The sequence below is a fragment of the Citromicrobium bathyomarinum genome, assembly GCF_021021475.1.
GTDB lineage: Bacteria > Pseudomonadota > Alphaproteobacteria > Sphingomonadales > Sphingomonadaceae > Alteriqipengyuania > Alteriqipengyuania bathyomarina.
This window is the reverse complement of record NZ_JAINWL010000003.1, coordinates 57,672-113,781: the sequence shown is the minus strand read 5'-3', so window position 1 is coordinate 113,781 and position 56,110 is coordinate 57,672. Positions and strand designations below refer to the sequence as shown.

The 56,110-nt window shown below is 64.5% G+C and carries 54 protein-coding genes and 2 tRNA genes (2 of these 56 only partly in view); 32 read left to right on the top strand and 24 right to left on the bottom strand.

From position 1 onward, the window contains the following. Together K7H93_RS12170 and K7H93_RS12165 are read left to right on the top strand one after the other, a co-directional pair. Window positions 1–293 carry the end of an ATP-dependent Clp protease proteolytic subunit gene (locus tag K7H93_RS12170; protein ID WP_230783855.1) on the top strand. 331 nt of this gene lie to the left of the window's left edge, so 293 of the gene's 624 nt are visible here — the last part of the coding sequence; its start codon lies off the left edge, out of view; its stop codon occupies window positions 291–293. A gap of 71 nt (window positions 294–364) precedes the next feature. Continuing rightward, window positions 365–2,005 carry an amidase gene (locus tag K7H93_RS12165; protein ID WP_230783854.1) on the top strand — a complete coding sequence of 547 codons (1,641 nt, stop codon included), beginning with the start codon at window positions 365–367 and terminating at the stop codon, window positions 2,003–2,005. A gap of 46 nt (window positions 2,006–2,051) precedes the next feature. Here K7H93_RS12165 and tig read toward each other — a convergent pair whose 3' ends face one another. Further along, window positions 2,052–3,683, bottom strand: coding sequence for a trigger factor (tig, locus tag K7H93_RS12160; RefSeq protein ID WP_230783853.1), 1,632 nt, complete (start codon window positions 3,681–3,683; stop codon window positions 2,052–2,054). 55 nt (window positions 3,684–3,738) lie between these two features. Continuing rightward, window positions 3,739–3,823 (bottom strand) — tRNA-Leu (locus tag K7H93_RS12155). A gap of 191 nt (window positions 3,824–4,014) precedes the next feature. On the opposite strand from K7H93_RS12155, the gene K7H93_RS12150 reads away from it, so the two are divergent. After that, window positions 4,015–4,254, top strand: coding sequence for a hypothetical protein (locus K7H93_RS12150; RefSeq protein WP_230783852.1), 240 nt, complete (start codon window positions 4,015–4,017; stop codon window positions 4,252–4,254). A 50-nt stretch (window positions 4,255–4,304) separates the two neighbouring features. Next, on the top strand, window positions 4,305–4,628 hold the full coding sequence (locus tag K7H93_RS12145; protein WP_230783851.1) for a DUF3297 family protein: 324 nt from the start codon (window positions 4,305–4,307) through the stop codon (window positions 4,626–4,628). 31 nt (window positions 4,629–4,659) lie between these two features. Here the strand turns inward: K7H93_RS12145 and K7H93_RS12140 are convergent, their stop codons facing one another. Beyond that, window positions 4,660–5,385 carry a CHAP domain-containing protein gene (locus K7H93_RS12140; protein WP_338080326.1) on the bottom strand — a complete coding sequence of 242 codons (726 nt, stop codon included), beginning with the start codon at window positions 5,383–5,385 and terminating at the stop codon, window positions 4,660–4,662. Between the two features lie 254 nt (window positions 5,386–5,639). Here K7H93_RS12140 and der point away from each other — a divergent pair, with 254 nt between their 5' ends. Both der and K7H93_RS12130 read left to right on the top strand, forming a co-directional pair. Beyond that, on the top strand, window positions 5,640–7,034 hold the full coding sequence (gene der, locus K7H93_RS12135; protein ID WP_230783849.1) for a ribosome biogenesis GTPase Der: 1,395 nt from the start codon (window positions 5,640–5,642) through the stop codon (window positions 7,032–7,034). Between the two features lie 8 nt (window positions 7,035–7,042). Next, window positions 7,043–7,579 carry a DUF2721 domain-containing protein gene (locus K7H93_RS12130; RefSeq protein ID WP_230783848.1) on the top strand — a complete coding sequence of 179 codons (537 nt, stop codon included), beginning with the start codon at window positions 7,043–7,045 and terminating at the stop codon, window positions 7,577–7,579. A gap of 18 nt (window positions 7,580–7,597) precedes the next feature. Here K7H93_RS12130 and bfr read toward each other — a convergent pair whose 3' ends face one another. The 5 genes from bfr to K7H93_RS12105 all read right to left on the bottom strand — a co-directional run bounded on the left by bfr (window position 7,598) and on the right by K7H93_RS12105 (window position 11,584). Then, window positions 7,598–8,101, bottom strand: coding sequence for a bacterioferritin (gene bfr / locus K7H93_RS12125; RefSeq protein ID WP_230783847.1), 504 nt, complete (start codon window positions 8,099–8,101; stop codon window positions 7,598–7,600). 142 nt (window positions 8,102–8,243) lie between these two features. Continuing rightward, the gene (locus K7H93_RS12120; RefSeq protein ID WP_010235381.1) at window positions 8,244–8,432 is read right to left on the bottom strand and encodes a (2Fe-2S)-binding protein; all 189 of its coding nucleotides are present in this window, start codon (window positions 8,430–8,432) and stop codon (window positions 8,244–8,246) included. 87 nt (window positions 8,433–8,519) lie between these two features. Next, window positions 8,520–8,900, bottom strand: a complete 381-nt coding sequence (locus K7H93_RS12115; protein ID WP_230783846.1) for a hypothetical protein — start codon at window positions 8,898–8,900, stop codon at window positions 8,520–8,522. Further along, window positions 8,897–10,252 carry a DUF418 domain-containing protein gene (locus K7H93_RS12110; RefSeq protein WP_230783845.1) on the bottom strand — a complete coding sequence of 452 codons (1,356 nt, stop codon included), beginning with the start codon at window positions 10,250–10,252 and terminating at the stop codon, window positions 8,897–8,899. Before K7H93_RS12110 ends, K7H93_RS12115 begins: the two co-directional genes overlap by 4 nt. A 93-nt stretch (window positions 10,253–10,345) precedes the next feature. Continuing rightward, complete coding sequence (locus tag K7H93_RS12105) at window positions 10,346–11,584, bottom strand: SPOR domain-containing protein (RefSeq protein ID WP_230783844.1); 1,239 nt, start codon at window positions 11,582–11,584, stop codon at window positions 10,346–10,348. Between the two features lie 291 nt (window positions 11,585–11,875). Here K7H93_RS12105 and K7H93_RS12100 point away from each other — a divergent pair, with 291 nt between their 5' ends. The 3 genes from K7H93_RS12100 to K7H93_RS12090 are packed head-to-tail and all read left to right on the top strand — an operon-like array spanning window position 11,876 to window position 14,638. Next, complete coding sequence (locus K7H93_RS12100; RefSeq protein ID WP_054524918.1) at window positions 11,876–12,589, top strand: ParA family protein; 714 nt, start codon at window positions 11,876–11,878, stop codon at window positions 12,587–12,589. Between the two features lie 11 nt (window positions 12,590–12,600). After that, the gene (locus K7H93_RS12095; protein ID WP_230783843.1) at window positions 12,601–13,263 is read left to right on the top strand and encodes a hypothetical protein; all 663 of its coding nucleotides are present in this window, start codon (window positions 12,601–12,603) and stop codon (window positions 13,261–13,263) included. 4 nt (window positions 13,264–13,267) lie between these two features. Continuing rightward, a complete protein-coding gene (locus tag K7H93_RS12090; protein WP_230783842.1) occupies window positions 13,268–14,638 on the top strand; it encodes a tetratricopeptide repeat protein in 1,371 nt (456 codons plus the stop codon). A 37-nt stretch (window positions 14,639–14,675) separates the two neighbouring features. Here the strand turns inward: K7H93_RS12090 and K7H93_RS12085 are convergent, their stop codons facing one another. Then, window positions 14,676–15,905, bottom strand: a complete 1,230-nt coding sequence (locus K7H93_RS12085) for a dihydroorotase (RefSeq protein ID WP_230783841.1) — start codon at window positions 15,903–15,905, stop codon at window positions 14,676–14,678. 10 nt (window positions 15,906–15,915) lie between these two features. Continuing rightward, window positions 15,916–16,959, bottom strand: coding sequence for an aspartate carbamoyltransferase catalytic subunit (locus K7H93_RS12080; protein WP_054524922.1), 1,044 nt, complete (start codon window positions 16,957–16,959; stop codon window positions 15,916–15,918). Window positions 16,960–17,071: 112 nt separating this feature from the next. Between K7H93_RS12080 and sppA the strand changes: the two genes are divergently transcribed. The 3 genes from sppA to K7H93_RS12065 all read left to right on the top strand — a co-directional run bounded on the left by sppA (window position 17,072) and on the right by K7H93_RS12065 (window position 19,962). Continuing rightward, the gene (sppA, locus tag K7H93_RS12075) at window positions 17,072–18,958 is read left to right on the top strand and encodes a signal peptide peptidase SppA (protein ID WP_230783840.1); all 1,887 of its coding nucleotides are present in this window, start codon (window positions 17,072–17,074) and stop codon (window positions 18,956–18,958) included. Between the two features lie 65 nt (window positions 18,959–19,023). Next, a tRNA-Val gene (locus K7H93_RS12070) sits at window positions 19,024–19,098 on the top strand. Window positions 19,099–19,311: 213 nt separating this feature from the next. Then, window positions 19,312–19,962, top strand: coding sequence for a hypothetical protein (locus tag K7H93_RS12065; RefSeq protein WP_230783839.1), 651 nt, complete (start codon window positions 19,312–19,314; stop codon window positions 19,960–19,962). A gap of 251 nt (window positions 19,963–20,213) precedes the next feature. On the opposite strand, the gene K7H93_RS12060 is transcribed toward K7H93_RS12065, so the two are convergent. Genes K7H93_RS12060 through K7H93_RS12045 form a run of 4 tightly spaced genes read right to left on the bottom strand, consistent with a single transcriptional unit; the run spans window position 20,214 to window position 26,177 of the window. Then, window positions 20,214–21,350, bottom strand: coding sequence for a hybrid sensor histidine kinase/response regulator (locus tag K7H93_RS12060; protein ID WP_230783838.1), 1,137 nt, complete (start codon window positions 21,348–21,350; stop codon window positions 20,214–20,216). After that, on the bottom strand, window positions 21,347–21,913 hold the full coding sequence (locus K7H93_RS12055) for a chemotaxis protein CheB (RefSeq protein WP_230783837.1): 567 nt from the start codon (window positions 21,911–21,913) through the stop codon (window positions 21,347–21,349). The genes K7H93_RS12060 and K7H93_RS12055 overlap by 4 nt, the downstream gene beginning before the upstream one ends. After that, window positions 21,913–22,734, bottom strand: a complete 822-nt coding sequence (locus tag K7H93_RS12050; RefSeq protein ID WP_420840385.1) for a CheR family methyltransferase — start codon at window positions 22,732–22,734, stop codon at window positions 21,913–21,915. Before K7H93_RS12050 ends, K7H93_RS12055 begins: the two co-directional genes overlap by 1 nt. Then, a complete protein-coding gene (locus K7H93_RS12045; RefSeq protein WP_420840388.1) occupies window positions 22,734–26,177 on the bottom strand; it encodes a response regulator in 3,444 nt (1,147 codons plus the stop codon). The genes K7H93_RS12050 and K7H93_RS12045 overlap by 1 nt, the downstream gene beginning before the upstream one ends. 2 nt (window positions 26,178–26,179) lie before the next feature. Here K7H93_RS12045 and K7H93_RS12040 point away from each other — a divergent pair, with 2 nt between their 5' ends. From K7H93_RS12040 to K7H93_RS11980, 13 genes are all read left to right on the top strand, one after another. Next, entirely contained in the window at window positions 26,180–26,695 is a 516-nt protein-coding gene (locus K7H93_RS12040; RefSeq protein WP_420840387.1) for an ArsR/SmtB family transcription factor, read from the top strand. A gap of 30 nt (window positions 26,696–26,725) precedes the next feature. Then, window positions 26,726–27,259 carry an arsenate reductase ArsC gene (locus K7H93_RS12035; RefSeq protein WP_230783835.1) on the top strand — a complete coding sequence of 178 codons (534 nt, stop codon included), beginning with the start codon at window positions 26,726–26,728 and terminating at the stop codon, window positions 27,257–27,259. Next, window positions 27,256–27,684 (top strand): arsenate reductase (glutaredoxin), encoded by a 429-nt coding sequence (arsC, locus tag K7H93_RS12030; RefSeq protein ID WP_230783834.1) that lies wholly within the window; start codon window positions 27,256–27,258, stop codon window positions 27,682–27,684. The genes K7H93_RS12035 and arsC overlap by 4 nt, the downstream gene beginning before the upstream one ends. Window positions 27,685–27,705: 21 nt before the next feature. Beyond that, window positions 27,706–28,776 carry an ACR3 family arsenite efflux transporter gene (arsB, locus tag K7H93_RS12025; RefSeq protein ID WP_230783833.1) on the top strand — a complete coding sequence of 357 codons (1,071 nt, stop codon included), beginning with the start codon at window positions 27,706–27,708 and terminating at the stop codon, window positions 28,774–28,776. A gap of 15 nt (window positions 28,777–28,791) precedes the next feature. Further along, entirely contained in the window at window positions 28,792–29,532 is a 741-nt protein-coding gene (gene arsH, locus K7H93_RS12020) for an arsenical resistance protein ArsH (RefSeq protein WP_230783832.1), read from the top strand. A gap of 127 nt (window positions 29,533–29,659) precedes the next feature. Continuing rightward, the gene (locus tag K7H93_RS12015; RefSeq protein WP_230783831.1) at window positions 29,660–30,181 is read left to right on the top strand and encodes a DUF2946 family protein; all 522 of its coding nucleotides are present in this window, start codon (window positions 29,660–29,662) and stop codon (window positions 30,179–30,181) included. 73 nt (window positions 30,182–30,254) lie between these two features. Continuing rightward, entirely contained in the window at window positions 30,255–30,731 is a 477-nt protein-coding gene (locus K7H93_RS12010; RefSeq protein WP_230783830.1) for a DUF2244 domain-containing protein, read from the top strand. A gap of 28 nt (window positions 30,732–30,759) precedes the next feature. Continuing rightward, the gene (locus K7H93_RS12005; RefSeq protein WP_230783829.1) at window positions 30,760–31,443 is read left to right on the top strand and encodes a copper chaperone PCu(A)C; all 684 of its coding nucleotides are present in this window, start codon (window positions 30,760–30,762) and stop codon (window positions 31,441–31,443) included. Then, window positions 31,436–32,092, top strand: a complete 657-nt coding sequence (locus K7H93_RS12000) for an SCO family protein (protein WP_230783828.1) — start codon at window positions 31,436–31,438, stop codon at window positions 32,090–32,092. Before K7H93_RS12005 ends, K7H93_RS12000 begins: the two co-directional genes overlap by 8 nt. A gap of 164 nt (window positions 32,093–32,256) precedes the next feature. Further along, entirely contained in the window at window positions 32,257–34,227 is a 1,971-nt protein-coding gene (locus K7H93_RS11995) for a TonB-dependent siderophore receptor (protein ID WP_230783827.1), read from the top strand. Further along, window positions 34,227–35,183 (top strand): alpha/beta hydrolase, encoded by a 957-nt coding sequence (locus K7H93_RS11990; protein WP_230783826.1) that lies wholly within the window; start codon window positions 34,227–34,229, stop codon window positions 35,181–35,183. The genes K7H93_RS11995 and K7H93_RS11990 overlap by 1 nt, the downstream gene beginning before the upstream one ends. 344 nt (window positions 35,184–35,527) lie before the next feature. Further along, window positions 35,528–35,911 carry a hypothetical protein gene (locus K7H93_RS11985; protein ID WP_054526758.1) on the top strand — a complete coding sequence of 128 codons (384 nt, stop codon included), beginning with the start codon at window positions 35,528–35,530 and terminating at the stop codon, window positions 35,909–35,911. Beyond that, window positions 35,908–36,336, top strand: coding sequence for a hypothetical protein (locus tag K7H93_RS11980; RefSeq protein WP_230783825.1), 429 nt, complete (start codon window positions 35,908–35,910; stop codon window positions 36,334–36,336). The genes K7H93_RS11985 and K7H93_RS11980 overlap by 4 nt, the downstream gene beginning before the upstream one ends. 23 nt (window positions 36,337–36,359) lie before the next feature. Here the strand turns inward: K7H93_RS11980 and K7H93_RS11975 are convergent, their stop codons facing one another. Genes K7H93_RS11975 through K7H93_RS11950 form a run of 6 tightly spaced genes read right to left on the bottom strand, consistent with a single transcriptional unit; the run spans window position 36,360 to window position 43,028 of the window. Next, window positions 36,360–36,533 (bottom strand): hypothetical protein, encoded by a 174-nt coding sequence (locus K7H93_RS11975; RefSeq protein WP_156323747.1) that lies wholly within the window; start codon window positions 36,531–36,533, stop codon window positions 36,360–36,362. A 4-nt stretch (window positions 36,534–36,537) separates the two neighbouring features. Continuing rightward, window positions 36,538–36,867, bottom strand: coding sequence for a hypothetical protein (locus tag K7H93_RS11970; RefSeq protein ID WP_054526760.1), 330 nt, complete (start codon window positions 36,865–36,867; stop codon window positions 36,538–36,540). Beyond that, complete coding sequence (locus tag K7H93_RS11965) at window positions 36,864–37,412, bottom strand: hypothetical protein (RefSeq protein ID WP_230783824.1); 549 nt, start codon at window positions 37,410–37,412, stop codon at window positions 36,864–36,866. Before K7H93_RS11965 ends, K7H93_RS11970 begins: the two co-directional genes overlap by 4 nt. Window positions 37,413–37,457: 45 nt before the next feature. After that, complete coding sequence (locus K7H93_RS11960) at window positions 37,458–38,819, bottom strand: efflux transporter outer membrane subunit (RefSeq protein WP_230783823.1); 1,362 nt, start codon at window positions 38,817–38,819, stop codon at window positions 37,458–37,460. Further along, entirely contained in the window at window positions 38,816–41,947 is a 3,132-nt protein-coding gene (locus K7H93_RS11955; protein ID WP_230783822.1) for an efflux RND transporter permease subunit, read from the bottom strand. The genes K7H93_RS11960 and K7H93_RS11955 overlap by 4 nt, the downstream gene beginning before the upstream one ends. Beyond that, a complete protein-coding gene (locus tag K7H93_RS11950; protein ID WP_230783821.1) occupies window positions 41,937–43,028 on the bottom strand; it encodes an efflux RND transporter periplasmic adaptor subunit in 1,092 nt (363 codons plus the stop codon). Before K7H93_RS11950 ends, K7H93_RS11955 begins: the two co-directional genes overlap by 11 nt. A 270-nt stretch (window positions 43,029–43,298) precedes the next feature. Between K7H93_RS11950 and K7H93_RS11945 the strand changes: the two genes are divergently transcribed. Further along, window positions 43,299–44,012, top strand: a complete 714-nt coding sequence (locus K7H93_RS11945) for a response regulator transcription factor (RefSeq protein WP_230784147.1) — start codon at window positions 43,299–43,301, stop codon at window positions 44,010–44,012. A 103-nt stretch (window positions 44,013–44,115) separates the two neighbouring features. Here K7H93_RS11945 and K7H93_RS11940 read toward each other — a convergent pair whose 3' ends face one another. Both K7H93_RS11940 and K7H93_RS11935 read right to left on the bottom strand, forming a co-directional pair. Then, complete coding sequence (locus K7H93_RS11940) at window positions 44,116–46,905, bottom strand: TonB-dependent receptor domain-containing protein (protein WP_230784146.1); 2,790 nt, start codon at window positions 46,903–46,905, stop codon at window positions 44,116–44,118. A 134-nt stretch (window positions 46,906–47,039) separates the two neighbouring features. Beyond that, window positions 47,040–48,620: a hypothetical protein gene (locus K7H93_RS11935; RefSeq protein WP_230783820.1), complete on the bottom strand. Its 1,581-nt coding sequence runs from the start codon at window positions 48,618–48,620 to the stop codon at window positions 47,040–47,042. 316 nt (window positions 48,621–48,936) lie between these two features. Here K7H93_RS11935 and serS point away from each other — a divergent pair, with 316 nt between their 5' ends. The 3 genes from serS (at window position 48,937) to K7H93_RS11920 (ending at window position 52,302) form a co-directional block, all read left to right on the top strand. Further along, a complete protein-coding gene (gene serS / locus K7H93_RS11930) occupies window positions 48,937–50,220 on the top strand; it encodes a serine--tRNA ligase (protein WP_230783819.1) in 1,284 nt (427 codons plus the stop codon). A 120-nt stretch (window positions 50,221–50,340) separates the two neighbouring features. Beyond that, entirely contained in the window at window positions 50,341–51,102 is a 762-nt protein-coding gene (gene surE, locus K7H93_RS11925; protein WP_054526766.1) for a 5'/3'-nucleotidase SurE, read from the top strand. A gap of 66 nt (window positions 51,103–51,168) precedes the next feature. Continuing rightward, on the top strand, window positions 51,169–52,302 hold the full coding sequence (locus K7H93_RS11920) for a potassium channel family protein (RefSeq protein ID WP_010235333.1): 1,134 nt from the start codon (window positions 51,169–51,171) through the stop codon (window positions 52,300–52,302). A 15-nt stretch (window positions 52,303–52,317) separates the two neighbouring features. On the opposite strand, the gene K7H93_RS11915 is transcribed toward K7H93_RS11920, so the two are convergent. Further along, the gene (locus K7H93_RS11915) at window positions 52,318–52,722 is read right to left on the bottom strand and encodes a DUF1761 domain-containing protein (protein ID WP_230783818.1); all 405 of its coding nucleotides are present in this window, start codon (window positions 52,720–52,722) and stop codon (window positions 52,318–52,320) included. A 72-nt stretch (window positions 52,723–52,794) separates the two neighbouring features. Here K7H93_RS11915 and rimO point away from each other — a divergent pair, with 72 nt between their 5' ends. From rimO to K7H93_RS11900, 3 genes are all read left to right on the top strand, one after another. Then, window positions 52,795–54,186, top strand: a complete 1,392-nt coding sequence (gene rimO / locus K7H93_RS11910) for a 30S ribosomal protein S12 methylthiotransferase RimO (RefSeq protein ID WP_230783817.1) — start codon at window positions 52,795–52,797, stop codon at window positions 54,184–54,186. A gap of 46 nt (window positions 54,187–54,232) precedes the next feature. Further along, a complete protein-coding gene (locus tag K7H93_RS11905) occupies window positions 54,233–55,030 on the top strand; it encodes a transglutaminase-like domain-containing protein (protein ID WP_230783816.1) in 798 nt (265 codons plus the stop codon). A gap of 119 nt (window positions 55,031–55,149) precedes the next feature. After that, window positions 55,150–55,998, top strand: a complete 849-nt coding sequence (locus K7H93_RS11900; protein WP_230783815.1) for a L,D-transpeptidase family protein — start codon at window positions 55,150–55,152, stop codon at window positions 55,996–55,998. 11 nt (window positions 55,999–56,009) lie between these two features. Here K7H93_RS11900 and tilS read toward each other — a convergent pair whose 3' ends face one another. After that, window positions 56,010–56,110, bottom strand: partial view of a tRNA lysidine(34) synthetase TilS gene (gene tilS / locus K7H93_RS11895; RefSeq protein WP_269060271.1) — the end only. Its footprint extends 811 nt past the window's final position; 101 of the gene's 912 nt are visible here — the last part of the coding sequence; the start codon falls outside the window, past its right edge; the stop codon is at window positions 56,010–56,012.

Here is a 56,110-nt window from a genome sequence, read left to right as displayed (position 1 = left end):
TCTTCCTCAGCGTTCCGGCAGAGCGCCGCTTCTGCCTGCCCAACACGCGCTTCCTGATCCACCAGCCCTCGGGCGGCGCGCGTGGCCCGGCCAGCGACATCGCGATCCAGGCGCAGGAAATCGTCAAGATGCGCGAACGCATCGCGCAGAAGATCGCCGACGCGACCGGCCAGCCGCACGAAAAGGTGCTGAAGGACATCGACCGCGATTTCTGGATGAACACCAAGGAAGCCAAGGACTACGGCATTCTGGGTACGGTGATCGACAGCGCGAAGGACGTGACCTTCGGGTAAGCTGCGAGACTGATTGACGGGGGCGCGGCAAGTGAATTGACCGCGCCGCCAAACCAACGCACGTTCCGGGCATGCGAACATGCCCTTCCCTCGCCGCACTGGCGCTCGCCACCCTCGCAGCAAATCCTGCTTTTGCGCAGACGAACTTCGCCAGCGAAGACCGTCTGCCTGCAACCGGATATAGCGAATCTTTCGAGAAGCCGGATGTCGAGCCTCCGCCCGGGGTCGAACCGGCAGCTTCTATATCGGAGGCCTTCGCGCTCGTCTTCGCCTCACGAATTGTCCATTATGACCGGGGCCCCGACGGGCTGAACGCGGTCATCGCTCTCGCACCCGACATCACCGCTCAGGTTCGTGCCACGATAGACCTCCCGCTGGTCGGGCGCACCGTGTTGGTGAAGGACAATATCGAAACGCGCGAACTGCCGACCACCGCAGGCTCCCTCGCGCTGGCGGGTAATATCACCCGTCGTGACGCGCCGCTGATCGCCAATCTGCGCGCCGCCGGCGGCGTGGTCATGGGCAAGACCAACCTTTCCGAATGGGCCAATATTCGCGACTTCAACTCGACCAGCGGGTGGAGCGCAGTGGGCGGCCTCACCCGCAATCCGCATGCGATAGACCGCAACACCTGCGGATCGTCCTCGGGCAGCGCGGCGGCGGTTGCGGCAGGCTTTGCCTGGGCGGCAATCGGGACCGAGACCAATGGTTCGATCACCTGCCCTGCCAGCATCAACGGCGTGGTCGGGTTCAAACCCACCGTGGGGCTCGTCAGCCGCACGCATGTGGTGCCGATCTCCACCACGCAGGACACCGCCGGGCCGATGGCGCGCAGCGTGACGGATGCCGCCATGCTGCTGACCGCAATCGCGGGCAGCGATCCGGCAGACCCTGCGACTGCCGAGGCGGACCGCTACAAGCGCGACTTTGCCGAAGGGCTGCCCGATGCCTCACTGGCGGGCGTGCGGATCGGGGTGATGCGTGGGCAGGCAGGCGACCGCGCCGACCTTCGCGCAGTGTTCGACACCGCGCTGGCCGATTTGGAAGCGGCAGGTGCGACGCTGGTCGATATCGAGTTTGAGCCCAACGAGGAAATGTCGCGCGACAGTTTCCAGGTGCTGCTGTTCGAGCTGCGCGAAGGGATGGGCCAATACCTCGCCTCGATCCCGCCGATCGGTGGACGCGAGAAGATGACACCGCGCAGCCTCGCCGATCTGATCGCCTTCAACCAGCGGCATGAGCGCGCCGAGATGCGCTGGTTCGGTCAAGGCATCTTCGAACTGGCGGAGACCACCACCGATCGCAAAGCCTACGAGGCGGCACGCGAGAACGCGATCCACCTCGCGGGCGAGCAGACGATCGACCGGCTGCTGGCAGAGTACGACGTGCAATTCCTGGTCGCACCGACGCGCGGCCCGGCCTGGGTCAGCGATCTGGTCAACGGCGACAATTTCAACGGCAGCATCGGCTTTGGCAGTCCGGCGGCGATCGCGGGCTATCCGCACCTGACCGTGCCGATGGGCGCGATCGAAGAGCTTCCCGTGGGCCTCTCCATCATCGGCGGCAAATGGCAGGACTGGGAGGTGCTGAAGGCAGGCGCGGCCTACGAACGGGCGCGCAGCGCGAGCATCCCGACACCCGATTTCACCCGCTGGATGCCAGAGGCGGGAAATCCGGCAGCCGAAAACGCGAGCGGGGCGACCGGCAACTAGCCGACCGCCCCGCGCGTTTGTCTCTCAAGACCGAGCGCCTGCGCGCTTAGTCCTTCTTGGCAGCAGGCTTCTTCGCCGGGGCCTTCTTGGCCGCAGGCTTCTTGGCGGGAGCCTTCTTCTCGTCCGAAGCGGCAGCCTTCTTAGCCGGAGCCTTCTTGGCGGCGGGCTTCTTCTCGGCGGAAGCATCGTCCTTCTTGGCTGCGGGCTTCTTGGCCGGCGCCTTCTTCGCTGCGGGCTTGTCGTCAGCCTTGTCGTCCGACTTGGCAGCAGCCTTCTTGGCAGGAGCTTTCTTCGCAGCCGCCTTCTTGGCCGGGGCCTTCTTCGCCTTGGCGGCTTCGGCCTCGGTGCTTTCTTCCGCTTCGATCGCGGCTTCCAGCTCTTCGCGGGTCACTTCGCGTTCTTCGATTTCGGCCTTCTCGAACAGGAAGTCGACGACCTTGTCTTCATACAGCGGAGCGCGCAGCTGGGCGGCAGCCATCGGTTCGTTCTGGATGAACTGCATGAACCGCTCACGGTCTTCCGGGCGATACTGCTGCGCGGCCTGCTGCATCAGCATCGACATTTCCTGGCTGGAAATCTGCACGCCATTGGCCTGACCGATTTCGGACAGGAGCAGGCCCAGACGCACGCGGCGCTCGGCGATGCGGCGGTAATCGTCGCGCTCGCTCTCGATTTCCTTGACGGCCGCTTCGGAATCTTCCTCGCGCGAGGCTTCCTGCATCAGCTGCTGCCAGATCTGCTCGAACTCGGCGTCGACCATGCCTTCGGGCACCGCGAAATCGTGACCGGCGGCCAGCGTGTCGAGCAGCTGGCGCTTCATCTGGGTGCGGGTCAGCCCGGCAGTTTCCTGCTCCATCTGCGCCTTGACCAGCTCGCGCAGCTTGTCCGCGCTTTCGAGGCCGAGGTTCTTGGCGAAATCATCGTCGATCTTGCTGTCTTCAGGCGTCTTCACCGCCTTCACGGTGACCGCGAATTCGGCGTCCTTACCCGCCAGGTGTTCTGCCTGGTATTCTTCGGGGAAGGTGACCTTCACGACCTTTTCGTCGCCCGTCTTCACACCCGTCAGCTGGTCTTCGAAGCCGGGGATGAAGGTGCCCGATCCGATCACCAGCGGGGCGTCTTCGGCCTTGCCGCCTTCGAATTCGACACCGTCGATCGAGCCGACGAAATCGATGATGACCTGGTCGCCTTCGGCGGCCTTCTTGGTCTTCGCGGCGTCCTTGAAGGTCTTGTTCTGGTCGGCGATGCGCTGCAGCGTCTCGTCGATCGCGCTCTGGTCCACCGGCACGACCAGCCGTTCCAGCTTGATGCCGTCCACGTCGGGCGTGTCGATTTCAGGCAGGATTTCGAGGCTGACGTCGATCTCGGCATCCTTGCCCTGATCGTAGCCGTCCTTGAGCGAGACGGTCGGCTGCATCGCCGGGCGCAGGCCCTTGTCCTTCATCAGCTCGTCGACCGAAGACTGGATCGTGTCGTTGACGACCTGCGCGTGCAGCTGCTCGCCGTGCATCTTGCGCACTAGGTTGGCGGGCACCTTGCCCGGGCGGAAGCCCGGCATGCGCACCTGAGGCGCGATGCGTTTCACCTCGGCCTTGATCCGGTCGTCGATCTCGCTCGCGGGGATCGTGATGAGATAGGCGCGCTTGAGGCCTTCGTTGGCGGTCTCGGTGATCTGCATGAGTGGTCTTACGTGCTTTCCGACAAAGAGTGCTGATTGCATCGCGGGGCGAGGCTGGTGCGGGCGAAGGGACTCGAACCCCCACATCTTGCGATACTTGGACCTAAACCAAGCGCGTCTACCAGTTCCGCCACGCCCGCAATCCGAACGAGGACGCGCGAATGGCGGGAGCCATCCACGACAGACCGGCGCGTCTAGAGCGTCTGCGCGCAAAGGGCAAGCGCTCCGCCTGCGGGCATTTCCGGAAGGGAGCGGAAACTTGATTATGACGTTTAGGTTACATACACAATGGATAGTGTAACAAATATGTCAAATTTGGATGGATGAAAAAATGAAATCGGATCTGAAAAAGCGCGCCAAAGCGCTCGGGAGGCTGATCGTTCCGCCGGTCAATCCGGCCAATGGGCGTCTCTCGTCCAAGGAACTGGAAAAGGACGGCCCCGGCGGCAACCCGCTGCTGGAGCGCAGTTCGTGGACCAGCGAGATCGATCGCGAGCGTCTCGATGCGGGACTGCGGATTGCGCACGCGCGCCGTTTCTCGCTCTACGGGTCGAGCCTGACGCCCGATTGATACGCGAGCCGTATTGTCAGGCCCCGCCGGTCTGTCTATCGGCCAGCGCCATGACCGAAGAAAGCCCCGAGAACACCCCCGCGCAAGCCCCCGAAACCAAGGGTGCGGACGTCCCGCCGATGCACTTGTCGGTCAATCCGCGCAGCCCGCATTTCGACCAGGCGGTGCTGCAGCGCGGAGTGGGCATCCGCTTCAAGGGCCGTCAGCGCACGGATATCGAGGAATATTCGATCAGCGAAGGCTGGGTGCGCGTGCAGGCCGGGCGGACGATGGACCGCAAGGGCCAGCCGCTCACGCTCAAGCTGAAGGGCCCCGTCGAGGCCTGGTTCGAAGATCTGGGCGAGGATGCGCCGGTCGCCCGTCTGGACGACTGAGCCCTCCCCCGCTCTACGCCTTTAATCGTATTTAATCGTAGAGCGCGACCGCGCGCTCGACCACAGCATCCCCGCCTGACCGCCCTGCACTCGCCTGTACCCGGCGCGGAGTGAGCGGTCGCGCGGTCGCGTAGCTCGCCTGGGACGCGGCCTGTGCGGGCCTGTATGCCGCCTGCGTCACGCGCGGCTGGCTTGTCCGCGTCTGCGGTGCGCGCGCCGGGGGCGCATCGGCAAAGGCGGCGAGGAAGGCGCGCGAGGGCTCTTCGCGGGTCGGCTGCGGCCGAACCGGCGCGGGGGCCGCCTGCGCAAAGCGCTGCTGCGTGCGTGGCTTCGCCTTGCCATCGGGATAGATGAAGCCCTGCACCGGCCACGGCGTGGTGCCGAGCGCCTGTAGCGGATAGTACCACACACGCACCTGGCTCCAGTCGTTGTTCGGCGAGACATCGACCGCCTTCACATTGCGTTCGATCTGCCCGCGCCGTCCATTGATCGGCGACCAGTTGGCATGGTCGAGCAGCACGGTGCGCGAATCGATCACCTTGGCGACCGCCGCGACATGGCCCAGCTGCATATTGCCGGTGGGAACGAAAGCCATAACCGCGCCTTCACGAGGCGTGTGGCCACGCGCGAAGCGCCCTTCGGCCTGATCCCACCAGGTGTGGGCATCGCCGTAGATATCGATCCCGCTGACCTGCCGCGCATAGGGCACACATTGCAGGTAAGGCGGCAATTCGCTGCCGCTCGAGGCTGCAATCACACCTGCGGCGACCTGTGCCTGAGCGGCGACAAGTGGCGGAACTGCAAGACTTGCAGCGACTGCGGCGAGGGGGAGGACGAAGTGATGGGGGCGGCAATTCATACGGCAAAGTTTTGCCGGTCGTGCCTTTCCATCAGCCTCAGAAGACTGGTTAACAGCGCGTTTACCTTTGCGCCCCGTTCCTTCGCCTTTTCGTCTACCAGGAGCGCGAGGGCGCTTGCCAACGGCGCGGGCAAGGCCCAACTGCCGTCCCTATGCTGCCTCGTGTAATCATTATCGGGCGCCCCAATGTGGGCAAATCCACCTTGTTCAACCGGCTGGTGGGCAAGAAGCTCGCGCTGGTCGACGATCAGCCGGGCGTCACGCGCGACCGGCGATTCGGTGACGTGACGCTTGCGGGCATGCGCTTCACCATCGTCGATACCGCCGGGTGGGAAGACGAAGACCCCAGCACACTGCCGGGCCGGATGCGGATGCAGACCGAAGTCAGCATCGCCGATGCCGACGCGGTGCTGTTCGTGGTCGACGCGCGCGCCGGGCTCACCCCGCTCGACAACGAGATCGGCAACTGGCTTCGCACCGCGGACGTCCCTGTGATCGTGGTCGCCAACAAGGCCGAGGGGCGCAGCGGCGACGCAGGCATTTTCGAAGCCTATTCGCTCGGCCTTGGCGAACCGATCGGCATTTCCGCCGAACATGGCGAAGGCACTGCCGACCTGTTCGAGGCGCTGTGGCCAATCATTGGCGAGAAGTCCGAAGCGGGCGACGCGCTGGAGGCGATGGATGAGGGCGAAGAGGACGAAGACGGCGTCCCCACCGGGCCGCTGAAGCTCGCGATCGTGGGGAGGCCCAATGCGGGCAAATCGACCCTCATCAACCGAATGCTGGGCGAGGATCGTCTGCTGACTGGGCCGGAAGCAGGCATCACCCGCGATTCGATCGCGATCGACTGGGAATGGACCGATCCCCACAGCGGCGACACGCGCGAAGTGCGCCTGATCGACACGGCCGGGATGCGCAAGAAGCGCAACGTGGTCGAGAAGCTGGAAAAGCTCTCGGTCGCGGACGCGCGCCGCGCGGTCGATTTCGCCGAGGTCGTGGTGCTGATGCTGGATGCGACCAAGGGTCTGGAACACCAGGATCTCAAGATCGCCAGCCTCGCGATCGAGGAAGGCCGCGCACTGATGATCGCGATCAACAAGTGGGATGTAGCCGCCGAGCCGAGCAAGCTGTTCAACGGCATCCGCTTCGCGCTCGACGAGGGGCTGGCGCAGGTACGCGGCCTCCCGCTGATCGCGGTCAGCGCGAAGACCGGCAAGGGCCTCGATCAGCTGATCGCCGCCGCGTTCCAGCTGCGCGAGACCTGGAGCAAACGCGTGTCCACCTCCGCGCTCAACCGCTGGTTCGACGATGCGCTGGAGGCGAACCCGCCCCCCGCCCCGGGCGGCAAGCGGATCAAGCTGCGCTACATCACCCAGGCCGGCACCCGCCCGCCCCGCTTCGTGGTGTTCGGCACCCGGCTGGACATGCTGCCGACCTCTTACGAACGCTATCTGGTCAACGGCATCCGGCGCGAACTGGGCTTCGACGCAGTGCCCGTGCGGGTGGTGCTGAAGACATCGAAGAACCCCTACGCGAGCGAGCAATGATCGACCTATTGGCTGCTTCCGGCGCCGATTTTGCGAGCGATCTGGTCAACCGCACCAGCAACACGATGCGCGTGCAGCAGGTGCTGCAGCTCAGCCTGACGCCGGTGTTCCTGCTCGCCGCGATCGGTGCGGTGATGAACACCATGACCCAGCGGTTGATCTGGATCGCCACCCGGATCGAGGCGATCGAGGAAGCGGCCGAGCTCGGCGAAGCGGGCCGCAGGCCGGAAGAATTGCCGATACTGGAGCGCCGCAGGGTCTATGCGCAGGGTGCGGTGATGTTCTGCACCGCCAGCGCGCTGGCGATCTGCATCGTCATCGGTCTGCTGTTCGTCAGCGCCTTCATCGAGACGCAGATTGGCACGCTGACCGCAGTCGCGTGGATCACCACCATGGGCCTGATGGTCGCCGGACTGGTGCTGTTCCTGCTGGAAACGCGACTGGCGACGGGCAGCGCGAAAGATCGCCGCCGTCGCAGTCGCGAAATCATGCGCCGCAAGGCAGAGCGCGTAGCGGAGGACGATAACTCCGGCGCGTCGCTCTAGCCGGCGCGACCGGAGGGCCTAGGGCGCGCCTGCGCCGGTCTCGCCCTCGCCCGCCGAGTGGCTTTGCAGCTGGACGTAGTTCTGCAGACCCATGCGCTCGATCATGTCGAACTGGGTTTCGAGGAAGTCGACATGCTCTTCCTCGCTGCGCAGAATGTTCTCGAACAGCTGGCCCGATGTGTAGTCGCGCACTTCCTGGCAATAGGCGGCGGCTTCCTTGAGCAGCGGGATCGCTTCCATCTCGACCGCGAGGTCGGCCTTGAGGATCTCCTCGACCGTCTCGCCCACCTTCAGCTTGTGGATCGCCTGGAAGTTGGGGAGCGCGGCCAGGAACAGGATACGCTCCGCCAGCCAGTCGGCATGCTTCATCTCGTCAATCGACTCGTGCCGTTCGTATTCGGCAAGCTTGGTCACGCCCCAGTCGGCCAGCACGCGGTAGTGCAGCCAGTATTGATTGATCGCGGTCAACTCGTTGGTGAGCGCCTTGTTGAGATATTCGATGACCTTGTCGTCGCCCTTCATGGCCGCATGCTCCTGTGAATGTGAATTGCCCCACGCTTAGGCGTCGATCAGGCAACTCCGCAAGGGCGAAGGCGCAAAAAATCGCAGATTTCTGGGCTTTTGAGAGCGCCTCGCAGTGGCAGGCGCGTTATTGCGAATGCGCCTAGGCCGCAGCCTTGCAGCACCCGAGCTCGCGTTCCTCGAACACGATCGCATCGGCATCGCACAGACATGAGCCACATTGCGGACGCTTGCCGAGCGCCGCGTAACACGCCTCTGCATCGCCCGAGCAGTGCACGGCGGCGCGGCGCAGATCCGTCTCCCGGATGGCATTGCAGATGCAAACGTACATTGGCGGAACAGTCTCCTGCAAACGACTCGCAAGGACATTGTTAATGCGACTTGTTCTCACAAACAAGTCAAAATGTGCGCCCGCCTCCTAGCGCTGCTTCACGAACACATGCGCGGTGCCCGCCTCGTCGACGAAGGCGATCTCGACCGACCCCGGACGGCGCAGTTTTGCGTCGGCCTCGTAATTCCTGCATTCCCCTTCGAACGGCGCGCATAACAGGCTGAAGCGGACGATGGATGTCGAGCCCAGCCGCACCACCTGATAACCTCCGCGATCTTCGGGCGGGGTGCAGTCTGCATCCTCCGCCCGGCAGAAGCGGTAACGCATATCCTCGCCCATCTCGAGGCGATAGGCCGCGCCCTCGCCCAGCGTTCCGGTATAGACGCCCGGGATATCGCGCGTCTCGATCGGCTCGGAACACGCACCCAGCACGGCTGCGAGGCCGATCGCGAGTGCCGCTCTGATCACCCTGCCTCGCGCGTCCGCCGGATCGGGAACAGCTTGCCGTAGGTCAGGCAGCGCCACAGCCATTCCAGCGGGCCGTAGCGATAGACCGACAGCCACGCCTTCGACCACGCCAGCATGATCGCCCACGCAACCAGCATCACGATGTAGAGCTGCGGCCGCGTAAGCTCGCCATACAGCCCCAGCGCGAAGCCGTGGAACACGAACAGCATCAGGATCGACGTGCCCAGATAGTTGGAGAACGCCATCCGGCCCGCCGCGCTGACGCGCGATCCCAGCCAGCCGGTCGCCTTCGGCCCCCACAACGCGAGCAGCGCGGCCAGCCCGATCACGAAGGGCAGGCGGACGAAGGCGCTGGTGCCGACGAAACTGAGGAAGGTCGAATGGAAGCTCAGCCCCCGCTCCAGCGTCCACAGCCCGATGGCAAGCGATCCGGCGAGGCCGACGGCTACGCCGATCGCGCCCCAGATCGCCTGCTTTTTCGCATTCAGACGCCCGTCGAACAGCCCGAACCGATACAGCGCCATGCCGATCAGGATCAGCGGGATGGTCTCCAGTCCGAAGAACAGGAAACCGGTCAGCGGCTCAACCCAGTGCTCGGTCAGGTTGTAGTGGACCCAGCCGAAATAATCGCCCGACTGAATCAGCGACACGTCGGCCTGCGCGATATCGAGGCCCTGCGTCTTCATCACCCCGAAGCTTTCGCGCACCTCTGCCGGGGTTGAAGGACCACCGCCCTGTCCGCCTGCCTCGGCCAGCACTTTTGCGCCGCCAAGCTCCATGATCCAGTAGAACATGCCCGCCAGCGCGCTGAAGATCGCGGCACCGACAAGATAGAAGAATATCCCCACGCCCAGCTGGGTCTTCGGACCCCACTTCACGAATAGCAGGCAGATAAATCCGCAGGTGGCATAGAGCGTGAGGATGTCCCCGCGCCAGATGAAGAAGAAATGGACCATGCCGAACGCCAGCAGCCAGAACAGCCGCCGCGCCTGAAGCCAGCGCCCCTGCTTGCGCGCCCACGCATTCTCCAGGAAGAGATACATCCCCGCCCCGAACAGCAGCGTGAAAAGCCCGCGCATCTTGCCGTCGATCAGCACGAACTGCGCGACCCACATCCAGTCCGACTTCGCATCATGCGGGGTCAGGAAGCCTTCGGGCCACATATAGGCGATCATCGGCTGACCGAAGGCGACGATATTGGCCGCCAGAATGCCCATCACCGCTATCCCGCGTGTAAAATCGAGGCTCAGCAGACGCGAGGCGCCGGTGGCTGAAATCGGCGCAGCCTTTTCGGCAGCGCCTGAGGCCCGCGTATCCTGATCCGGCGTTGCCGCCGCTACCGCTTCGGTCATTGAAAAGATTCCCCCTGTTACCCGGCACCTAACAGCGAGGCGGGCTTAGGGGAATTGCCTTCGACGGGCGCGCGATCTCGCCCGATGAAAAGCCTAGCGAGTGACGAGACAGTCCTGCCCGCTGCGCTTGAGCGCATTGCACGCGCTCTGCGCCGCATCGCGGCTGGCATAGCCGCCAGCAAGCAGCTTGGTCACGCGGCCCGCAGGTTCGAGCACGCGGGTCGCCCCGGCAAGCTCGCTCCGCCCCGAAAGGCGCGCCCACAGACGCTCCGCATTGCCATTGACGGCAAAGGCGCCGAGCTGGATTTTCCAGGGCCCGCTGCCCGCAGCCGCCCGCACGGGCGCGGGCTGCGGTTCGGGGCGCGGTGAGACACGCGGCTCGGGCCGAGGCTCGGGTCGCGGTTGCGGGGCGGCGCGCGCGACGACCGGCGTGGTCGGCTGCGGCTCGACCGCGCGCGGATCGGCAGCGGGCGTGCTGCGACGCGCGAAAGTCGCACCCGCATCCGCCGGGCTTTCGGTTCCGGTCACGCGGCTAGCCTCGGCAATGGCGGACTGTGCAGCGGCGACGGAAGGCGCCACGCGAGTCTGAGCGATGGGCCGCGGGATACGGTCCGGGCGGCCCGCCGCCGAAGCGCCGGACGCGGTGGCGGTCACAGGCGGAGCGGCAGCAGGAGTAGATGCGGAGCGCGAGGGTGAGGCGTCGCCCGTGCCCAGATCGGCGGCGGCAAAGCGGCTCGCGCGCTGCGCATCGGCATTGCGTTTCAACTGCGGCACCAGCGCCTGCGCCTGCTGGCGCTGGTCGAGCGGGATATGCGTGTCCATCTGCTGCATCGCGCTGGCCGCCTGCGGCAGGCCAGCCGCATTGGCGAGCGTGATCAGCGCATAGGCACGCACCCAGTCGCGCGCGACCAGGTCGCCGTTGAAATGCGCGATCCCCAGCAGATATTGCGCGCGCGGATCGCCGCGCTCGGCCGCATCGACGACGTAGGGCATCGCCTCTTCGCGGCGACCGTTCTGGAACAGCAGCAGGCCCAGATTGTCCGCCGCCTTCAGGTGCCCCTGCGCCGCGGCCTTTGCGTAATAGACTTCGGCCTGGCGGGTGTTCTGTTCGACCCCGCGGCCGAGGCGATAGGCCTGGCCCAGGTTGAACTGCGCGTCGGCATCGCCCTGCCCGGCAGGTCCGCGCCACTCGGCAACGGCGGTCTCGTAATCCCCCCGCTCCCACGCGGCGACGCCATCATTGACGTCGGCCAGCGCCAGCCCCGGCAGGGTCAACAATGCGCCTGCAAGGCACGCCCGGAGGCCGAATTTGCGACCGTTTCGCGTCGTCATGGTGTTCCCCCTCATTGCCGATCGCACGTGTTCACCCTCCGCGCTAGCGGGAGATGGTTAACCCGCCATTACCACCCTTGCGAACCACTCGCCACGCCGTACCAACGCCCCGCCCCGTTGTGCGACGCTTTGGCAGCCCGACTTTACCGTCCGCCTTTCTCGATATGCCGAGCGATCGGCCTTCCCTGCCTTAACCCTAAATAAAGGACATCCTGCGAAGCCATACGCGTGCATCGAACCCGTTTGCGGGTGAACGATGCGGGACGTGCAACAATTGGGGGAACAGTCCCGGTGCGGGTATTGGCATTGGCTTCACAGAAGGGCGGATCGGGCAAGACCACCTTGTCCGGCCATCTTTCAGTCCAGGCCCAGCGTGCAGGCGCGGGGCCGGTGGTGCTGATCGATATCGATCCGCAGGGCTCGCTGGCGGACTGGTGGAACGAGCGCGAGGCGGATTATCCGGCCTTCGCGCAGACCACGGTCGCGCGGCTCGCGCATGATCTTCACACCTTGCGCGAACAGGGCTTCAAGCTTGCCGTCATCGACACCCCGCCCGCCATCACGATGGCGATCCAGTCGGTCATTTCGGTTGCAGAACTGATCGTCGTGCCGACCCGTCCCAGCCCGCACGACCTGCGGGCGGTCGGCGCGACGGTCGACCTGTGCGAACGCGCGGGCAAGCCACTGGTCTTCGTGGTCAACGGCGCGACACCCAAGGCGCGCATCACTTCGGAAGCGGCGGTCGCGCTGAGCCAGCACGGCACCGTCGCTCCGGTGACCGTCCATCACCGGACCGATTTCGCCGCATCGATGATCGACGGCCGCACGGTCATGGAAATCGATCCCGATTGCCGTAGCGCGACGGAGATCGCCGCGCTGTGGAATTACGTGTCCGACCGGCTGGAAAAGAACTTCCGCCGGACGGTCTTCGCCGCACCCGGCGCGGCGGCCCACCTGCCGCAGGCCCCGCGCCAGGGCGTGTTCGGCCGCCGGGTCGCGCAGTAGGTGCACCGGGCATGACCGACATGAGCTTTGCCTCGCTTTCCCCCGGCCTGCTTGCCCGCAAGGGCGGCGCGAAACCGGCCATGCGCCGTCAGTCGCCGATGGTCGATGGCACAGTCGCGGGGGCGCACATGCAGCACCCGCTGACGGCGGAGAGTGCGCTAGAGGATCTGGGCTGGAACGATCTGGGCGAACCCGGCGATACGCAGCCGGTCGCGCGCGAGACCGCTCAGCCAGCCGACTATCACGATGCCGCCGAAGACGCGCCGGACAGCGCGTTCGCCCCGCTTGGCAAGCACACGCGCAGCACAGCCGCGCCCACGTATGAGACCGCACCTGAGCAGGATCGCGCCGACGAAACTCCCAGCGAGCCGGACGTAGCCGAACCGGTCGCGGCCGTTCGCACCAAGGCCCCGCGCCTCCCGCGTCCCAGTCTTGCGGTCGCCAGCGCACCTCAGGTCAGAGGCGGAGCAAAGGCCGCAACGAAGGGCAAGCGCACCGCCTTCACGCTGCGCCTGGACCCAGAGCGTCATCTCAAGCTGCGGCTGGCCTGCACGCTCGCCAACCGGAGCGCGCAAGCGCTCGTCACCGAAGCGGTGGACGCCATGTTCGCCGCCACACCCGAGCTCGAACAGCTTGTCGCCCGCGTCCAATCGCGCCCCCACAAGGAGGGATGAACCGATGATCCGCCAGAACTTTTCCAAAACCCTGATGCTTGCCACCGCGCTGGCCACGCTCGGCCTGACTGGCTGCGCAGGCGGTATCGGCGGTGCGAAAACCGCATCGGCCAGCGACGCCGCCACGGCCCGCGCCGACGGCAATACCGACAGGGCAGTCACCCTGGCCGAACAGGCCGTGCTCGCCGCGCCGAATGATCCGGCGGCAAAGGCAGAGCTCGGCTCCTCCTACCTCGCGGCGGGCCGCTTCGCATCCGCGCAGCAGGCGCTTGAAGAGGCGCTGGTGCTCGGCGATGTGAGCCCGCGCACTGCGCTGCGCTATGCACTCGCCTCGATCGCGCTGGGTGACAACCGCGCCGCGATCGAGACGCTGGGCGAATGGCGTGACGCGATCGCTCCGGCCGATCTGGGCCTCGCCTACGCGCTGGCGGGCAATCCCGAACTGGGCGCACAGATCATGCAGAACGCGTTGCGTGGCGGGGAGAATACTCCGACCATGCGCCAGAACCTCGCCTATGCCTACGCGCTGGGCGGCAACTGGGCCGCCGCGCGGATCATCGCCGCAGAAGACGTCGCCCCGGGTGAGCTGGATGCGCGCATTTCCGAATGGGCGCGCGTCGCCCGGCCGGAAGACTACACCGCCCGCATCGCCAACCTGCTCGGCGTGCAGCCGCAGGCCGATTCCGGCATGCCCGCGCAACTGGCGCTGGGCGGCGCTCCGAATGCGGATCAGATGCTCGCAAAGGCTGCCGCAGCAACCGCTGCCGCGAGCCCGGTCACGGGCGAACTTCCGCCGGTCGATCTGCTTGCTTCCAGCGGAGCGGCACGTTCGCTCGCCCCGCTCGACGCTGCGGTGGGCGCGCGCGATACGGTCTCGACCGAATTCGACAGCACCTTTGCCAAGGCGGATGCGAAGGCCCCGGCCACGTCGAAGCCCGCGCCCAAACCTGCGCCCGCTGCAAGTTTCGCCAGCGCACCGGTGGTCCAGTCGATCCCTGCGCGAGCCGCGCCTGCGCCCGCGCCGGTTGCGGCAGCCAAGCCCGCCCAGACATCGGCCTCCGCAGCGCGCGAAGACCTCGCAGGCGGCACGCACCTGGTGCAGCTGGGCAGCTATGGCAGCGAAGCCGATGCCAAGCGCGGCTGGGCGATCTTCGTCAAACGCCACCCGCAGGTCGCAAGCCGCGAGCAGGTGATCACCCGCGCCAAGGTCAACGGGCAGATCTATTACCGCCTGTCGGCCGGCAATCTTGCCGCATCGAGCGCGCAGTCGCTGTGCCGCACGGTCAAGGCCGCCGGTCACGGTTGCATCGCGTGGGAACAGAGCAGGCCGCTGCCCGGCACGCTCGACGCGGGCCGCCGGGTCGCGACCCGCTAAGTGGCTCTCAGATTGAACGGGGGCGTCGGTCGACTGGCTAGTCGACCCTGACGCCGCCCTTCCACAGGCCCAGCACCCGGCCCTGCATCGGCTGACCGTCGAACGGCGTGTTGTCGGCAGTCGCGGCCATCTTGCGCCGGTCCACGATCCACGGCTTCTCCGGATCGACCAGTGCGATGTCGCCTTCATGGCCCTCGCGCAGCACGCCCGCATCGACGCCAAGTAGCCGCGCGGGCGCACCCGCCAGCAGATCGAACGCGCGCGGCAGAGCGATAACCCCGTCGCGCACCAGCGTGAGCGTGGTCGACAGCAACGTTTCGGCCCCCGCCATCCCGGGCTCCGCATCTGCGAAGGGCAACCGCTTGTCCTCCGGCCCGCGCGGATCATGCCCGCTCGAAATCACATCGATCGTCCCGTCGGCAATCGCGGCGACCACGGCGTGGCGATCGTCTTCGCTGCGCAAGGGCGGCGAGAGCCTGCCAAAGGTGCGGAAGTCGCCGATTGCGAGGTCGGAGAGCATGAAATGCGCGGGCGTCACACCTGCGGTCACCGTCACGCCGCGTGCCTTGGCACTGCGTACCAGATCGAGCGCGGCGGCTGTCGTCAGCTGACGGAAATGAATGCGCGCACCCGCCATCTCGGCGAGCGCGATGTCGCGCGCGACAGCCAGCGCCTCGGCTTGCGGCGGTGCGCTGGGCAGGCCCAGCCGGGTCGCCATCTCGCCCGCGCTTGCCACGGCATCGACCGCCAGCCCGCCATCCTCGGCATGCGCGACCACGACCATGTCGAGCATCGCGGCATAGCTCAGCACGCGCAGCATCACGCCGCTATCCACGATCCAGCGCCTGCCGGTGGCGATCCCGCGCGCACCCGCCTCACGCATCAGTGCGACCTCGCCCAGTTCCTCCCCTGCCAGCCCGCGCGTGGCGGCGGCCAGCGGGTGGACCCAGAAGTCGGGCTTGCCGCTCTTGGCGATGTAATTGACCCGGCTCGGCAGATCGAGCGGCGGCGACTGATCGGGCATCAGCGCCGCGCGGCTGATCCCGCCGAAATGGAACGCAGGCTTGTCGACCGCGAATACGCCGAGATCGACGAGGCCCGGCACGACCAGCTTGCCTTTCGCGTCGACAACCTCGTCGTCGGGCTGGGCCTGCCCTGCCCCGATCGAGGCGATCATGCCGTCGGCGATCCGCAGCGTGCCGTCGACGACACCCTCGGGCGTCACCAGCTTGCCGTTGACGAAGGTGATGGGTCTGGTCTGTTTCATTGCCGCCCCCTCACTTCCACTGCCCTTGACCCAGCGGGCGTTCCCATCCGGGAACCCCGCGCGCGCGGCGGGTCAGCACGTCGAGGCACGCCATCCGCACCGCGACGCCCATCTCTACCTGCCGGGTGATGATCGACCGGTCGAGCATGTCGGCCACGTCGCTGTCGATCTCCACGCCGCGGTTCATCGGGCCGGGATGCATCACCAGCGCATCGGGTGCCGCGCGGCGCAGGCGCTCCTGCGTCAACCCGTAGAGGTGGTGGTATTCGCGGGTCGAGGGGATGAACTGCCCGCTCATCCGCTCCGCCTGAAGGCGCAGCATCATGACCACATCCGCGCCTTCCAGCGCAGCGTCGAAATCGACGAAGGGCTTCGCGCCCATCATCTCGATTCCCGCCGGCATCAGCGCAGGCGGCGCACAGACCCGCACGCTCGCCCCCAGCGCCTGCAGGCACAGGATGTTGGACCGCGCGACCCGGCTATGCGCGATATCGCCGCAGATGGTGACGACGAGGCCGGTAAAGTCCTCCGCGCCCTCGCCCCGCTCGTCCAGCGCATGGCGCAGGGCCAGCGCATCGAGCAGCGCTTGCGTAGGGTGTTCGTGGCTCCCGTCGCCCGCGTTGAGCACCGGGCAATCCACCTTGCCGTCGATCAGGTCGACCGCACCGCTCGACGCGTGGCGGATGACAATGGCGTCCGCGCGCATCGCATTGAGCGTGATCGCCGTGTCGAGCAGGGTCTCGCCCTTCTTCACGCTCGACTGCGCGGCATGCATGTTGACCACGTCCGCGCCCAGCCGCTTGCCCGCAATCTCGAAGCTCAGCAGCGTGCGCGTGCTGTTTTCGAAGAAGGCGTTGATGATCGTCATCCCGGCCAGCAGGTCGCAATGCTTGTCCGGCTGGCGGTTGAATTCCACCCACTGCTCCGCCTCGGCGAGCAGATAGAGGATCTCGTGCCGCTCTAGCTGCGCGATGCCGGTCAGGCTGGGATGCGGGAATGCGTGTCCGCCCGCCGGGAAGCGGTCGGAATTCGGGGGGGAGCCTGCAGATGCCATTAAAGCAATGCCACTAGTCGAGGCATGTATGTCGCTCAAGCACATTCGGCTGGAGGTTCGTGTTAACGCCCCTTAGGTATGGGAAGCTAAAAGCTACGGGGCTCTCGATACCATGGAATTTGCGAAGAACGTCTGGAAACTGCTGGTTGGGATCAAGGACGGCCTCTCGCTGCTGTTCCTCCTGCTGTTCTTCGCGCTGCTGTTTGCAATCCTGACCGCGCGGCCCAACCCGGCCAGCGTCAAGGATGGTGCCCTGCTGCTCGACCTCGATGGCTTCATCGTCGAGGAGAAGGCCCCGATCGACCCGTTCTCCGTACTCCTCTCCGGCCAAGCCCCGACCGGCGAGCACGACGTGCAGGATCTGGTCCACGCGCTGGACACCGCGGCGGAAGATGACCGGGTCAAGGCGGTCGTGCTCGACATGCGTACGTTCCTCGGCGCGGGCGCAGTGCACCTGCGCGAAGTGGGCGCTGCGCTGGACCGGGTACGCGCGGCGGACAAGCCCGTGCTCGCCTATGGCATGGCCTATTCGGACGACGGCCTGCGCCTCGCCGCACATGCCAGCGAGGTGTGGCTCGATCCGCTGGGCGGCGCGATGATCGCCGGGCCGGGCGGCAAGCGCCTGTATTACGGCGACCTGCTCGACAAGCTCGGCGTCAATGCACGCGTGTTCAAGGTCGGCACCTACAAGTCGGCGGTCGAACCCTATCTGGGCAATTCCATGTCCGAACCCGCACGCGAGAATGCGCGCGAGCTGTACGGCGAGCTGTGGAGCGAATGGCAGGCGAGCGTGAAGAAGGCCCGCCCCAAGATCGACATCGAACGTGTCGCACAGACCCCTGCCGAATGGGTCGCATCCGCGAATGGCGACATTGCCAAGGCAGCCGTGGCAGCAGGCATGGTCGACAAGCTGGGCAGTTGGACCGCCTTCGGTGATCGCGTTGCGGAAATCGCGGGCAAGGACAAAAGCGACAGCAAGCCCGGCTCCTTCGCCCATACCGATCTTGCCACCTGGCTGGCGGACAATCCGTTCGATGATAGCGGCGATGCGATCGGCGTCGTCACCATCGCGGGCGAGATCGTCGATGGCGATGCCGGCCCCGGCACCGCGGGTGGCGAACGGATCGCCGATCTGCTCGACGATGCGCTGGACGACAATCTGAAAGGCCTGGTCGTGCGGGTCGATTCGCCGGGCGGCTCCGTGCTCGCCTCCGAAGCGATCCGCGAGGCGATCCTGCGGCACAAGGCCAAGGGCATCCCCGTCGCGGTCAGCATGGCGAATGTCGCGGCCAGCGGCGGCTACTGGGTTTCGACCCCCGCCGACCGCATCTTTGCCGAACCCGAGACGATCACCGGCTCGATCGGCATCTTCGCAGTGCTACCCACCTTCGAGAAGCTGGCCAGCAAGGTCGGCGTGAGCGCGGATGGCGTCAGCACCACGCCGCTGTCCGGCCAGCCCGATTTCGTCGGCGGCTTCAATCCGGAGACCGAGCAGATCCTGCAGGCCTCGATCGAGAACGGCTATGACCGCTTCCTTGGCATCGTCGCCAAGTCCCGCGGCAAGACGCCCGCGCAGATCGATGCGATCGGCCAGGGCCGCGTGTGGGACGGCGGCACCGCCCGCCAGAACGGCCTGGTCGACCAGTTCGGCGATCTCGACGATGCGCTGGCATGGGTCGCAGGCAAGGCCGGGCTCGAAGACGACGCCTACCACGCGCGCTTCCTCGGCAGCGAATCCAGCGAATACCAGACGCTGCTGCGTCAGCTGGTCGGCGGCGGCGATGCCAGGGCACGCGGTGGCGACCTGTTCGCGATGACCGCCCAGCGCGAGGCACAGACCCCGGCACGAATCGCACAGGATCTGCAGAAGATCATCGAAACGCCCGGAATGCGCGCCTATTGCCTCGCCTGTCCGGAGCCTTCGGGCGCGGTCCGCAACCAGCCGGACGCACGCAATGGCGACTGGCTGAACGTGCTTGCCCGTCTTTTCGGCGATTAAAGCGCTTGCGCTGAGGCGACAGGATTGGCAAATGCGCCCCTCGGCATGGCCCCGAGGGGCCGTCCGGGCGCGTAGCTCAGTGGTAGAGCACACCCTTCACACGGGTGGGGTCGCAAGTTCAATCCTTGCCGCGCCCACCATCTTTCCAATGACTTAGAAGAGATGGCCCGCGTTTCCATGAAAAAAACATGAAAAACCTGGGTGGACACCGGCGAACGTCGGCGGGGATGTTGGCGCGATGAGAATTGGGGCTATCGTCGGCTCAATCGGCCTGCACTTTCGCAGCGAACCAGAGGGTTACCGCATTTTCACGATTGGCTGACAAAAATGGCCGTCCAAAATCGAGAGAAAGCATGACCGCCCATCAACCAATCCTGCCCGCCAAGGCCATCGAGCTCGTCAAGTCCAGAAACCTTGATGGGGCCGATGCTCTCCTCGCCGATTTTGCTGCCGCTGGGCTCATCAAGACGTATGCGCTCATGCGGGAGGTTAAGCCCGCAGGTCGGCCAGCCAAAATGGTCCGGGATGCCCAAATTCCGGCAGAGGATTGGGAGAGGATTGTCTCATCCAACAAAGTTGATGTGGCTTTGAGCGGAACCACTGTCCGACTCGAAGGATCGCCTCTTCAAGGAGGAACGCCATCGGTGCGGATTACTGGCATTAGTTTCTCCGAAACCTCGCTTCTCACGGTCCTTGATCGATACTGTGCGAAATCACCCGACAGAGTCGCGAAGCAACCCAATATTTGCCAAGCGGCGACGAAGATCGAGAGCGCCACCCCGTCCACGAACCTTTCCAAATCTGAGGAAAGGTATGAGGACCTTATAAAACCGGGCGCTCTCACTGTGTCTGTCGCGCAGGCCATGCAGGCAACCGGATTGGGTCGAACAAGCATCGACAAGCTAATGCGAAATGGCACGCTCGTTAGAACGAAAGTCGGCAGACGAACACTAATTAGCGTCGAAAGCATCGAGCGTTTGGTCGGTGCGAAGGTAGCCGGATAGTTAGCAAATACGAAGGTCTTAAAGTCCGCTTTGCGCCCTAGTTCCGGTCATTCGAGGGTTCGGGTTTTTGTCCTGAAAGCCGCCGCTCTCAATGCGGATCCTTTGAGTTCGCGCCCTTGGCGCCGAGCGCTCAAAGAGCTTCGCCCGGATGCATTAGACTACCTGCCGCGGGCGTCTCTTATTCCGGAAGCATTTCATCCTGGATGATCGGAGAAAGGAGCTCCATCGCTCGCAGACGGCTGTATTCGAGTTCAATCTTGCTGAGCTAGCGGCAACCACACCTCAAACGTGCTGCCTTCTCCCGGCGCGCTCTTGGCGAGGCATATTTCACCGCCGTGCAATTCCACAAGTTGTTTGACCAGGGCGAGACCGATTCCCAGTCCGTCACCGACAATTCCGAAACCATTGTCCGATTGCTCGAACATTCCGAATATCATCGATTGCCTCTCGGCCGGGATACCTACGCCATTGTCGGATACGGTAAGGGTCACTCGATCATCCGACTTTGTAATGACGAGCGCGATCTCGCCGCCGTTCGGCGTATACCGTGCCGCATTGCCGACGATATTGCCGACAATCTGGATGAAGCGCGCTGGATCGACGTCAAGTGTGACCGGATCATCCGGCAATTCCACCAGAAGTTGGTGATTTCCCGCCTCGATCGCCGGACTAATACTTTCCAGAGCCGGTGGAATGAGATCGCTGAGCAGGAGCGTTTCCCATCGCAGCGAAATCTTGCCGCGCTCGATGCGGTTAATGTCGAGCAGATCGTCAACCAGCCGGGTCATGTGCCGCAGGCTTTGTCGTATTGACTGGTGCACAGTGCCGCGGTCGAGGCCTTCTCTCGGACGCTCGAGGATGTTGAGACCAGCTGCCAGCACCGCCAGCGGGTTGCGCAATTCATGGGCCAGGACCGCCAGGAACCGGTTCTTCTGCTGGTCGGCGGCTTGCAGCGCTTGGGTCAGGGTTGCCAACTCGTCCCGCTGCGAAATGATCTGATGACGCTGGACGAACATATCGAAGAAGACGCTCGACTTGGATCGCAGGATGTCGGCTTCGATCGGCTTCTGGATGAAATCGACCGCGCCCGCCTCGTATCCGCGGAACTTGCGCGCCGCTTCCCCGCTGCCTGCAGTGAGGAAGATGATTGGAATATGGCGCGAACGCTCGTTCGCACGCATGATTTCGGCCAGTTCGAAACCATCCATTCCGGGCATCTGCACGTCGAGCAGGGCAAGCGCATATTCGTTGCCCAGCATCAGTTCGAGAGCTTCCTCGCCGCTGTGGGCCTTGTGCAATTCAAGGCCTTCACGTGCCAGCAGCGCCTCTAGCGCGAGCAGGTTCTCCTCAAGATCGTCGACCAACAGGAATTTCACGGTAATGGTCATCGCGCGATCATCGCCTCCAGAGCAGGTTCGATTTCTTCCAGTTGCATGGTCCGCGCGCTGGGACAGGCGGCCAGGGCAGCCTCGGGCATGGTCGCGACTTCTGCCGTGGCGGGGATTTGCACGATCCCCTGTCCACCGGCGGCACATACGGCCCGCAGGCCTTGGGCCCCATCGCTGTTTGCCCCGGTCATGACGATGCCGGCCAATCCCGGACCAAAGGCATCGGCTGCGCTTTCGAACAGCACATCGATCGCGGGGCGCGAGTGATTCACATGCTCGTCGGACGACAGGGCAATGGTCCCGCTGGCTTCGACGAGCAGATGGTAATCCGGCGGAGCGAAATAGATCGTGCCGGGCGCGAGCGGTTCCTTGTCCTCCGCCTCCTTGACCGGGAGCCGACACTTTGCGGCGAACAGGTCGACGAGCGAATTGCTCTGCCGTGGCGGGACATGGACGACCACGAGAACCGGGGCGGGAAAATCCGCCGGCAGCCTGGGGAGCACCTGCGACAGCGCCTGGACGCCGCCCGCGGAAGTGCCGATTACGACGGCCTCGACGCTCATCACGCGCTCCTCCGGTAGATTTTCTCCTCTCGCACGAATTCGGCGAACATGTCCGCATGTTCCGAAAAACGCAGGCTTTCCTTCGATCCAATGCCGAGAAACCCGCCGCGCACGAGCGACTCGCCGAACAAGCCCACGACCCGGTCCTGCAACTCGCGATCGAAGTAGATGAGCACGTTGCGACAGGAGATCAGGTGCATCTCGCCAAAGGCTGCGTCGGTCACCAGGCTGTGGTCCGCAAAGACAGTGCGTTCTCGCAGCGACTTGCTGAACACGGCCCGGTCGTAGTCCGCGGTGTAATGGTCCGACAGCGAGCTATGCCCGCCCGACAGGCGGTGGTTCTCGGTGAACAGTTGGATGCGGTCGAGCGGATATACGCCCGCCTGCGCCGCACGGAGGGCAGCGGGGTTGATATCGGTAGCATAGAAGATCGTCCGTTCGAACAGCCCCTCTTCCGCGAAAAGAACGGCCAGGGAATACAACTCCTCGCCTTGGCTGCACCCTGCAACCCATACCTTGAGCGAGGGATAGGTGCGCAAATGCGGCACGACCTTCTCGCGCAGCGCGCGAAAATAGGATGGGTCGCGGAACATCTCGCTGACCTGCACAGTGAGGAAATTCAGCAGCTTCGGGAGGATGCTCTCGTCGTGGAGAACGGCCGACTGGATATCGGAGATGCTGTCGTATCCCCACTGGCTGCGGGCCTGCAGCAGCCGCCGCTTGATCGACGCCCGAGCATAATGACGGAAATCGTAGTGATAATGGCGATAGACGGCATCCAGCAGCAGCTGGATCTCGATATCCTCGATACTTTCGCTCATCACCGCGGCATCCATACGCGCACCAGTGACAGCAGCTTGTCCACATCGATCGGCTTGGCCATGTAATCGTTCGCGCCTGCATCGATGCATTTTTGCTGATCGTCGGGCATCGCCTTGGCCGTAAGCATAACGATCGGCAGCCTCTTCCAGCGCGCATCGGCGCGGATCGCGCGGGCGGCGGTAAGGCCGTCCATCACCGGCATCATCACGTCCATCAGCACGAGGTCGATGGCCTTATCGGGATCGTCCGCAGCCTCGCCGAGCGCGTCGAGCGCCTCCTGCCCGTTGCGCGCGATCTGCGTCAGCGCACCGCGCGGCTCAAGGATGCTGGTGAGCGAGTAGACATTGCGCACGTCGTCTTCGACAATCAGTATGCGCCGTCCTTCCAGCGCGGCGTCGCGATGGCGCGCCTTCTCGATCATCTGGCGTTGTTCGGGCGGCAGGTCCGATACGACCCGGTGGAGGAACAGCGAAACCTCGTCCAGCAGCCGCTCGGGCGACTTGGCACCCTTGATGATGATCGAACTGGAATAGCGGCGCAGGCGCTGCTCCTCGTCGGCCGACAGGTCGCGGCCGGTATAGACGATGACCGGCGGAAGGGGCCCGTCCTTCTCCTCGCTCAACGTTTCGAGCAGCGAGAACCCCGACGCATCGGGCAGTGCGAGGTCGAGAACCATGCAGTCGTATTGCCCCTCGCGCAATTCCTCGAGGCATTCGGCGGCGGTGCCGACCCCCACAGTCTCGACATCCTGCGAACCGAGCAGGCGGCCCACCGCTTCGCGCTGGACCTTGTCATCCTCCACGATCAGCACGCGCCGCACGCGCGAAGCCAGTTTCTCCTGCAAGCCCGAGAGCACTTCGGCCAGACGTTCGCGCGGGGCGGGCTTTTCGAGAAAGCCGATCGCGCCGAGCGCCAGCGCAGTCTGGCTCTGGTCGGTCCCGGATATGACGTGGATCGGGATATGGCGCGTTTCTTCCTCGTGTTTGAGCCGGTCGAGCACGGTCAGGCCGGACTGGTCGGGTAATCCGATATCGAGCACGATCGCGCTCGGGCGATATTCGCGGGCAAGCTCGATGGCTTCGGTCGCCGTTCCGGCAATGATGCACTGAAAGCCCAGCTCGCGCGACAGGTCGCACACGATACCGGCGAAGGTCGTGTCGTCCTCGATCACCAGCAAGAGCCGCTTGTCTTCCGAAAGGTCCTTGCGGTCGTCTTCCAGCACGGGCGCAGTCGCTTTTGCGGATTTTGGCCTGGCTGTTGCGCGCGAGGGGGTGAGCGCCGTCTCCGTGGCTACCTCGCCAGCAGAGGGAATCTGCCTCCGTGCGACCATTGCGGGGTCATATGTGGCGGGCACACTGACGATAAAGGTGCTGCCCTTGCCCTTTTCGCTTTCGAGACGGATGGTGCCGCCAAGCAGGCGGACGAGCTCGCGCGAAATGGACAGCCCCAGCCCCGTGCCGCCGAACTTGCGACTGATCGTGCCGTCCGCCTGGCGGAAGGCTTCGAAGATCGCCTCGCGTTGTGCTTCGTCGATGCCGATGCCGGTGTCGGCCACGGCGAAGTCGACCATATCGTTCTCGCCCGGCGATATGGTCAGGGTGACGCTTCCGTCCTCGGTAAACTTGATCGCGTTGGACAGCAGGTTTTTCAGCACTTGCTCCAGCCGCATCCGGTCGGTCTCGATCGAACGCGGCGCACCGGATTCCAGCGCGATGCTGAGTTCCAGGCCGCGCTGCTGTGCAAGCGGCTCGAAAACCTTGCGTAGATCGGAGGTCAGCCGATCGGTCGAAACCGTGCCAGCCTCGATTTCGACATGGCCGGCCTCGATCTTCGACAGGTCGAGGATGTCGTTGATGAGGTTCAGCAGATCGTTGCCCGAGGATTCGATGGTGCGGGCAAACTTGACTTGGTCGGCGGTGAGATTGCCGTCGCTGTTGTCTCCGAGCAGCTTGGACAGGATCAACAAAGAATTGAGCGGCGTGCGCAACTCGTGGCTCATGTTGGCGAGGAAATCCGATTTATATTGGCTCGCCTGTTCCAGCTCGCGCGCCTTGAGCTGCAGCGCGGCCGCCGCGCGCTTCAGTTCGTCGCGCTGTCCTTCAAGGGCCTGCGCCTGCTCTTCGAGCTGGCTGTTGGTCTGTTCCAGTTCCACTTGTTGGAGTTCAAGGCGCGCTTGGGATTCCTTCAGCGCGTTGCCCTGCTCCTCGAGCTCCTCGTTGGAAACCCGCAGTTCCTCGCTTTGGGCCTGCAATTCGGCTGCCTGCCGCTGGGTTTCCTCCAGTGCTTCCTGCAATAGCTCGCGGAAGCGCGCCGAGCGGAGCGCGACGCCAATCGAGCCAGAGACATTGTCGAGCAATTCGTGCACGCGATCATCCACGGCATCGAAATATCCCAGCTCGACGATCGCGTTCACCGAACCTTCGTTGAAGACCGGAGCCAAAACGAGATGTCTCGGTGCGTCGCTGCCCAGTGCCGATCCGATCTTCAGATAACCAGCAGGTATGTCCGACAACGTGGTTGCGCGCGCATCCGCCGCCACCTTGCCGAGGAGGCCTTCGTTCAGGCCGAATGTCTCCGGCACGGAGGCGCTGTCCGCAACGCCGAGCAGGGCCGCGCGATTGAACGTGCCGCTCTCGCCCTTGAAGAGTGCCCCGGCATTCGCGCCGGTTCTTTCGGCAAGAAACGACAGCACGGCGTCAGCCACCTGGGGCACCGTCTTCTCGCCCCGCATGGCCTCGCTCAATTCCACCTGTGCAGCCTGTAGCCAGCTCTGCCGCTCGCGAGTTCGGCTGGCTCTTGCCATGATGATGAAGATGGCGATCGTCAGTGCGATGCCGATCAGGCTGGTGATGATGGCGCTGATGATCGCGGCACGCGAAGCCGCTGCAAGCTCGGCGACCCGCTGCTGGCGCTCCCGCGCTTCTTCGACGTTCATCTGCGCGATTTGCTGCCGGATCACATCCATAGCGATCCGGCCCCGATCGTCGTCGATCATCTCTATGGCTGCTGCGAAGCCCTCATCACGACGAGTCTGGATGGAACGTTCTGCGAGGCCGAGCCGGGTTTCGACTGCGGATCGAAGTATGCCGAAGCTCTGGCCCTGAACCTCGTTGGCCTGCGTCAGCGTTTCAAGTGAGGAGAGGCTACGGCGAACATCTTCCATTCCCGTTCGATAGGGTTCAAGATATTCGTCCTCACCCGTAATGGCGAAACCACGCTGGCCGCTCTCCACATCGAGGGTCGCGATCAGCAGCTCGTCGAGCGCCGTGAGCACCTCGTGGGTGTTGCGGATACGCGCCTCGTTCTCCCGCATATCGATCACGTTGGTGTAGGCGGCGAATGCCGTGACGAGGAAGAACCCGACGCCCACCAGCAACCCGATGATCGACCACCGGGTGGAGGAGAGACGGATGCCCTGTTTCGTCTTCAGTTCTTGCAAAATCTATCAACCTTAAAGGACGAGGCTGCCGCCCTAAATACACGCAAATTCCGGCAAGCAACTGTTTTTCTACCGGACAGGATACCGACCAGAAATCCGTAAATTCGATTATTCTCGAATTATCGATTGCGCTGGTTCGCAGGCGCTTTAGAACACGTTCAAAGCAACCGGAGATTCGTATCACACAGGGCGATCAGATCTGGGCCGTCGATGCTCTGCAGGCCCTCGGGCACGAAACGCGATTGTCGGTCTTCCGCATGCTCGTGAAGGTGGGGCCCGACGGTTTGATGGCGGGCGAGATTGCACAGGGTTGCGGGGTTCCCGCCTCCACGATGTCGCATCACCTTGCAAATCTCGAGCGAGCAGGCCTTGCGACATCGCAGCGCGAGAGCCGGGTGATCCGCTACCGCGCAGATTACGCCGGCATGCGGCAGCTGCTCGCCTTTCTGATGGAAGATTGCTGCCAGGGGGATCCGCTGCTCTGCGCCGATTTCTCCGAAATTTCTGCCTGTATGCCCTGATCGTCAACCACAGCTCATTTCGAGGTTCCGATGTCTGACAAGGTCTACAACGTCCTGTTTCTCTGCACCGGGAATTCGGCGCGTTCGATTCTGGGCGAAGCGCTGATGAACAAGATGGGCGAAGGCCGGTTTGCCGCTTGCAGCGCCGGTAGTCAGCCAAAGGGCGATGTGCATCCGATGGCGATCGAAGTGCTGGGCAATTTCGGCTATCCGGCCGATGGCCTGCACTCGAAAAGCTGGGATGAATTCACGAAGCCCGGCGCGCCCGAGTTCGATTTCATCTTCACGGTGTGCGACAATGCCGCTGGCGAGAGCTGCCCCGTCTTTCCAGGCAAGCCTATCACCGCCCACTGGGGTGTCGAAGACCCTGCGGCCGTCGAAGGAGAGGGACAGCGTAAGGCGTTCCTCGATGCCTTGAGCTATCTCAAGCGCCGGATCGAACTGTTCCTGATGCTGCCGATCAAGACTATCGACGAGATGTCAATGCGCAGCAAACTCGCCGAGATCGGGCGCGAGGAAGGCGCCAGCATCAAGGCACAGGCCAAAGACGCGGACGCCCAATGACCTCCGACATCGTCATCTACCACAATCCCGAGTGCGGGACCTCGCGCAACGCGCTCGCCATGATCCGCAATGCCGGGATCGAACCGCACGTGGTCGAATACCTCAAGACGCCACCATCGCGCGGAATGCTCGAAAGCCTGATCGCGCGGGCCGGCATCACCCCTCGCGAGCTGCTGCGTGAGAAAGGCACGCCGTTCGCCGAACTCGGTCTCGACAATCCGGCCCTGTCGGACGAGCAACTGATCGACGCGATGATGGAGCATCCGATCCTGATCAACCGGCCGCTGGTGGTTTCGCCGCTCGGCGTCAAGCTTTGCCGCCCGTCGGAAGAGGTGCTCGATCTGATCCCTGCCGAGCAGCGAGGGGCGTTCGCCAAGGAATACGGCGAACAGGTGGTCGACGCCGACGGCGCGCGCGTGCGCTGACCGGGTAACAGGACAGGCAGGATGAACCAGACTACCGCAGACCCCGCTCCGGCGGCATCCCCGCTCGGCACTTTCGAGCGGTTCCTGTCGCTATGGGTGCTTCTCGCAATCCTGGCGGGCCTCGGCCTGGGCCTGATCGCCCCGGAGGCGGTCGGTGTCCTGGCCGGCCTGGAATACGCCTCGGTCAACCTGGTGGTCGCGGTGCTGATCTGGGCGATGATCTTCCCGATGATGGTTGGCGTCGACTTTTCGAGCATCAAGGACGTCGGTCGCAAGCCCAAAGGGCTTATCATCACGCTGGTCGTCAACTGGCTGGTCAAGCCGTTCACGATGGCGGCGCTGGCGGTGCTGTTCTTCGATTTCCTCTATGCCGGGCTGATGTCGGAAAGCGATGCAGACCAGTATATCGCCGGGCTCATCATCCTGGGCGCAGCACCTTGCACCGCCACGGTGTTCGTCTGGTCGCAGCTGACGCGGGGCGATCCGGCCTACACGCTGGTGCAAGTGTCGGTGAACGACCTCGTCATGATCTTCGCCTTTGCGCCCATCGTGGCGCTGCTGCTGGGCGTGACCGATATCGTTGTGCCGTGGGAGACGCTGCTCCTCTCGGTCGTGCTCTATGTCGTCATTCCGCTGGTGGCAGGGGCGATCGCCAGACGGCAGGTCATTCGCTCGCACGATGGGGACGAGGCGGCGGTCGATGCCTTCACTGCGCGGCTCAAGCCTTGGTCGATCATCGGCCTGCTGGCGACCGTCGTGCTGTTGTTCGCCTTCCAGGCAAGCACCATCCTGTCCAACCCGCTGCTGATCTTGCTCATCGCCATTCCGATCATCATCCAGTCCTACGGGATTTTCGCCTTCGCCTATGCTGCTGCCAAGGCGTGGAAAGTGCCGCACGACATAGCCGCGCCCTGCGCGCTAATCGGCACATCCAACTTCTTCGAGCTGGCGGTGGCCGTTGCCATCGGCCTGTTCGGGCTGACGAGCGGCGCAGCACTGGCGACCGTCGTCGGAGTGCTGGTGGAAGTCCCGGTGATGCTGTCGCTGGTGGCCTTCGCCAACCGCACGCGCGATCGCTTCCCCCAGTCCTGAGACAAACCGAGCCTTATGTCCCGCCTTCGCACCCTGTCCGATCCCGATCATCTGCCCGCGCTGCGTGCCGAGTATCTCCATCGCAATCCAGCACTGGGTCTCGGCACCATGGACCCGCCGCCGCGCATCCTGCTGCTCTATGGCTCGCTGCGGGAGCGATCCTTTTCGCGGTTGGCGGTGGAGGAAGCGGCGCGCCTGTTGCAGTTGCTCGGCTGTGAGACGCGGATCTTCGACCCATCCGACCTGCCGCTACCGGATCAGGTGAAAGACGACGATCATCCCGCCGTTCATGAGCTGCGCGAGCATTCGCTGTGGTCGGAAGCGCAGGTGTGGTGCAGTCCCGAGCGGCACGGCCAGATGACCGGGATCATGAAGGCGCAGATCGACCACCTGCCACTGGCCTACAAAGGCCTGCGCCCGACACAGGGACGCACGCTGGCCGTGATGCAGGTATGTGCCGGTTCGCAGAGCTTCAACACGATCAATACGCTGCGCGTGCTGGGGCGCTGGATGCGCATGTTCACCATCCCCAACCAATCCTCGGTAGCCGAGGCCTACGAGGAATTCGACGAAGCCGGGCGGATGAAGCCGTCTGCCTATTATGACCGCATCGTCGACGTGATGGAGGAACTGGTCCGCTTCACCGTCCTCCTGCGGCCGCATGCAGATCAACTGGTCGATCGGTATTCCGAACGCGTGGACAAGGGTTTGCCAGTAGAAACGCACGTCGAGAAAGCCGGATTAGCAGCAGACTGACGAATGTCGGAGGCGGCTTGTGCAGAAAGTCTGCTTCGTAGGGATCCACGCTTCAAAACAGACATTCCGCTAGCAGCCCATTCTCTGCCGGTCAGCATGGTGCCCCATAGCGGTCTTCGAACAGCTCTTGCTCGCGCCGAAAGCGGACATTCACTGGCGGCCGGTGCATGACGCCGGAATAAGCTCCACGCATAGCCGGCTGACAAACGCGAAGCTCGTGTCTAAGGCGCTCGCAGAAATGCAACCCTTGCGCGCCTTGATTCGAGATCACCGCCACTTTGCGCTGGCGCTGCTCGTGCTGGCATTCTGCATCAAGGCAGCAATCCCGTCCGGCTTCATGGTCTCGGCATCGCCAGATACCGTGCTGACTGTGACGGTCTGCTCCGATGCGTCCGATGGTCTCAAGACCATGGAGATAGTAATCCCCGCCAAGGAACGGGGCAGCGAACATCACGATGGGGCGAAAAACGGCGAACACTGCGCCTTTTCGGGTCTCGCCAAGGTCGCTGTGGGTGGTGCCGATGCATTCCTGCTGGCGCTGGCTGTTGCCTTCATCCTCGTGCTCGGCCTTGCGCCTGTGCGCCGCCTGCCGTGCCGGCAGTTTTCCCACCTCCGCCCGCCATTGCGCGGGCCACCGGCAGTAGCCTGACAATCCAACCCTGATTTGTCGGCCCCACCGGCTCGCGCCCTAGTCGCGCGCTCCGGTCTGTCGGAGTTTCACCATGTATTCGATTCTCAGCTGCCCTAGCGGGCAGCTTGTGGCGGAGGAATCCGTCCGGTCCGCGCCCAAGGCGGGGCTGTTCCTGCATTTGCGGGAAAACCGATCGCAGCTTTCCCATGAAGCGCGCGTCACTTTCACTGTGCTCATCGGCCTGTTCATCGCCATGGCGATCCTGCCCGTAATCAAGGGCAACATGCTGCTTCCAATGTTCGCGCTCGGCACCATGGCGCTGCTGGTCGGCGCCATCGAATGGCATCAGCGTTCGCAGCCCGCTGCAGAATGGCTGGCGATTGAGGACAACCGGCTGCTCTGGACCAGCAATCGCGGCGATCCTGTCGATCTGCCTGCACGGGTAACGCGCCTTGTTCAGGATGAGGCCGTCCCGTCCCGCCTGCGGCTTTTCTGGAGACCCAGTGGCACCGGATCGAGATCGGGCGCTGCCTTAGCCTCGAAGAGAAGCGCGCGATCGCCCCGCTGATCGCCCGCCGGCTCGGGGAGGTTCACACATGATGCATGCGACCCTGAACAATCGCCAGGCACGATTGCTGATGCGTATCCGCTGGCTGGCATGGGGAGCGATTGCGATCCTGATCGCCGCCGATTTTGCCGCACGAGCAGACCGCCACCCGTGCCGGCGGGGGCTGCGGCTGCACACGCAATACGGAGACTACCTGATGACTATCCGGATCATTCTCGCCGCCACGGCCCTCGCCGGCTCAGTCCTGCTGTCGGCCTGCAATTCCGCACCCGAAACGGAAGCGCCGACAGAGGCTGAAACTGCCACCAGCCAGATTGCCATCACCGGTCAATGGTCGCGCGAAACCGCCTTTGGCCAGGACGCAGGCGGTGCCTTCATGACCATTAACAACAGCGGCACGGGTGCCGACCGCCTGACCGGCGGATCGACCCCGGTGGCGGGCGAGGTGCAGGTCCACACGGTCGACATGACCGATGGCGTGATGCGCATGCGCCAGCTCGAGGACGGACTGGAAGTGCCCGCTGGCGGCTCCGTCACGCTCAAGCCGGGCAGCTTTCACATCATGCTGATGCAGCTCTCGCAGCCGCTGGGGCAGGGTGAGACCGTTCCGCTGACGTTCAACTTCGAGAAGGCTGGTCCGGTCGAGGTGGAACTCGTTGTCGAGCCGGTTGGGTCGCAGGGGCCGGACGCGGCGGGAGGCAGCAATGACTGATCCGTTTCCCGAACTCGAGGAAGAGCAGACCCCGCAAGAGCGCGCAGCAGGTTTGAAGACCTTCCGGATGGTCGTTTGGATGCTGGTCGCGCTTGTCGCAGGGGTCGGCTTGTTCGCGTTCTTCGGCCCAGACCGGCACAATGGTCCTGGCGAGCCGACCGACTACGGCGACACGGTCGGTGGCGCATTCTCGCTGACGGCGCCGGACGGCTCCACGGTCACCGACCAAACGCTTTCGGGAAAGCCGTTCGCGATCTTCTTCGGCTTCACCCGCTGTCCGGACGTGTGCCCGACAACCCTGTCGCGCCTGGCCCAGCTGCGCACGCGGATGGGCGAGGACGGCGACAAGTTCCAAATCGTCTTTGTCTCGGTCGATCCCGGATACGACAGCCCCGAGGACATCGGGCGCTATGTCGATCTTTTCGGCACGCCGATCATCGGCCTGACCGGATCGGGCGAGGCCATCGCCAAGGCCACAGACGCCTACCACGCCTTCTACCAGAAGGTGCCGGTCGAAGGCGGCGACTACACCATCGACCACACCGCCGCCGTCTACCTGATGGATGCCGACGGCAAGCTCCAGTCCATCATCGATTACCACGAAAGCCCGGAAACCTCGCTCGCCAAGCTCGAGCGGCTGGTCGGCTGAACAGGAAAGACAAGTTCAGATGAGAATCACCATCGCCGCATCGCTTCTCGCCACCAGCGTTCTGGCTGCGCCTGCGTTTGCGCAGGATGTCGCGGAAGACAGCAAGGGACAGACCGGCAGCTGGCTTGCCGAGACCATCGTCGTAACGGGAGAGCGAGAGGGATATGCCGCGCCTTCGTCGTCCGCATCCGCGCGCCGACACACCGCTCATCAAGGTTCCGCAATCGGTTCAAGTCATAACCGACACGTTGCTGAAGGAGCAGGATCGCCGCCAATTGAACGAGGCGCTGGTCAACGTGTCCGGGGTGACACCGACCCGGTCCGAAGAGAACGTGTTCATCCCGCCGATCGTGCGCGGCTTCCCGGCGGAAGTCTATCTCGACGGCTTGCCGATCTTTGCCGGAAACCAGCAGGCCTATGACCCCAGCAGCCTGGTCGGTGTCCGCCGGATCGAAGTGCTCAAGGGGCCGACGGCGACCTTGTATGGAGGCGGCCTGGGAACGCCGCTCGGCGGGCTGATCAATGTCGTCACCGCGCGACCTGACGGCGAGATGGGCGGATATGTCGCGCTGCGAGCCGGCAGCTTTTCTACGATCAATCCCTATGGCGAACTCAATCTGCCGCTCGGCGGTGATGTCGCCGCGCGGATCGTCGGTGAATACCAGAGCAATGACAGCTGGATCGATCTTGCCGATGGAGAGCGCTGGTCGGTGCAGCCCAGCATTGCGTTCCGGCCCGGACCAAACACCGAGCTGCTGTTGCAAGGCCAGTTGAACCATCGAAGCAGTCTGGAATATTCCGGCATTCCCGCAGGTCAGGCCCTCGCGGGCGAGATCCATCGCCATGCCTTTCCCGGCGCGCCCATAGGGCAGCCGCGGACCGAGAACGACAACCGGATGGGCACCGCCAGCCTGCGGCACGCCTTTTCGGATGGTCTCGTCCTGAATGTGACCGGACGCTATTACTCCGGCGAGATCGACGAGTTCGGCAGCTTCGTCTCGCCCTCCTTCTTTCCGGCCGATCCGGCGACCCCCACGGTCTACCCAGTCGCCCCGGTAACGATGGATACACGCACGAAGGAAGCGACTTTCGACGCGAACCTGATGCTGCGCACCCAAGCTCTCGGCGGAGAACACACGCTCCTGCTGGGCGCGAGCTATGACTGGACGAGCTTCTACAGTGCGATGGGCCTGTTCGTCAGCAACACGCCTTCGGGGACGATCAACCTAGCCGATCCGGCCTACGAATTGACTTATACGCCGCAGGTTCCGGTAAATTCCTTCACCGACGACCGGTTCGAGACATTCGCGGTCTATCTGCAGGACCAGGCGACCTACGGCCCGCTGAACCTCACAGGCGGCGTGCGGCTCACGTCGCTCAAGTTCATCGAGGACAGCAATATCGGGGTGGACAATAATTCCACCTATACGCGCCTCTCTCCGCGTATCGGCGCGACGCTCGATGTCGTTCCGGGCGTCGCCCTTTACGCCGGCTATGTCACCGCCTTCCGGGCACCATTCGGGTTCCTCGGCTTCGACAGCCCGCGGCCCGAAACCTCGAACAATATCGAAGGTGGGGTCAAACTGGCGCTTCCCGATGCAGGCGTGTCCGGCACCATCGCCGCCTTCCGCCAGGTTCGCGAGAACGTAACCATTTCCGATCCCGACAATCTCGGTTTCTTCATCCAGAGCGGACGGCAGCGCGCCAGCGGCCTGGAGGTCGATCTGGTCTGGGAGCCGAGCCGGGCATTCTCGCTACTTGCGAGCTACGCCTACACCGACACGCGCGACGATGCCGCGGCTCCGGGCGATGAACTGACCCGCGTGCCCGCAAGCAGCGGACGCATCGCGGCTCGCTACCGCGTGCTCGATGGACCGCTCTTCGGACTTTCGTTCGGTGCCGGGATCACCGCCTTCACATCACGCGAACTCACCTTGCCCAACACCATCGCGGTGCCGGGCTATGCCGTGATCGATGCGCAGGCGTCCTACGATCTGGGTCGCTTCTCGATCGGCGTGTCGGTCATCAATCTCGGCGGACGCGAAGCATTCGATCCCTTCTCCTATTTTGGCGATGCCATCGTCGCTCCTAATCAGCCGCGCTCGGCCTTCGTCACCCTCAAGGCGGAGATCTGATGATGGTCGGCAGGATAAACGCAGCGATGGCGATGTTCGTCGCCATGGCAGTGGCGAGTTCGACGGCCCTATCAGCACAAGAGCCTGGATTGGTGATTCCCCTCTACGAAGAGGGAGAGATAACCCCGCTCAGCGTGCCCGAAACGCAGGTGCACGTCGAAGAAATGGACGAAACGCTGATCTTCAATGTCAGCAATCCGACGCTGGAGCTGTTTCGCCCGGCGCAGGGGACGGCCAACGGCGCCGCGGTGATTGTTGCGCCCGGCGGCGGCTTCGTCGCCATCGGATATGAACAGGGCGGGACAGTGATCGCTCGCAGATTGGCAGAGAACGGGGTCGCCGCGCTGGTCCTGAAATATCGCACCATTCAGAGCTCAGGCGATCCGGCAGACATTCCGCAAGTCCATCTCGATGAGATGAGCGCGCTTATGGCACGCGCAGGAACCGGCACTCCGGAGGCGATCCCGGCATTTGCGGGCGAGGCAGCCGGTGTGGAGGATGGCGCCCGTGCCGTGCGCTTCGTTCGAGACCACGCTGCGCGATGGGGCATCGATCCGGAGCGCATTGGCATGCTCGGTCTATCGGCAGGAGCCTTTATCGCTTCCGACCTGGCCACCTGGCCTGAGGCGAGCCGCCCCGATTTTGTCGGCATGCTCTACGGCGGACTGCGAAATCCAGTGCCAGCCGATGCGCCACCTGCGTTCATCGCAGCTGCGGCGGACGACGAGCTTCTGCCCGAAGACAGCGTTCGCGCCTTTGTCGCTTGGCGCGCTTCCGGCGTGCCCGCGGAACTGCACATCTACGATCACGGCAGGCACGGTTTCAATCTCCGGCCTAAGGGCGCGACCAGCGATGCCTGGTTCGATCAATTTCTAGGATGGCTGTCCGCGAGGGGCCTTCTGCGTCCGATTGACTGGCGCCTGCAAGGCGGCCCACAACCGTCGCAACCGGAATGACGGCTTCCGGTCCAATGATGGTAGGAGGCGTCATCTTGCGAGGCAGATCACGTTCGAGATGAAGAACGTAGCCGCCGTTGAGCGAGGGCACGTAGACCAACTCAACCGGTATCTCACGGACGAGCTCGGAAAGTTCGGTGTCTTCGTGACTCGTAATCCTCTCAAAAAGGCGATTTTTAAGCGGACAATCGACCTGTGGTCTGGACAGCGACGGGCGCTAATCGCATTAACTGATACCGACATCGAACAAATGGTCGAAGTCTTCGACAGCAAGCAAAGAGACCCTCTCGACGTTTTAAAAAAGAAATACGTCGAATTTCGTAGGGCTTGCCCGGGGTGACCTAATGAACAACCATAACGAAATCGAAGCTCTCGAAAAAATTACCGGCCAGCTTCAGGGTTTCCACAAAGAGATTAGCCTTCTCGCAAAGAAAGCACCCAGCGACGGAGTAAATAACTTCAAGCTCGGTTTGATCAACAAGACCATTGCGGTCGCAAATGACGTGCTGGGCGCGAAGTATGCGCCACTTGACGACTTTGAAGGCTTCGACGCAGACGACGCGCCATCCACGAGCGATGTGACTCTCGTGCTCGCACAATACCTCGAGGAGGCGGAGCGCTATCGTGCCGACAACATTAAGTCGACACACGCTGGCTGGTTCTACGTATTGGACGGGAACGTCAGTACCGTAAGGACCGGTGCACCTTTGAAAGTGGGACGAAAATGAGCGACTACGAACACGTAACGACCGACGCAGCGGTGGCTACTTATGAAACCGCCATTGAGGTGTTCAAAGCGCTGCTGAAAGAAGTTCGCGAGCTCTCGAAGAAGAAGCCCGACGCGACGTTGAGCGCAAACAAGGTCAAACTGGTCAACGCCGTCCTCACGGACATCCTGACCTTTCTTGAGAACGAACCCGAGGGGAAATACCTCTCACCTCTGGAGGACGAGGAGCTTCCCCAAGTCAGCGATGCACTAATGATGATGGTTCAGTTCGAGGCTGGCTTAGCCGCGTTCAACAATCGGTATCGGAAGTATATCAGTTACGGGGCTTTCGACGGAGAGCATCACTGGATCACAGAAGAGCAGCTTGCCACGTGGAACGACGCCGATGCCGAGTTTGAAGAGGAGGATGACCAAGATGGCAGCTGATCGACATTTGTAGCTACACTTCTTCAAAGCGCGTACGGATTGTCGTCGCGCTTCCGGCAGTCCTTACACAGCCGGTTGTGCGGCCCCTCGCTCGCGAAGGGCTTGCGGCAGGCGAGGCAGGCCCGCTCGACGACCGGGTGCGCGACCCGCTCGGCCTCGGTCTCGCACAGCACCCGGTAGTCGGTCTCGCGGGGCATCGCCCTAGTTCACCGTTGCCTTGAAGTAGCCGTAGGCCGCCGCCTGCCGGTCGGACATCTGCTCGACCGCCTCGCGGACGAGCCCGCTCCCTCGGAGGGTATCGGTCCAAACCTCCCGGCGAGCCCCGCGCCACGCGAGCAGCCCGAAGGACGCGCCGAACTCGAGGCGGTCGACGCTGTAAAGACGGGCGAAGTCGTTGACGCTCTCGACCGTCGGCATCCCGTCGGGCGAAGTCGCGCGGGCGTGGAGGAGGACGGCGAGGCGCGCGTCGAGCATGAGGTCGTCGAAGAGCGCTCCCGCGCCGTCCCGGATGCGGTCGTCGGCCCGGCTCACCGCGCGCTCTCCATGTGCTCGTCGTAACGCCGCGAGCGCTTCGCCAGCCGCGCGTTCTCGGCGGTCCGAAGCGCGCCGCGTCGTCCGGACGCGCGGCTCAACTGATCGCTCATGTGGCTTGTTATCGCTCGCCACATATAAAGCTGTCCGGTCCGCTCGCTTCTTCCGAGATACTGCACGAGCGCTCCCCGAACGCCTTGGAGGGAAACGAGCAGTTCCGGCTCTACCGCCCTCACGGACGCTCTTAGCATGCTCGCGCAGGCATCGATCCCGACAATGTTGGGAATGTCGACCGACGCGACGAGTTCGGTCAACATCACAGTATCGAAGTTATACTCGGGCAGCGCCGCGCTCACCTCGCTCGAGTTGAACGCCGCGCCTCTCTCCGCCGCCAAGATTTCGCTTCTGACGCGCTGTCGTTCGCTACGGTTCTCGATCTGCCAGACATTGGGATCGAACCAGTCCTGGATGAGGAATTCCAGCTCGATTCGCTTGTCCTCGAGATTCTGCAGTTTTATCGGATCGGCCGCCCACTTATCTCTCAAGTGGCAGAAGTAGCTGTCGATCGTGTCCAGATAGGGTCTCAGTGCCTAACGCAGCCCACCATCCGGCGCGCCAATCGCCGCGTGGAACGATATGAAGGACGTTGCCAGCGCAGCCTGACTGTCGATAAGCGACTGCCGGCTCGCGATCAGCTGGCGTTGGGCATCGAGCACGTCGAACAAGGTCGCCAGGCCTTCGCGGTAAAGCGCGTCCGACTGTTCCAGCGCGGCTTCGCTCTGTTCGATCGCCTCGCTGAGCGCATCGATCCGCTGGCCATTGGCGTCCAGCGCGACGAGCGCATTCTCGACCTCACCCAGCGCTTCGAGAAATGTCAGGCGGTATTCGCCGAAGCGCGCGTCGGCCTCGGCCCGCGCCGCATCCACTTCGGCGCGCCTGCGGCCTCCGTCGAACAGCGGCAGATCGAGCGCGGCGCCGATGCTGGCGATGAATTCGTCGAGGATGCCGCCGATACTGCCATCGCCCAGCGTCACGCTCGCCGGAATGGTCAGCGATGGTCGCAGATCGGCCTGCTCGACCCCGACGATTGCAGAAGCGCGCAGAAGCGCCGCCTCGGCGGCGAGCACGTCGGCCCGGCGGCGGAGCAAGTCCGCAGGAGTGCCCGCTGGCGGCCCGCCAGCATAGTCGGGAATCGTGTGTTGACCCGGTGCAGGCGCCGGAGTGAACAGCCCCGGCGACTGCCCCAGCAGGATCGCCAGACGGTTGGCGGCGCCCGCGCGCGCAATCTCGATCAGGCCGCGCCGCGCGCGCGTCTGCGCGAGGTCGGCCGCCGCGCGGCGCACATCGAGATTGGCGGCCAGCCCCGCCTCGAACCGAAGGGTCACGATCCTGAGCGTGCGTTCCTGCAACTCGGTCGATTGCGCCAGCAGTTCTAGCTGCGCGCCGGTGCGGCGATATTCGATATATTGCGCGGCGATCGCGGCGGCGACGAGCCTGCGCTGGTCGGCGAGGATATACTCCGCCTGCGCATAGTCGGCGGCGGCGGCGCGGATCTGCGCCGAGAGCCGCCCCGAAATATCCGGATCGAACGTGCCCAGCAGGCCGATGCTGGCAGAATCGCTGTCCGAGGTGCCGAGGCCGATCGCCGCGTCTGCTGCTCCGTCGAGGCGCGGCAAGCGATCCGCACGCTCCGCCTGCAGCAGCGCATCCGCCGCGCGCAACCGGTCGCGCGCGATGGCGATGTCGAGATTGGCGGCGAGGCCCTGCTCGACCAGATCGTTGAGCACAGAATCCTCGAACCCCTGCCACCAGTTCTCCGCCACCCCGCTGGGCGGCAAATCTCCCGCATAGGCCTGCGGCGCGATAACCGGGCGGTCGACCGGATAGGGATCGAGCGAGGCACAGGCCGACAGCGCCGTGGCCGCCGACAGGAGAGTGAGGCTGCGGATCATGCGGGCGCCACCGTCATGTCCTCGTCCAGCGAATCGATCTCCTCGCGCAGCTTGTCGAGGTCGACGCTGCGCGGCTGGCCGAAGCGGGCGATGGCGAGATAGAGTACCGGCGTCAGGAACAGCGTGAAGATGCTCGCAATGCCGAGTCCGCCGAAGATTACCCAGCCGATCGACTGGCGTGCCTCGGCCCCCGCTCCGCTGGCAAGGATCAGGGGCAGTGCGCCGATTACCGTCGAGATCAGCGTCATGGTGATCGGACGCAGGCGGATCGCGGCGGCTTCCTCCACCGCTTCGCGCACGCTGCGGCCCTGATGGCGCAGCTGGTCCGCGAACTCGACGATCAGCACCCCGTTCTTGGCCATAAGGCCGATCAGCATCACCAGCCCGATCTGCGAATAGATGTTGAGCGATACGCCCGACAGGAACAGCGCGAACACAGCTGCCGCCAGCGCAAAGGGCACTGTGAGCAGCACCACAAGCGCGCTCGTGAGGCTTTCGAACTGCGCGACCAGCACCAGGAACACGATGGCAAGGGCAAAGCCATAGGTCAGCGCCAGCGCGTTGGAGCTTTCCTCAAGGCTTTCCGCATCGCCTTGCAGCAGCATGTCGATATCCTCGGCCACCGTCTCTTCGGCCAGTCGCTCAATCTCGTCGACCGCGTCGCGCAGGGGAGTGCCCGCCGCGATGTCGGCATCGACCTCGATCGCACGGCGCTGTTCGGTCCGGTCGAGTTCGGCGGCAATCCCCTCCTCGACGATCGTGGTAAGCGCCGACAGCGGCACCAGAGTGTTGCCGCCCGCCGCACCGCCCGATCCGCGAACATAGAGATTGCGCAGGTCGTTGGGGTTGGTCACGCTGACCGCCTGCGCGGTAAGGAAGATCGGCACCGCCTGATCGCCTACGTTCAAATCGACCAGTTCCTCTCCGCCAACCATCGCCCGCAGCGTCTGCGACAGGTCGTCGAGATCGACGCCCAGGTCCGACGCGCGCTGGCGATCGATCCGGACCGAAAGCTGCGGTTGGGTCGGCTGATAGGAAATTTCGGCGTTCGAGAGGATGTCCGATTGCGTGTCGATCGCGGTCGCCAGCGCATCGGCGCTTGCGTAGATCCGGTCGTACTCGGGGCCGGTCAGCGCAACCTCCAGCCCTTCGCCCCCGCCGCCGAAGCTGAGCGTACCTCGGCCGCGGGCGCTGGTGCGCGATCCGGGGATCTCCGCCAGCGGGCCGTTCAATTCTTCCACGATCTCGGTCTGGCTGCGGTCCCGCTCGCCCCAGTCGGCCAGCTGCGCGGTCACCCGCACCCTGTTGGGATCGTAGCGACCGACAATGGAAAAGGTGCTCTCGATCTCGCCGCTGTCGAAATAAGGCTGGAGCACCTGCTCGATCTCGTCCAGCTCGCGGTCCATGAAGGCGAGGCCGACGCCGTCGGGGCCCGTCGCGTCGACCGTGACGACCCCGCGATCCTCGTCCGGCACCAGTTCGTTATCGAGCTGGGTATAGAGGAACCCCGCGAGCCCCGCGACCAGGACCGAGCCGATGATCGTCGCACGCGGCGCGTCGAGCGCGCGCTTCAAGAGGCGGTCATAGCGCCCGGTGACGGCGGTGCCGAAGCGCGACAGGCGGCTCTTGCTCGCTTCATCGCCGTCCGCTTCATCACTGGTCAGATCGAACTTCGCGGCGAGCGCGGGCACCAGCGACAGCGCGACGAAGCTGGACAGGATCACCGCAACTGCCAGCACGAAGCCGAATTCACGGAACAGCCGCCCGGTCTCCGACGGCAGAAAGCTGATCGGCACGAAGACCGAGACGAGCACGGCGGTGGTCGCAACGACGGCAAAGAACACCTGCCGCGTGCCGACGACCGCCGCAGCGCGCCTGCCAAGACCCTTGTTCTGCAACCTCTGGCAGTTCTCCAGCACCACGATCGCGTCGTCGACGATCAGCCCCGTTGCCAGCACCAGCGCTAACAGGGTGAGCAGGTTGATCGAAAAGCCCATCAGCCAGATGCCCGCGATCACGCCGACCAGTGCGACGGGAATGGTCGTGCTGGGGACCATCGTGGGCCGCCACGCGCGGAAGAAGATCAGCATGGTCGCGACCACGACCAAAATCGTGAATCCGAGCGTGATCAGCACCTCGCGCACCGAAATGCGGATGAACTCGGCGTCGTCGGACACGATCTGGACCTCGACATCGTCGAACCGCCGGTTGACCCGCTCAACAGCATGCCGGATCGAGTCTGAAATCTCGATCGTGTTGGAACTGGCCTGCCGCACCACGCCCAGGCCGATGATCGGCCGCCCGTCCAGCCGCACGAAATTGCTGGCATTGGCGGGCGCGAAGCCGGCCTGCGCGACGTCGCCGATGCGCACATTGCCGCTGACGATCACATTCTCGATCCGCTCGGGCTCGGTCGCGCTGGCATCGGCGCGCACGACGAGGCTCTGCGCGTCGGAGCGGAACGAGCCGACCGGCACATCGAACGGCGCATTCTCCAGCGCATCGGCAACATCGGTCAGCGTCAGGCCGAAGCGGTTGAGGCGCAGCGGATCGACCGCGACGCGCATCTGCCGCTCGCGCGCGCCGAACGGGTCGATGCTGGCCACGCCCTCGGCAGTCAGCAGTTCGGGAATGATGTCGTTGTCGACCAGCCGGGTCAGTTCGGCCTGGTCGTAGGCGTCGCTCAGCACCGCGAGCGTCATGATCGGCTGCGCGTCCTGATCGGCCTTCACCACCGTCACCTGCTCGACCCGCTCGGGCAGGTCGCGCTGAGTCCGGCTGACCGCCTCGCGCACGTCGGTTGCCGCAGTGTCGAGGTCGACGCCGGGGTTGAACTCGACCCGGATGCGCGAATTGTTCTCCTCGCTCGACGAGCTGATCTGGCGCACGCCCGAAACGCGCGCGACCGCATCTTCAAGGATGCTGGTAACCTCGGCGTCCATCGTTTCGGGTGCGGCGCCGGGCAGGCTGGCGGTGACCGAGACGATCGGCCGGTCGACATTGGGCAGCTCGCGCACCTCCACACCGATCAGCGCGGCGATCCCCGCGATCACGATCAGCAGATTGAGCACACCGATCAGCAGCGGTCGCTTGACCGCCAGCATGGGCAGGTCGAACCTAGTCGTCATCGCTGCCGCGCGTCGGGGCCTGCTCGACGCGGACATCCTGTTCGGCCTGGCGTGCCTGGCGGACGAGGCGGATCTCCTGCCCGTCGCGCACCTTCTGTACGCCTTCCACGATCACCCGGTCGTTGCGGGCGATCCGCCCGTCGACGAACACCCGGCCATCGCGGCGCGAGGTAATGGTGACGGGCACGCGCACCGCCTTGCCCTCGCGCACGAGGAACAGGTGCGATCCCTCCCCACCCCACACGATCGCCTCTTCGGGCACGGCGGCGCGCATCGTGCCGCGCTGGGTGAACTGGACGCGGAAGCTCATTCCGGGGCGCAGCCTGTCGTCGCGATTGGGGATGGCGGTGCGCACGATGAAATCGCGGCTGTCCTGCGAAACCCGGTTGTCGGTCGCGACCACCTCTGCCTCGATCGTGCGTCCGGGTTCGGAGAATGGCGTCACCTCCACCGTGTCGCCCGGGCTCAGGTTCGCGAAGACCTCTTCGGGCGCGGGGAAATCGACATAGAGCGTGCCGCGCTGGTCGATCTGCGTGATCGGGGTAGAGTCGTTGACGCGGTCACCCGCATCGACGTCGGTCAGTCCAACATGGCCGGAGAACGGCGCGCGCACCGTGCGATCGGCGAGCGCTGTCTGCGCCTGGCGCAATTGCACACGCGCCGCGGCGAGCGCAGTTTCGCCCGCCTCAATCTGACTTTCGGAGATGGCACCCGTGTCCTCGATCCGGCGATAGCGGCCCAGCAGCTGGCTCGCCTCGCGCACCGAGACCTGCGCCGCTTCGACATCCAGCCGTTCCGCCCGGTCGTCCAGCTGCAGCAGCGGCGCGCCTTGCCGCACGTAGTCGCCGGCGCTGAACAGCACGCGGGTGACGCGGCCCGCGGTCTCAGGAAAAAGCTCGGCAGAAGTTGCCGCGCGGGCCGTGCCGATGGCTTCCACCTGCGACATCTCGGGAACAAAGCGCACCTCCTGCGCAACGACCGGCACTTCCTCGGCCGTTCGCTCGTCCTCCGCACCGGCGCAGGCAGCGAGCAGCAGGCCGATGCTGACGAGGACGAATATTCTGAGATCAAGCCGGGGCATCGCCTTCCTGTCTATGGGAGTAGGTGTGTCGGCGAAAGGCTTTTCGGGTTCGCGGCCCTGCTTCCAACGCCGGACACGGCACAGGGTGCGAAAGAGCCGATTCGAAACGGCTCGAATTGAACGTGGTTCTTTGCGCCCGGTAGGTAAGCACGTTCCGGCGCCCTTGCCGCGCTGCCCGCAAGCTTGCAGATGTGGCGGGTCGCGATGGCTCGCGTAGATGGATCGGCCCCTTTTCGCACGGGTCTGAAGTCGTCACGAACCGGTCACATGATGACGGCACGGCTGCGCGGCGAAGAGGTCGATCCAGCCATGCGCAAGGTCAATATCCTGCTGACCGGGGAACTGCCCGGCCCCAGCCCGCAGAGTGCGGCGGGGGAGATGTTCGATTTCCAGAAGATCGGCCCTGGCGGCCCGTCCGCGCTGGTCGACGGGCCGACCTGGATATTCGTCGACTGGATCATGCCCGAAATCTCCGGGCTGGAAATGGTCCGCCGCCTGCGCGCCGACGATCGGCTGGCCGATGCCCACATCACCATCGTGCTGGAGCAGGACGACGACGAGGATCGCCGCCGGGCGATCAAGGCGGGTGCCGATGATTACGTGGTCGGCCCGCTCGATCGCAACGGCGTGCTCGACCGCATTTTGACGCTGCAATCGCAGCATGGAATCCAGCGCTCACCGCCGCGCACGCGGGTCGGCCTGCTGGAAGTCGTTCCCGCCGCGCAGCAGGCGCGGTGGGATGGCACGCCGCTGAAGCTCAGCCCGAACGAGTTCCGCCTGTTGCGCTTCCTCGTCGAACATCGCGACGAGGTGCTCTCCCGCCAGCGGATCATCGAAGGGCTCGGCAAGCTGGAGCCACCGATCGACGAACGCACGGTCGATGTGTGGATCGGGCGGCTGCGGCGGGCATTCCGGGCAGCGGATGGGCCCGAGGCGATCCGGACGGTGCGCAAGCAGGGCTACGCGTTCGATCTGGAAGGCTGACGTCGGATCGTCGCAGGACCGCGAGCTTTCACTCCAGCACTCAAAAAGAAAAGGCCCGCGGGATCGCCGCGGGCCTTTTCGGTCTTGATGCCTGAAGGTCGGATCAGAACTCGGCGGAGAGCGACAGCGCGAAGCTCTGGCCGACCTGATAGCTGTTCACATCGACCCGGCCGCTGTCATTGGCGACGTATTCGTAATTGTCCGTCCCCGTGAGGTTGCGCGCCTCGAACTTCAGTTCCAGCGGCACACCGCCCAGCTCGACACCCTGCCGGATCACGAGGTCGAGCCTGGCGCCCGGCTTCTCGATCACGTCGGGCAGCCCGCCTGCGTTCTGGCCCAGCCGGCTGGTCACGCGGTTGCTGGCGTAGGAGAACAGCAGCGTCACCTGGCTCAGCCGGTCGATATCCTCGAACCCGACCTGGATGTTGGCGAGATGATCGGACTGGCCGGTCAGCGGATCGCCATCGCGGAACAGCGAGGTCGCATCGCGCGGGCTCGCCCCCACTCCGGTGATGAAGATGAAGGTCTGATCACCCGGTTTCACCTGAATCTGGGACTGGGTGTAGGTGTAGTTCGCGATCAGCAGAGCGCGCTTGCTTTCGAAGAAGCCGCCCAGATCGTAGAGGTCGTAGTTCCACACCAGCTCGGCCTCGGCCCCGTACAGCTCTGCCTTGGGAGCATTGGCGAAACTGGTCGACTGCGAGTTGTCGGTGAACTGCGAGAACGCCTCGATCGGGTTGTCGATCGACTTGTAGAAGCCCGCCAGCGAGACGCGGCTGCCCTGCCCGAAATAGTATTCGCCGCGCACTTCCGCGTTGAACAGCGTGCTGTCCTGCAAGGCAGGGTTACCCACGAAGGAGCGCAGGCTTTCCGGATCGGTATATTCCTGCAGCAGCAGTTCGCGGAACTGGGGACGGGCGATCGTCTTCGACGCGCTCGCACGCAGCTGCAGCCCATTGTCGAACTCGTAGGTGATCGTGGCCGAAGGCAGCCAGTAGCTGTTCTCGATCGCGGTCACCGCGCCGAGGTTGGGCTGGTTGGTGAAGACCTGCGCCGGGGCGACGGTCTGCTTGCCATCCTCATAGCGCACGCCCGCATCGATGGTCAGCCCCTCGATCGGCGTCAGATTGCCCTTCAGATAGCCGGCCATCACCTTCAGCCGGGCGTCGAACGCAGGCGTATCCTCGGTCAGTTCGCGCAGATCGACCGGCGCGGACACTCCCGGCCCAGCGAAGCCGGGCACGTTAGAAGCCTCGATGATCGCGGGTGCGATCAGCAGGTCCGGACGCAGCAGCGCGATGCCGTTGGGGAAGTTGCTCGGCGCGGTGAACTGGAACGCACGGCGTTCCGAATAGCGCTGCGTGTCGGTGTAGGCGGCGCCGGCGGTCAGCGACAGCACATCGGGCATCACCGGAACGGTCAGGTCGCCGCCGCCGTAATAGACCTTCTCGGTCAGGTCGGAGAACGCGACCGCCGCCTGGCCGCCGGGCAGGTTGTTGTCGAGCGGGTTGACGAAATAATCGCCGAACGGATCGTTCGGGTTGTTCGTCCGGACATAGTCGAAGCGATATTCGTACGGGCTCTCGCGATCGGTCTGGGCATAGCCGCCACGCAGGTCGAGCGAGATGTCGTTGCCGAGCTGGAATTCGCCGACCACCTGCGAATCGATCAGCTGGCGTTCGAACCAGCCGTTCTGCTGGATCAGCTTGTCGAACCCGTCATCGCCCGAACCGACGATGATCCGCCCCTGGCTGAGCGACGCCTGCTTGAGCACGTCGCGAATATACACGTTGGTCCAGCGGATCTTCTGATCGCCATATTCCAGCCCGAAGCCGAGCAGCCCGTTGAGCAGGATGCGGTTATCGGTCACGAAGCGGCGGAAGTCGTCGGCCGGGGTCACGGTTTCCTGGCGCACCGGCGTCTGGCTGAGGACGTTGCGGTTGCGCAGCGAGTTGCTCAGGTTGGCGGTCGCGATGATGCCCAGTTCCGCGTCGTCGCCGACGAAGAAGCTGGTTCCGCCGGTCAGGCCGCCCGACATGTTGGGGCGCAGCTTGTCGGCCTTCTGGAGCACAATCAGGTTGGGCACGGAGAGTGTGCTGGCAATCGTCTGACGATCCGCCAGAGGCAGCTCTTCAAGCTCGACCGTGCCATCGAGATAGGCCTGCAGCGCGGGCTGCGGATCGCGGCGACCGCCGTCGAAGCCGTACCAGTCCATATCGCTGCCGTAGTACAGCAACCCGTTCTCGAAGGTGGTTTCGGTGTCGCCACTGACGCCGAGGCTGACCTTGAGGAAGCTTTCGTCGGGGATCGCCTGCGTGGTCAGGTTGATCACGCCGCCACCGAATTCGCCGGGGAAGTTCGCAGAATAGGTCTTCTGGACCAGCGAGGAGGCGATGATGTCGGTCGGAAAGATGTCGAGCGGGACGACGCGGCTCAGCGGCTCGGGCGACGGCAGCGGAAGGCCGTTGAGCAGCGCGAGCGAATAGCGGTCGCCAAGGCCGCGCACGAAGACGCGGCCATTGCCGGTGTTGGAAAGGCCTGTGACACGGCTCAGAGCGCCGGCGATATCCCCTTCACCGGTGCGCGCGATGTCTTCCGTGCTGAGTACCGAGACAACCTGGCTGGATCCGCGCGTGATGTCGCGCGGGCCACGGCGGCCGGTCACGGTGATCACGTTGCCGCCGGGAACGGAGACGTCGATCTCGCCCTCGCCTTCCTGCACGGCATCGTTTTCGTCTGGGTTGATGGGCTCCTCAGCGGGCGTCTCGACCGCGGGCTGGGCAGCCGCGTTGCCGGACTGGGCCGTACCCGTGCCTTGAGCGAATGCGACACCCGGGAAGGTGAGCGCGGTGGAGAGCAATAGCAGCCCTGCCAACTGCTTGCCGGTGGACATGGTATGAGACCCCCTCATGCTAAGGTCTTGAAAGACTGGTGCACCCGGGCCGCAATGGCCGGGGCGTCATCGAAAAATCGAGCAAGGGAGGTGCCCGGCGCACCAGCGCCCGGCCCCTCCTCCTGTTGGCTCGATCAGATCTGCGGCAGCGTGTCGCAGCTGCCGGTATTGTTCAGACCCAGCGTCACCGTCGCCGAGTTACAGGTCCAGCCTTCGGCCCAGTTCGCCGCTTCGCTCGGCACGGCGCCGATGTAGCTGCGGCCGGTCGGGAAGAAGCTCGACACGGCGTTCGCATCGAAGATCGGGTTGTAGGTGTTTTCCGCGCTGCCGTTGATGAACGGAGCACCGGTGGTGATCCCGGTCAGGCGGGCAAGCGTGTTGGTGAAGGCCTTGGTGTTGGCCGCGCCGGCATCGAAGCGCGCTTCGACCTGCGCCGCGGTCGAGCCGCTGCCGCCACGGAAGTTGGTCGCGCACTGCAGCGCCACCGAGTTGAACACCACCGGGCCCGATTCGTCGTTGGCACCTGCCGCACGATCGACCGATGCTCCCTGCACGTTCAGACAGCCGCCATTGGTGCCCAGGCGATCCCAGACCAGCGAGTTGAACAGCGAGAAGTCCGAGCTGCCGCGGATACGAATGCCGCGGTCGCCGGTCGCACTCTGGACCACCATGGTGGCGTTGTTCACACGCACATTGGTCCGCGGGGCGGCTTCTTCGTTGCCGTCCGAATCCTGCTCGATCGCAGTATCCGACGCGGTCGGGCGCTGCACGATCAGCACCTGGTCGAACAGGCCCTTGAGGCCGGTATCCGTGTCGAGCGAGTCGTCTTCCGCACCGATGATCGCGAGGCGCGACGCGCGCACGCTGCCGCCGAAGAACTCGGCACCATCGTCAGAGCTGTTGTAGCTCTGAATGTTGTTGATGACCGTGCCCGAACCGATACCGCCGGTGGTCAGCGACTGGAGCTCGTCACCATTGGAAAGAGCAAAGCCCGAGAAGCGGATCTGGACGTAGCTGAGCGTGCCCGAGCTGTCGTTGCTCTGCGCGCCGCCATAGAGGATCTGGTTGGTCGCGCCTTCCACACGGCGTTCGCAGGTGCCCGCCGCTTCCGAACCGACGAAGCAATCGACGACCGGCGCGCGGCCCGACAGGATGATCCCGCCCCACTGGCCCGAGGTGTCGGTGCTGGTGCTGCCTTCCACGTTCTGGCGGCTGGTGAAGATGATCGGCTTGGCTGCCGTGCCGACCGCGTTCAGCTTATTACCGCGATTGACGTTGAGGAAGTCGTTACCCGACGCGAAGATGATCACGCCCGGTTCGATGTCGAGCGTCACGGCAGTGTTGGTCGAGCCGAAGCCCTGGTCGACGCCGACGTCGGTCTGGCCGTTGAGTTCATAGAGCGTGCCGGCAACCCGCGGCAGGGTCGACGATGCCGTGAAGCTCTCGGGCAGACGGCAACGGCGATAGGTGCCGGTCGGGCCGGAGATCGTGCCGAGGTCGAGCAGCTGCGTCGGGTTGGCGATCTGCGGGCAGCTGGCCGCCGGGGTTGCCAGCGTGCTGGTCGGCGTCGGAGCCGGTGCCGGGGCCGGCGTGGGGGCCGGGTTGTTGATCGTCACATTGCCGCCCGTGCCGGGCGAGACGATTTCATCGGCACCACAGCCGGCAAGAGCCAGCGCGCTACAACCGATTACGAGCGAGCGATGGAGATTTTTCACAGCGAGCGGTCCCCTCAAAAAACCGAAGATTCGAATATGTGGACGCGAATAGTGATCGCGAGAGGGGCGCTAGAGACGCGACGTGACACTTTCGGGGAGCATTTGTGACCGTTCGGTTTCACGGACGCATACGCGTTACCCTGGGCCATTTAGGTCACAGTTTCGATCGGCTGGAGGCACCCGAGCGTCTTCGTCTGCCTTGAATCGGTGGGCCGATGCCGCATCCAGCTTCCGAATCGCTCCGGTGCCCTCAAACAGGGATCGCTGACCAACTTGATACTGGCCAAGCGCGGTCAGGCTCGTATAGGCGCGAGCCATGCACGACATCGCCACCATCCGCCGCGAGCCCGAAGCTTTCGACGCCGCGCTCGCCCGTCGCGGGGCAGAGCCGGTCACCGCGCGTCTGCTCGACCTCGACACCCGCCGCCGCACCGTCCTAACCGAATTGCAGGACGCGCAGAACCGCCGCAACGCCGCCTCCAAGGCGATCGGCCAGGCAATGGGCAGCGGCAATACAGACGAAGCCGAGCGGCTGAAGGCCGAGGTGACCGAGCTCAAGGCGACCACCCTGCCCCGGCTGGAGGAAGACGCGCGCGTGCTCGGCGCCGAGATGGACGACATGCTCGCCGCGATTCCCAACCTCCCCGCCGACGACGTGCCCGAGGGCGCGGGCGAGGAAGAGAACGTCGAGCTGTCGACTTGGGGCGAGAAGCGCGAGTTCGACTTCGAGCCGCGCGAACATGCCGATATCGGCCCGATGCTGGGCCTCGATTTCGAGATCGGTGCCAATATCGCCGGCGCACGCTTCACCTTCCTGCGCGGCGGCGTCGCCCGGCTGCACCGCGCGCTCGGCCAGTTCATGCTCGACCGGCAGACGACCGAAAACGGCTATCTTGAATGCAACCCGCCGCTGCTCGTGCGCGACGATGCGGTGTTCGGCACCGGGCAATTGCCCAAGTTCGCCGACGACCTGTTCCACACCACCGACGGCCGCTGGCTGATCCCCACCGCCGAAGTCAGCCTGACCAATGCGGTGCGCGGGCACATCATCGAGGAAGCGCATCTGCCGCTACGGATGACCGCGCTGACCCCATGCTTCCGTTCCGAAGCGGGCGCGGCGGGCAAGGATACGCGCGGCTTCATCCGCCAGCACCAGTTCGAAAAGGTCGAGCTGGTCAGCATCGTGCGCGCCGAAGACAGCGAGGCCGAGCATGAGCGGATGACGCAGTGTGCCGAAGGCGTGCTGCAGGCGCTCGGCCTGCCCTATCGCAAGATGCTGCTGTGCACCGGCGACATGGGCTTCGGCGCGCGCAAGACCTACGATCTGGAAGTGTGGCTGCCCGGCCAGGGTGCCTATCGCGAGATTTCAAGCTGCTCCAACGTGGGCGATTTCCAGGCCCGCCGGATGAGCGCGCGCTATCGCCCGGAAAGCGGCGACAAGAAGACCGAGTTCGTCCACACGCTCAACGGATCGGGCCTCGCCGTGGGCCGCACGCTGGTGGCGGTGCTGGAGAACTACCAGAACGAAGACGGCAGCATCGACGTGCCCGAAGCGCTGCATCCCTACATGGGCGGTCTGACGCGGATCAGCCCGGAGTAATCTTAGTCGTCACCCTGAACTTGTTTCAGGGTCCAGTTCTCATCTGCGCTGAAGTTCGCAGCGGAAGGGAACCTGGATGCTGAAACGAGTTCGGCATGACGAATTAGAGAAGGAATACAGATGAAAATCCTCCTCACCAACGACGATGGCATCCACGCCCCCGGCCTCGAAGTGCTGGAGGAGATCGCCCGTGCTTTCTCCGACGACATCTGGATCTGCGCCCCGGATGAAGAGCAGTCGGGGATGGGCCACGCCCTCACCCTCACCCGCCCCGTCCGCCTGCGCAAGCATGGCGAGCGGCGCTATTCCGTCACTGGCACCCCGACCGACGCGGTCACCATGGGTCTGCGGCAGGTGATGGACGGCCCGCCCGATGTGATCCTCTCCGGCGTCAATCGCGGGGCGAACCTGGCCGACGACATCACCTATTCGGGCACCGTGTCCGCCGCGATCGAGGGTGCGCTGGCGGGCATCCGCTCGATCGCACTAAGCCAGGTGACCAGCAAGGAAGGCGCGGCGACCGATGACACCTTCGAGGCCGCGCGCGCCTGGGGCGAGAAGGTGATGGGCCCGCTGCTCGACACGCCGCTGCCCAAGCGCACGCTGGTCAATGTCAACTTCCCCGCCCTGCCCGCCGATCAGATCAGGGGCATCCGCGCGGTCCGTCAGGGCTTCCACGACTATTCGCGGGGCACCGTGGTCGAGGGGCGCGACCCGCGCGGCTTCAAATATTACTGGTTCGGCCTGCAGGCGATCGAGCACACGCTGGACCACGGCACCGATCTGGAAGCGATCAACGAAGGCTTCGTCTCGGTCACCCCGCTGCAGCTCGATCTGACGCACCACGCCTCGCTCGGCGAGCTGGGCGAGCGTTACGGCTGACGCGATTCGGTTGCCGCGCGCGCAGCACGAGTCTAACCCTTCGTTTCCAATGAGAAAGCATCAGCCTTGAGCAGCGACCGGGGGAAACGGGGACGCCAGCAGGTCGAACGGGTCGGCAGCGGTGCGAGCGCACGCGAGGTACGCGGCCCGCGCTTCCAGCCGCTGCGGCGCGCGGTGAAGGTGCCCGTATGGGGCGACCTGTCGATCCGGCTGGGGCTGGCGCTGGGCCTCATCTTCCTGGTGGTGATGATCCACTGGTGGGACCGCGAGGGGCTGGTCGACAATCTGGATGGCGAGGTCAGCTTCCTCGACGTCGTTTATTTCACGATGATCTCGATCACCACGACCGGGTTCGGCGACATCGCGCCGATTACCGACCGCGCGCGGCTGGTGGAGGCGGTGATCGTGACCCCGGTACGCTTCGCCGTGCTCTTCATTTTCGTCGGCACCGCCTACAACTTCCTCATTCAGCGCAGCTGGGAGAAATTCCGCATGAACCGCATTCAGGAGCAATTGTCCGACCACATCGTGGTGCTCGGCTACGGCGTGTCGGGTTCGGAATCGGTTGCCGAACTGATCGATCGCGGGGTCGAGCCGGAATGCATCGTCGTGATCGACCCTAGCGAGGAACGCCTGGCCGATGCCGAAGCGCTGGGCTGCAACATCATGGCCGCCGACGCGACGCGGGACGAAACGCTCAAGGCGGTCAAGATCGACCGCGCGCAGAGCGTGCTTGTCTCGGCCGGGCGCGACGACACCTCGATCCTGATCGTACTGACCGTGCGCGCGCTCGCGCCTGCGGTGCCGATCAGCGTGGTGGTGCGCGCGTCGGACAACGAGAGCCTCGCGCGGCAGGCCGGGGCCAACAACGTCATCAACCCGGTCCACTTCACCGGGCTGCTGCTGGCGGGCAGCGTCAAGGGCGCGCATATCGCGGATTATCTCGCCGATCTGGCCTCCGTCGCAGGGAGGGTCCAGCTGGTCGAGCGCCCGGTCACCGCAGAGGAATGCGGCTGTGCGATCTCCGCACTGAAGACCGGCGGCCGCGGACTCAGGATCTATCGCAATGGCGAGGCGCTGGGCTTCTGGGAAGACGAGTGCCAGAACCTGCAGGCGGGCGATATCGTGGTCGAGATCGTGCCGACGGTCGAAGGTGAGAAACGCGGCGACGGGCACAACGGCGAAGCGCGCCCGCAATAGCGTGACGCAGCGTGGTCAGCGCAGCGCCACGAACACCGCGCCCATCGCCGCCATTGCGGTGACGAAGAAGCCCGCGTCGATTGCGAACACCCGCCACGGGGCGTTGAGATAGAGATAGCGAATACCCACTGCGGGCACCATCAGCATCAGGCCGTAACCGACCGAGATCATCATCATCGCGCGCACCGACGGGCTCGACATCGCGAACTGGTGTGCCAACGTCAGCGAAATCAGCAACGCGAAGGCAAAGGTCAGGCCGAACACCAGCCACAGCGGCCGGTCTCCGCTGAACCCCTCATCCTCGCCGCGTCCGATCGCGCGCTTCCAGATCTTCCCGAACAGCACGCCGTACCAGACCATCCCGACGACGAAGAACGCGCCTGCGCCAAGGACGATATTCAGCAGGTCGATCTGGCCCATTTGCAGCCTCCATAGGTGTTCGACACGCCACCTAGCGCAAAGCGTCACTTGGGTGTAGAGGCGCGCGCAATCATGGCAACAACCACCACCTCGATCCCCGACCCCAAGAAGGTCGGCATGGTCAGCCTCGGCTGCCCCAAGGCGCTCGTCGATTCCGAGCGCATCCTCACCCGCCTGCGGGCCGATGGCTACGCGATGAGCGCCGATTATGCCGGTGCGGACATCGTGCTGGTCAACACCTGCGGCTTTCTTGATTCCGCCAAGGAAGAGAGCCTGCAGGCGATCGGCGAAGCGATTGCCGAGAATGGCCGCGTGATCGTGACCGGCTGCATGGGCGAGGAAGCCGACGCAATCCGCGCCGCGCATCCGCAGGTGCTCGCGGTGACCGGCGCGCACCAGTACGAACAGGTGGTAGAGGCGGTGCACACGCATGCGCCGCCGAGCCAGGGACCATATGTCGACCTGATTCCGCAGGCCGTGCCCGACGATGCCGGGATCAAGCTGACCCCGCGCCACTACAGCTATCTCAAGATTTCGGAGGGCTGCAACCACTCCTGCGCCTTCTGCATCATCCCCGACCTGCGCGGAAAACTCGCCAGCCGGCGGATCGACGCGGTGCTGCGCGAGGCGGAAAAGCTGGTCGCGGCGGGCACCAAGGAACTGCTGGTCATCAGTCAGGACACATCGGCCTACGGCGTCGACACGCGGCACGAAACGCGTGAGTGGAAAGGCCACGAAGTCCGCGCGCACATGACCGATCTGGCGCGCGAGCTCGGCCAGCTACGGACCGATCAGGGCACCCCGCCGTGGGTGCGGCTGCACTACGTGTACCCCTACCCCCATGTCGATCAGGTCATCCCGCTGATGGCCGAAGGGCTGCTGACGCCCTATCTCGACATCCCCTTCCAGCACGCTGCGCCGTCTGTCCTCAAGCGCATGAAGCGCCCGGCGAACGAGGCCAAGGTGCTCGAGCGGCTGAAGGGCTGGCGCGAGATCTGCCCCGACATTGCCGTGCGCTCCAGCTTCGTCGTCGGCTTCCCGGGCGAGACCGAGGAGGACTTCGAGTACCTTCTCGACTGGCTGGAAGAGGCACAGCTCGACCGTGTTGGCGCGTTCCGGTTCGAGCCGGTCGAAGGCGCGGCAGCCAATGCCCTGCCCGATCCGGTGCCCGAAGCGGTCAAGGAAGAACGCTACGCCCGGATCATGGAAGCGACCGCGCGGATCAGCGCTGCGAAGCTTCAGGCCAAGATCGGTCGCGCGCTGCCCGTGATCATCGACGAGGTCGGCGAACCGGACGAGGACGGCGATATCGGCGCTACGGGCCGGAGCCAGGCCGACGCGCCGGAGATCGACGGCAACGTGTTCCTGCGCGATGTCTCCGCCAACCTCGCCCCCGGCGATATCGTGGAGGTGAAAGTGGAAGACGCGGACGAGCACGATCTGTTCGGTGTCCCGAACGAATAAAGACGATCCCGCCCGGCACTTTACGCTGGCGAGGCGTTGATCGGGTATGGCCATTTCCATCCGATCGAGCTTCGCCTTCACCACGCAGGCCCCCACCGACGCGCTGATGCAGTTCGCGGTCGCCGATATTCCCGAGCAGCATCTGCTGAACTGCCGGACCGATCTGACCGACGCGGACAGCTGCACGCGGATCCCGGCGCAGGAGGATATCGGCGAGCGTGTATGGGCCCGCGCCGATGGGCGGTTCGAGGTTCATCACGAAGCAGAGGTAGAGATTCGCCGCCAGATCGCCGCGCTCGACCAGCTCGAACAGCTGCGCCCGAGCGAGATGCCCGCCGCGCCGGTCAAATACCTGTTCGATTCCCGCTATTGCCTTGCCGACAAGTTCCAGAGCTTCGTCGGAGCCGAGTTCGGCGGCACCGAAGGCGGCGCGCGGGTCGAGGCGATCCGCAGCTGGGTGGCGGACAAATTCACCTACACGCCGGGCAGTTCGGATGCGAACACCACCGCGCTCGACAGCTTCGTCGAACGGCGCGGGATCTGCCGCGACTACGCGCACATGGTGGTCACGCTGGCCCGTGCGAGCGTGATCCCTGCGCGGTTCGTCGCCTGCTACGCACCCGACGTGACGCCGCCCGATTTCCACGCGGTGGCCGAGGTGTTCCTGAAAGACCCGGGCAGCGATGCAGGCGGGACCTGGCAGCTGGTCGATGCGACGGGCATGGGAACGGCGGAAGACATCGTGAAGATCGGCGTGGGCCGCGATGCCGCCGATGTCAGCTTTCTCACCACATTCGGCATGGTCGAACTGTGCGAAAAGAAGGTCGAGGTAAGCCGCAGCTAGCGGGCAGCGGCGAGATTTTCCGCAGCGCGTTAACTTTTGTCCGCTATAGAGTCCCTTGCCGATACGCGGTGGCGCAACCCGCTGGGATTTGCCGCGCGCGCGAGGCAGGAAAGACCACTATGACCAAGGCACTTCTCTGGATCGGCGGAGCAACGCTCGCAACCGTGCTGCTGTTCGGCGGCGCGGCGATCGGTACGCGCATGATGTATGCCGATACAGCCGGAAACACCGCGGCTATCGAGCCGAATATCGAGGACGCGATTCCCGTCGATCCCTCCAAGTTCGACGAGGACGGGAACGCGCTTAGCGACAGCGAGCCGTTCGATCCCGAAACCGTAACCGATGCAAGCCTGAGCGACGAAACCGTCGCAGGCGACGGAACGGATGAAGACGCCGGGCTCGACGCCGAGGACCATGACGGAGAGGTGATCTACGACGCGCGCAGCGGTGCGAGCGGTGCAAGCCGCAGCGTCGCCCGCTCAGCCCCGTCGCGGGCCTCGCGCTCGGAACCGATGGTGGTCAAGCGCGTGCTGCCGATCAAGGGCCCGATCAAGTACGGCGAATGGCACTGGGATACCAAAGGCGTCCCAGCTGGGCCGATCGTGATCACGGTCGATCTGGACGCCCGGGTCATCTCGGTCTTCCGCGGCGGTTACGAGATCGGCGCGGCGGCAGTGCTGGTCGGCACGCAGGAGCACCCGACCCCGCTCGGCGTCTTCCCGATCCGCTACAAGATGCGCGACAACGTGTCGGAAAAGTACAACAACGCGCCGATGCCCTATTCGATGTTCCTGACCAGTGACGGCGTTGCGCTGCACGGCTCGCAGGTCGAAAACGGCTATGCCAGCCACGGCTGCATCGGCCTGCCCAACGAATTCGCGGCCAAGGTGTTCGCGGTGGCGAAGAAGGGCGACAAGGTCGTCATCACCCGGGGCGAGATGCTCAAGATGGGCGAGCCGATCCTTTAATACGCAACGGCTTACACCCTGCGCGGGGGCTCTTTTTCGAATTTGACGCTGTCGCTGGTCGTGTTGGGGCCGGTTTTCACCCATTCCCGCTTGGCGAGCACACCGCCGAGAG

What these genes read in the sequence shown, in the direction of transcription:
- K7H93_RS11995 (WP_230783827.1), top strand. Translation starts at nt 32,257, where the DNA reads ATGCCGCGCCTTCGTCGTCCGCATCCGCGCGCCGACACACCGCTCATC.
- arsC (WP_230783834.1), top strand. Translation starts at nt 27,256, where the DNA reads ATGACCTCCGACATCGTCATCTACCACAATCCCGAGTGCGGGACCTCG.
- rimO (WP_230783817.1), top strand. Translation starts at nt 52,795, where the DNA reads ATGGCAACAACCACCACCTCGATCCCCGACCCCAAGAAGGTCGGCATG.
- bfr (WP_230783847.1), bottom strand. Translation starts at nt 8,101, where the DNA reads ATGAAGGGCGACGACAAGGTCATCGAATATCTCAACAAGGCGCTCACC.
- K7H93_RS12000 (WP_230783828.1), top strand. Translation starts at nt 31,436, where the DNA reads ATGACTGATCCGTTTCCCGAACTCGAGGAAGAGCAGACCCCGCAAGAG.
- K7H93_RS12005 (WP_230783829.1), top strand. Translation starts at nt 30,760, where the DNA reads ATGATGCATGCGACCCTGAACAATCGCCAGGCACGATTGCTGATGCGT.
- K7H93_RS11985 (WP_054526758.1), top strand. Translation starts at nt 35,528, where the DNA reads ATGAACAACCATAACGAAATCGAAGCTCTCGAAAAAATTACCGGCCAG.
- K7H93_RS12055 (WP_230783837.1), bottom strand. Translation starts at nt 21,913, where the DNA reads ATGAGCGTCGAGGCCGTCGTAATCGGCACTTCCGCGGGCGGCGTCCAG.
- K7H93_RS11915 (WP_230783818.1), bottom strand. Translation starts at nt 52,722, where the DNA reads ATGGGCCAGATCGACCTGCTGAATATCGTCCTTGGCGCAGGCGCGTTC.
- K7H93_RS12085 (WP_230783841.1), bottom strand. Translation starts at nt 15,905, where the DNA reads ATGAAACAGACCAGACCCATCACCTTCGTCAACGGCAAGCTGGTGACG.
- K7H93_RS11980 (WP_230783825.1), top strand. Translation starts at nt 35,908, where the DNA reads ATGAGCGACTACGAACACGTAACGACCGACGCAGCGGTGGCTACTTAT.
- der (WP_230783849.1), top strand. Translation starts at nt 5,640, where the DNA reads ATGCTGCCTCGTGTAATCATTATCGGGCGCCCCAATGTGGGCAAATCC.
- K7H93_RS12150 (WP_230783852.1), top strand. Translation starts at nt 4,015, where the DNA reads ATGAAATCGGATCTGAAAAAGCGCGCCAAAGCGCTCGGGAGGCTGATC.
- K7H93_RS11905 (WP_230783816.1), top strand. Translation starts at nt 54,233, where the DNA reads ATGGCCATTTCCATCCGATCGAGCTTCGCCTTCACCACGCAGGCCCCC.
- K7H93_RS11960 (WP_230783823.1), bottom strand. Translation starts at nt 38,819, where the DNA reads ATGATCCGCAGCCTCACTCTCCTGTCGGCGGCCACGGCGCTGTCGGCC.
- tig (WP_230783853.1), bottom strand. Translation starts at nt 3,683, where the DNA reads ATGCAGATCACCGAGACCGCCAACGAAGGCCTCAAGCGCGCCTATCTC.
- K7H93_RS12065 (WP_230783839.1), top strand. Translation starts at nt 19,312, where the DNA reads ATGACCGCCCATCAACCAATCCTGCCCGCCAAGGCCATCGAGCTCGTC.
- K7H93_RS12110 (WP_230783845.1), bottom strand. Translation starts at nt 10,252, where the DNA reads ATGACCGAAGCGGTAGCGGCGGCAACGCCGGATCAGGATACGCGGGCC.
- K7H93_RS12120 (WP_010235381.1), bottom strand. Translation starts at nt 8,432, where the DNA reads ATGTACGTTTGCATCTGCAATGCCATCCGGGAGACGGATCTGCGCCGC.
- K7H93_RS12050 (WP_420840385.1), bottom strand. Translation starts at nt 22,734, where the DNA reads ATGAGCGAAAGTATCGAGGATATCGAGATCCAGCTGCTGCTGGATGCC.
- K7H93_RS12060 (WP_230783838.1), bottom strand. Translation starts at nt 21,350, where the DNA reads ATGACCATTACCGTGAAATTCCTGTTGGTCGACGATCTTGAGGAGAAC.
- K7H93_RS11900 (WP_230783815.1), top strand. Translation starts at nt 55,150, where the DNA reads ATGACCAAGGCACTTCTCTGGATCGGCGGAGCAACGCTCGCAACCGTG.
- K7H93_RS12145 (WP_230783851.1), top strand. Translation starts at nt 4,305, where the DNA reads ATGACCGAAGAAAGCCCCGAGAACACCCCCGCGCAAGCCCCCGAAACC.
- surE (WP_054526766.1), top strand. Translation starts at nt 50,341, where the DNA reads ATGAAAATCCTCCTCACCAACGACGATGGCATCCACGCCCCCGGCCTC.
- sppA (WP_230783840.1), top strand. Translation starts at nt 17,072, where the DNA reads ATGGAATTTGCGAAGAACGTCTGGAAACTGCTGGTTGGGATCAAGGAC.
- K7H93_RS12010 (WP_230783830.1), top strand. Translation starts at nt 30,255, where the DNA reads ATGTATTCGATTCTCAGCTGCCCTAGCGGGCAGCTTGTGGCGGAGGAA.
- arsB (WP_230783833.1), top strand. Translation starts at nt 27,706, where the DNA reads ATGAACCAGACTACCGCAGACCCCGCTCCGGCGGCATCCCCGCTCGGC.
- K7H93_RS12035 (WP_230783835.1), top strand. Translation starts at nt 26,726, where the DNA reads ATGTCTGACAAGGTCTACAACGTCCTGTTTCTCTGCACCGGGAATTCG.
- K7H93_RS12105 (WP_230783844.1), bottom strand. Translation starts at nt 11,584, where the DNA reads ATGACGACGCGAAACGGTCGCAAATTCGGCCTCCGGGCGTGCCTTGCA.
- serS (WP_230783819.1), top strand. Translation starts at nt 48,937, where the DNA reads ATGCACGACATCGCCACCATCCGCCGCGAGCCCGAAGCTTTCGACGCC.
- K7H93_RS11950 (WP_230783821.1), bottom strand. Translation starts at nt 43,028, where the DNA reads ATGCCCCGGCTTGATCTCAGAATATTCGTCCTCGTCAGCATCGGCCTG.
- K7H93_RS12090 (WP_230783842.1), top strand. Translation starts at nt 13,268, where the DNA reads ATGATCCGCCAGAACTTTTCCAAAACCCTGATGCTTGCCACCGCGCTG.
- K7H93_RS12080 (WP_054524922.1), bottom strand. Translation starts at nt 16,959, where the DNA reads ATGGCATCTGCAGGCTCCCCCCCGAATTCCGACCGCTTCCCGGCGGGC.
- K7H93_RS11955 (WP_230783822.1), bottom strand. Translation starts at nt 41,947, where the DNA reads ATGACGACTAGGTTCGACCTGCCCATGCTGGCGGTCAAGCGACCGCTG.
- arsH (WP_230783832.1), top strand. Translation starts at nt 28,792, where the DNA reads ATGTCCCGCCTTCGCACCCTGTCCGATCCCGATCATCTGCCCGCGCTG.
- K7H93_RS11990 (WP_230783826.1), top strand. Translation starts at nt 34,227, where the DNA reads ATGATGGTCGGCAGGATAAACGCAGCGATGGCGATGTTCGTCGCCATG.
- K7H93_RS12165 (WP_230783854.1), top strand. Translation starts at nt 365, where the DNA reads ATGCGAACATGCCCTTCCCTCGCCGCACTGGCGCTCGCCACCCTCGCA.
- K7H93_RS11940 (WP_230784146.1), bottom strand. Translation starts at nt 46,905, where the DNA reads ATGTCCACCGGCAAGCAGTTGGCAGGGCTGCTATTGCTCTCCACCGCG.
- K7H93_RS11945 (WP_230784147.1), top strand. Translation starts at nt 43,299, where the DNA reads ATGACGGCACGGCTGCGCGGCGAAGAGGTCGATCCAGCCATGCGCAAG.
- K7H93_RS12095 (WP_230783843.1), top strand. Translation starts at nt 12,601, where the DNA reads ATGACCGACATGAGCTTTGCCTCGCTTTCCCCCGGCCTGCTTGCCCGC.
- K7H93_RS11975 (WP_156323747.1), bottom strand. Translation starts at nt 36,533, where the DNA reads ATGCCCCGCGAGACCGACTACCGGGTGCTGTGCGAGACCGAGGCCGAG.